This is a genomic window from Rhodococcus sp. DMF-1 (assembly GCF_021441945.1).
Classification (GTDB): domain Bacteria; phylum Actinomycetota; class Actinomycetes; order Mycobacteriales; family Mycobacteriaceae; genus Rhodococcus; species Rhodococcus ruber.
In genome coordinates this window covers 111212-167301 of sequence record NZ_CP090442.1, presented here as the reverse complement: position 1 = coordinate 167301, position 56090 = coordinate 111212, and the positions used below count along the sequence as shown (strand labels likewise).

Annotated in this window: 57 protein-coding genes and 3 pseudogenes (2 of these 60 running past the window's edge); 26 read left to right on the top strand and 34 right to left on the bottom strand. The window is 71.4% G+C overall.

All coding sequences use genetic code 11. The features are described 5' to 3' along the window. The 7 genes from LZP97_RS00870 to LZP97_RS00840 form a co-directional block, all read right to left on the bottom strand. Window positions 1–1288, bottom strand: partial view of a Na+/H+ antiporter gene (locus LZP97_RS00870; protein WP_010593099.1) — the 5' portion only. Its footprint begins 350 nt before the window's first position; only the first 1288 of its 1638 coding nucleotides appear in the window; the start codon lies at window positions 1286–1288; its stop codon lies beyond the left edge, outside the window. A gap of 94 nt (window positions 1289–1382) precedes the next feature. Further along, a complete protein-coding gene (locus tag LZP97_RS00865; RefSeq protein WP_225222247.1) occupies window positions 1383–2048 on the bottom strand; it encodes a universal stress protein in 666 nt (221 codons plus the stop codon). Between the two features lie 165 nt (window positions 2049–2213). After that, window positions 2214–2402: an antitoxin gene (locus tag LZP97_RS00860; protein ID WP_010593101.1), complete on the bottom strand. Its 189-nt coding sequence runs from the start codon at window positions 2400–2402 to the stop codon at window positions 2214–2216. 89 nt (window positions 2403–2491) lie between these two features. After that, window positions 2492–2710 (bottom strand): antitoxin, encoded by a 219-nt coding sequence (locus LZP97_RS00855; RefSeq protein WP_225222245.1) that lies wholly within the window; start codon window positions 2708–2710, stop codon window positions 2492–2494. Between the two features lie 177 nt (window positions 2711–2887). Next, on the bottom strand, window positions 2888–3172 hold the full coding sequence (locus LZP97_RS00850) for an antitoxin (protein WP_048774092.1): 285 nt from the start codon (window positions 3170–3172) through the stop codon (window positions 2888–2890). Window positions 3173–3268: 96 nt separating this feature from the next. Beyond that, window positions 3269–5746: an HAD-IC family P-type ATPase gene (locus tag LZP97_RS00845; RefSeq protein WP_010593104.1), complete on the bottom strand. Its 2478-nt coding sequence runs from the start codon at window positions 5744–5746 to the stop codon at window positions 3269–3271. 65 nt (window positions 5747–5811) lie between these two features. Continuing rightward, window positions 5812–6177 (bottom strand): YybH family protein, encoded by a 366-nt coding sequence (locus LZP97_RS00840; RefSeq protein WP_048774094.1) that lies wholly within the window; start codon window positions 6175–6177, stop codon window positions 5812–5814. A 98-nt stretch (window positions 6178–6275) separates the two neighbouring features. Here LZP97_RS00840 and LZP97_RS00835 point away from each other — a divergent pair, with 98 nt between their 5' ends. After that, entirely contained in the window at window positions 6276–7199 is a 924-nt protein-coding gene (locus tag LZP97_RS00835; RefSeq protein ID WP_010593106.1) for a LysR family transcriptional regulator, read from the top strand. 51 nt (window positions 7200–7250) lie between these two features. Continuing rightward, complete coding sequence (locus LZP97_RS00830) at window positions 7251–7595, top strand: sporulation protein (RefSeq protein ID WP_010593107.1); 345 nt, start codon at window positions 7251–7253, stop codon at window positions 7593–7595. Window positions 7596–7601: 6 nt separating this feature from the next. Here LZP97_RS00830 and LZP97_RS00825 read toward each other — a convergent pair whose 3' ends face one another. From LZP97_RS00825 to LZP97_RS00805, 5 genes are all read right to left on the bottom strand, one after another. Next, entirely contained in the window at window positions 7602–8366 is a 765-nt protein-coding gene (locus tag LZP97_RS00825; protein ID WP_082170429.1) for a ZIP family metal transporter, read from the bottom strand. 93 nt (window positions 8367–8459) lie between these two features. After that, window positions 8460–9575, bottom strand: a complete 1116-nt coding sequence (locus tag LZP97_RS00820) for an MBL fold metallo-hydrolase (RefSeq protein ID WP_048774097.1) — start codon at window positions 9573–9575, stop codon at window positions 8460–8462. Between the two features lie 127 nt (window positions 9576–9702). Beyond that, window positions 9703–10434, bottom strand: coding sequence for an enoyl-CoA hydratase (locus LZP97_RS00815; protein WP_010593111.1), 732 nt, complete (start codon window positions 10432–10434; stop codon window positions 9703–9705). 70 nt (window positions 10435–10504) lie between these two features. After that, the gene (locus LZP97_RS00810) at window positions 10505–10705 is read right to left on the bottom strand and encodes a hypothetical protein (RefSeq protein ID WP_003936370.1); all 201 of its coding nucleotides are present in this window, start codon (window positions 10703–10705) and stop codon (window positions 10505–10507) included. 15 nt (window positions 10706–10720) lie between these two features. After that, window positions 10721–11608 (bottom strand): SPFH domain-containing protein, encoded by an 888-nt coding sequence (locus tag LZP97_RS00805; RefSeq protein WP_010593112.1) that lies wholly within the window; start codon window positions 11606–11608, stop codon window positions 10721–10723. A 342-nt stretch (window positions 11609–11950) separates the two neighbouring features. Here LZP97_RS00805 and LZP97_RS00800 point away from each other — a divergent pair, with 342 nt between their 5' ends. Both LZP97_RS00800 and LZP97_RS00795 read left to right on the top strand, forming a co-directional pair. Then, a complete protein-coding gene (locus LZP97_RS00800) occupies window positions 11951–13051 on the top strand; it encodes an NAD(P)-binding domain-containing protein (RefSeq protein WP_048774103.1) in 1101 nt (366 codons plus the stop codon). Continuing rightward, a complete protein-coding gene (locus LZP97_RS00795) occupies window positions 13048–14112 on the top strand; it encodes a S1C family serine protease (RefSeq protein ID WP_017679390.1) in 1065 nt (354 codons plus the stop codon). Before LZP97_RS00800 ends, LZP97_RS00795 begins: the two co-directional genes overlap by 4 nt. A gap of 76 nt (window positions 14113–14188) precedes the next feature. On the opposite strand, the gene LZP97_RS00790 is transcribed toward LZP97_RS00795, so the two are convergent. After that, complete coding sequence (locus LZP97_RS00790; protein ID WP_010593115.1) at window positions 14189–14695, bottom strand: pyridoxamine 5'-phosphate oxidase family protein; 507 nt, start codon at window positions 14693–14695, stop codon at window positions 14189–14191. Between the two features lie 192 nt (window positions 14696–14887). On the opposite strand from LZP97_RS00790, the pseudogene LZP97_RS27460 reads away from it, so the two are divergent. Next, window positions 14888–16572, top strand: a pseudogene (locus tag LZP97_RS27460) (transposase). A 143-nt stretch (window positions 16573–16715) separates the two neighbouring features. Here the strand turns inward: LZP97_RS27460 and LZP97_RS00780 are convergent. Next, the gene (locus LZP97_RS00780; protein ID WP_017679389.1) at window positions 16716–17540 is read right to left on the bottom strand and encodes an aldo/keto reductase; all 825 of its coding nucleotides are present in this window, start codon (window positions 17538–17540) and stop codon (window positions 16716–16718) included. A gap of 86 nt (window positions 17541–17626) precedes the next feature. On the opposite strand from LZP97_RS00780, the gene LZP97_RS00775 reads away from it, so the two are divergent. The 8 genes from LZP97_RS00775 (at window position 17627) to LZP97_RS00740 (ending at window position 26275) form a co-directional block, all read left to right on the top strand. Continuing rightward, on the top strand, window positions 17627–19264 hold the full coding sequence (locus LZP97_RS00775; protein ID WP_010593117.1) for an ABC-F family ATP-binding cassette domain-containing protein: 1638 nt from the start codon (window positions 17627–17629) through the stop codon (window positions 19262–19264). After that, a complete protein-coding gene (locus LZP97_RS00770) occupies window positions 19261–19635 on the top strand; it encodes an RNA-binding S4 domain-containing protein (protein ID WP_010593118.1) in 375 nt (124 codons plus the stop codon). The genes LZP97_RS00775 and LZP97_RS00770 overlap by 4 nt, the downstream gene beginning before the upstream one ends. Before the next feature lie 113 nt (window positions 19636–19748). Then, window positions 19749–20039 carry a helix-turn-helix transcriptional regulator gene (locus LZP97_RS00765; protein ID WP_010593119.1) on the top strand — a complete coding sequence of 97 codons (291 nt, stop codon included), beginning with the start codon at window positions 19749–19751 and terminating at the stop codon, window positions 20037–20039. Beyond that, window positions 20036–20581 (top strand): hypothetical protein, encoded by a 546-nt coding sequence (locus LZP97_RS00760; RefSeq protein WP_017679388.1) that lies wholly within the window; start codon window positions 20036–20038, stop codon window positions 20579–20581. Before LZP97_RS00765 ends, LZP97_RS00760 begins: the two co-directional genes overlap by 4 nt. A 33-nt stretch (window positions 20582–20614) precedes the next feature. Further along, window positions 20615–21505 carry an ABC transporter ATP-binding protein gene (locus tag LZP97_RS00755; RefSeq protein ID WP_017679387.1) on the top strand — a complete coding sequence of 297 codons (891 nt, stop codon included), beginning with the start codon at window positions 20615–20617 and terminating at the stop codon, window positions 21503–21505. Next, the gene (locus tag LZP97_RS00750) at window positions 21502–22692 is read left to right on the top strand and encodes an ABC transporter permease (RefSeq protein ID WP_010593122.1); all 1191 of its coding nucleotides are present in this window, start codon (window positions 21502–21504) and stop codon (window positions 22690–22692) included. The genes LZP97_RS00755 and LZP97_RS00750 overlap by 4 nt, the downstream gene beginning before the upstream one ends. A gap of 60 nt (window positions 22693–22752) precedes the next feature. Next, window positions 22753–24255 carry a carboxyl transferase domain-containing protein gene (locus LZP97_RS00745; RefSeq protein ID WP_017679386.1) on the top strand — a complete coding sequence of 501 codons (1503 nt, stop codon included), beginning with the start codon at window positions 22753–22755 and terminating at the stop codon, window positions 24253–24255. 127 nt (window positions 24256–24382) lie between these two features. Next, a complete protein-coding gene (locus LZP97_RS00740) occupies window positions 24383–26275 on the top strand; it encodes a propionyl-CoA synthetase (protein WP_010593124.1) in 1893 nt (630 codons plus the stop codon). 34 nt (window positions 26276–26309) lie between these two features. Here LZP97_RS00740 and LZP97_RS00735 read toward each other — a convergent pair whose 3' ends face one another. From LZP97_RS00735 to LZP97_RS00725, 3 genes are all read right to left on the bottom strand, one after another. After that, entirely contained in the window at window positions 26310–27203 is an 894-nt protein-coding gene (locus LZP97_RS00735) for a hypothetical protein (RefSeq protein WP_040274291.1), read from the bottom strand. 157 nt (window positions 27204–27360) lie between these two features. Then, window positions 27361–27600, bottom strand: a complete 240-nt coding sequence (locus LZP97_RS00730) for a DUF3618 domain-containing protein (protein ID WP_010593126.1) — start codon at window positions 27598–27600, stop codon at window positions 27361–27363. Continuing rightward, a complete protein-coding gene (locus LZP97_RS00725) occupies window positions 27597–29141 on the bottom strand; it encodes a YhjD/YihY/BrkB family envelope integrity protein (protein WP_010593127.1) in 1545 nt (514 codons plus the stop codon). The genes LZP97_RS00730 and LZP97_RS00725 overlap by 4 nt, the downstream gene beginning before the upstream one ends. A 114-nt stretch (window positions 29142–29255) precedes the next feature. Between LZP97_RS00725 and LZP97_RS00720 the strand changes: the two genes are divergently transcribed. Further along, on the top strand, window positions 29256–30008 hold the full coding sequence (locus LZP97_RS00720; protein ID WP_010593128.1) for a pyrimidine reductase family protein: 753 nt from the start codon (window positions 29256–29258) through the stop codon (window positions 30006–30008). Here the strand turns inward: LZP97_RS00720 and LZP97_RS00715 are convergent. Continuing rightward, on the bottom strand, window positions 29983–31023 hold the full coding sequence (locus LZP97_RS00715; protein WP_048772329.1) for a carboxylate-amine ligase: 1041 nt from the start codon (window positions 31021–31023) through the stop codon (window positions 29983–29985). The two genes, LZP97_RS00720 and LZP97_RS00715, sit on opposite strands and share 26 nt — an antisense overlap. 80 nt (window positions 31024–31103) lie before the next feature. Between LZP97_RS00715 and LZP97_RS00710 the strand changes: the two genes are divergently transcribed. Beyond that, window positions 31104–31592 carry a CinA family protein gene (locus LZP97_RS00710; RefSeq protein WP_010593130.1) on the top strand — a complete coding sequence of 163 codons (489 nt, stop codon included), beginning with the start codon at window positions 31104–31106 and terminating at the stop codon, window positions 31590–31592. Here LZP97_RS00710 and LZP97_RS00705 read toward each other — a convergent pair. Continuing rightward, window positions 31561–32175: a TetR/AcrR family transcriptional regulator gene (locus LZP97_RS00705; RefSeq protein ID WP_010593131.1), complete on the bottom strand. Its 615-nt coding sequence runs from the start codon at window positions 32173–32175 to the stop codon at window positions 31561–31563. The genes LZP97_RS00710 and LZP97_RS00705 overlap by 32 nt on opposite strands. Window positions 32176–32256: 81 nt before the next feature. Here LZP97_RS00705 and LZP97_RS00700 point away from each other — a divergent pair. After that, window positions 32257–32835 (top strand): annotated as a pseudogene (locus LZP97_RS00700) (dihydrofolate reductase family protein); the annotation flags it as partial. A gap of 43 nt (window positions 32836–32878) precedes the next feature. Here LZP97_RS00700 and LZP97_RS00695 read toward each other — a convergent pair. Further along, the gene (locus LZP97_RS00695) at window positions 32879–34678 is read right to left on the bottom strand and encodes an acyl-CoA dehydrogenase (RefSeq protein WP_040274284.1); all 1800 of its coding nucleotides are present in this window, start codon (window positions 34676–34678) and stop codon (window positions 32879–32881) included. A 104-nt stretch (window positions 34679–34782) separates the two neighbouring features. On the opposite strand from LZP97_RS00695, the gene LZP97_RS00690 reads away from it, so the two are divergent. From LZP97_RS00690 to LZP97_RS00675, 4 genes are all read left to right on the top strand, one after another. Next, window positions 34783–35412, top strand: a complete 630-nt coding sequence (locus LZP97_RS00690; protein WP_048772333.1) for a TetR/AcrR family transcriptional regulator — start codon at window positions 34783–34785, stop codon at window positions 35410–35412. Beyond that, on the top strand, window positions 35409–36104 hold the full coding sequence (locus LZP97_RS00685) for a response regulator transcription factor (protein ID WP_017679378.1): 696 nt from the start codon (window positions 35409–35411) through the stop codon (window positions 36102–36104). The genes LZP97_RS00690 and LZP97_RS00685 overlap by 4 nt, the downstream gene beginning before the upstream one ends. Next, window positions 36101–37423: a sensor histidine kinase gene (locus LZP97_RS00680; protein ID WP_010593136.1), complete on the top strand. Its 1323-nt coding sequence runs from the start codon at window positions 36101–36103 to the stop codon at window positions 37421–37423. Before LZP97_RS00685 ends, LZP97_RS00680 begins: the two co-directional genes overlap by 4 nt. Before the next feature lie 88 nt (window positions 37424–37511). Then, entirely contained in the window at window positions 37512–37799 is a 288-nt protein-coding gene (locus tag LZP97_RS00675; protein ID WP_010593137.1) for a hypothetical protein, read from the top strand. Between the two features lie 73 nt (window positions 37800–37872). Here LZP97_RS00675 and LZP97_RS00670 read toward each other — a convergent pair whose 3' ends face one another. From LZP97_RS00670 to LZP97_RS00655, 4 genes and pseudogenes are all read right to left on the bottom strand, one after another. After that, entirely contained in the window at window positions 37873–38226 is a 354-nt protein-coding gene (locus LZP97_RS00670) for an FKBP-type peptidyl-prolyl cis-trans isomerase (protein WP_371851027.1), read from the bottom strand. Between the two features lie 21 nt (window positions 38227–38247). Next, window positions 38248–38598 (bottom strand): annotated as a pseudogene (locus LZP97_RS00665) (FKBP-type peptidyl-prolyl cis-trans isomerase); the annotation flags it as partial. Between the two features lie 26 nt (window positions 38599–38624). Further along, complete coding sequence (locus LZP97_RS00660; protein WP_040274279.1) at window positions 38625–39923, bottom strand: citrate synthase; 1299 nt, start codon at window positions 39921–39923, stop codon at window positions 38625–38627. 299 nt (window positions 39924–40222) lie between these two features. Continuing rightward, window positions 40223–41161 (bottom strand): aldose 1-epimerase family protein, encoded by a 939-nt coding sequence (locus LZP97_RS00655; RefSeq protein ID WP_017679374.1) that lies wholly within the window; start codon window positions 41159–41161, stop codon window positions 40223–40225. A gap of 130 nt (window positions 41162–41291) precedes the next feature. On the opposite strand from LZP97_RS00655, the gene LZP97_RS00650 reads away from it, so the two are divergent. Further along, on the top strand, window positions 41292–42209 hold the full coding sequence (locus LZP97_RS00650) for an MBL fold metallo-hydrolase (protein ID WP_026137454.1): 918 nt from the start codon (window positions 41292–41294) through the stop codon (window positions 42207–42209). A 100-nt stretch (window positions 42210–42309) separates the two neighbouring features. On the opposite strand, the gene LZP97_RS00645 is transcribed toward LZP97_RS00650, so the two are convergent. The 3 genes from LZP97_RS00645 to pdxH all read right to left on the bottom strand — a co-directional run bounded on the left by LZP97_RS00645 (window position 42310) and on the right by pdxH (window position 44642). Continuing rightward, window positions 42310–42597, bottom strand: coding sequence for a hypothetical protein (locus LZP97_RS00645; protein ID WP_017679372.1), 288 nt, complete (start codon window positions 42595–42597; stop codon window positions 42310–42312). Between the two features lie 87 nt (window positions 42598–42684). Continuing rightward, window positions 42685–43953, bottom strand: a complete 1269-nt coding sequence (locus tag LZP97_RS00640) for an MFS transporter (RefSeq protein WP_010593144.1) — start codon at window positions 43951–43953, stop codon at window positions 42685–42687. Then, window positions 43950–44642: a pyridoxamine 5'-phosphate oxidase gene (pdxH, locus tag LZP97_RS00635; protein ID WP_026137453.1), complete on the bottom strand. Its 693-nt coding sequence runs from the start codon at window positions 44640–44642 to the stop codon at window positions 43950–43952. The genes LZP97_RS00640 and pdxH overlap by 4 nt, the downstream gene beginning before the upstream one ends. 206 nt (window positions 44643–44848) lie before the next feature. Between pdxH and LZP97_RS00630 the strand changes: the two genes are divergently transcribed. The 4 genes from LZP97_RS00630 to LZP97_RS00615 all read left to right on the top strand — a co-directional run bounded on the left by LZP97_RS00630 (window position 44849) and on the right by LZP97_RS00615 (window position 49110). Continuing rightward, the gene (locus LZP97_RS00630) at window positions 44849–45976 is read left to right on the top strand and encodes a citrate synthase 2 (protein WP_017679370.1); all 1128 of its coding nucleotides are present in this window, start codon (window positions 44849–44851) and stop codon (window positions 45974–45976) included. 116 nt (window positions 45977–46092) lie between these two features. After that, window positions 46093–47214, top strand: coding sequence for a phosphoserine transaminase (serC, locus tag LZP97_RS00625; protein ID WP_017679369.1), 1122 nt, complete (start codon window positions 46093–46095; stop codon window positions 47212–47214). A gap of 243 nt (window positions 47215–47457) precedes the next feature. Then, window positions 47458–48345 carry a septation protein SepH gene (gene sepH, locus LZP97_RS00620; RefSeq protein WP_192811070.1) on the top strand — a complete coding sequence of 296 codons (888 nt, stop codon included), beginning with the start codon at window positions 47458–47460 and terminating at the stop codon, window positions 48343–48345. A gap of 15 nt (window positions 48346–48360) precedes the next feature. Then, entirely contained in the window at window positions 48361–49110 is a 750-nt protein-coding gene (locus LZP97_RS00615) for a DUF6928 family protein (protein ID WP_048772342.1), read from the top strand. 40 nt (window positions 49111–49150) lie between these two features. Here LZP97_RS00615 and LZP97_RS00610 read toward each other — a convergent pair whose 3' ends face one another. From LZP97_RS00610 to LZP97_RS00595, 4 genes are all read right to left on the bottom strand, one after another. After that, a complete protein-coding gene (locus LZP97_RS00610; protein WP_010593986.1) occupies window positions 49151–49432 on the bottom strand; it encodes a DUF2537 domain-containing protein in 282 nt (93 codons plus the stop codon). Beyond that, window positions 49429–50235: a TrmH family RNA methyltransferase gene (locus LZP97_RS00605; RefSeq protein ID WP_010593985.1), complete on the bottom strand. Its 807-nt coding sequence runs from the start codon at window positions 50233–50235 to the stop codon at window positions 49429–49431. The genes LZP97_RS00610 and LZP97_RS00605 overlap by 4 nt, the downstream gene beginning before the upstream one ends. An 81-nt stretch (window positions 50236–50316) precedes the next feature. Next, entirely contained in the window at window positions 50317–50748 is a 432-nt protein-coding gene (locus LZP97_RS00600) for a MarR family winged helix-turn-helix transcriptional regulator (protein WP_010593984.1), read from the bottom strand. A gap of 43 nt (window positions 50749–50791) precedes the next feature. Next, window positions 50792–52276 carry an NCS2 family permease gene (locus tag LZP97_RS00595; RefSeq protein WP_010593983.1) on the bottom strand — a complete coding sequence of 495 codons (1485 nt, stop codon included), beginning with the start codon at window positions 52274–52276 and terminating at the stop codon, window positions 50792–50794. Window positions 52277–52351: 75 nt separating this feature from the next. Here LZP97_RS00595 and LZP97_RS00590 point away from each other — a divergent pair, with 75 nt between their 5' ends. Then, a complete protein-coding gene (locus LZP97_RS00590; RefSeq protein WP_010593982.1) occupies window positions 52352–52600 on the top strand; it encodes a DUF2530 domain-containing protein in 249 nt (82 codons plus the stop codon). A gap of 24 nt (window positions 52601–52624) precedes the next feature. Here the strand turns inward: LZP97_RS00590 and LZP97_RS00585 are convergent, their stop codons facing one another. The 3 genes in view from LZP97_RS00585 to LZP97_RS00575 are tightly spaced (at most 2 nt apart) and all read right to left on the bottom strand, a layout consistent with a single transcriptional unit that may run on beyond the window. Then, on the bottom strand, window positions 52625–53260 hold the full coding sequence (locus LZP97_RS00585) for a phosphatase PAP2 family protein (RefSeq protein ID WP_010593981.1): 636 nt from the start codon (window positions 53258–53260) through the stop codon (window positions 52625–52627). Then, complete coding sequence (locus LZP97_RS00580) at window positions 53173–55932, bottom strand: sacsin N-terminal ATP-binding-like domain-containing protein (RefSeq protein WP_048772345.1); 2760 nt, start codon at window positions 55930–55932, stop codon at window positions 53173–53175. Before LZP97_RS00580 ends, LZP97_RS00585 begins: the two co-directional genes overlap by 88 nt. Window positions 55933–55934: 2 nt before the next feature. Beyond that, a protein-coding gene (locus LZP97_RS00575) for a DUF3027 domain-containing protein (protein ID WP_048772348.1) crosses the window boundary here: on the bottom strand, window positions 55935–56090 show its 3' end. The gene runs 966 nt beyond the window's last position; the window shows 156 of its 1122 coding nt (coding positions 967–1122); the start codon falls outside the window, past its right edge — the gene reads right to left on this strand; the stop codon is at window positions 55935–55937.

The following is a 56090-nucleotide window of genomic DNA, read 5'->3' as shown; positions in this document are numbered from 1 at the left end:
TGCGCGCGAGTTCAGTCTGTTGCTCGGTGTAGAGCCGCTCGTACGGGTCGGCGACGTTCAGCGCGCGGATGAGCGCCGGCATCGTGGCGCCCTGGACGAGCAGGGTGCCCACGGCGACGACGAAGGCGATCACCTGGACGATCTCGCGTCCGGGAAACGGCTCACCGGAGGCGAGGACGAACGGGATGCCGCCGGCAGCGGCGAGGGTCACGACCCCGCGCATCCCGGCCCAGGAGATGACCAGGTACTCGCGTCCGCTGAACTGATCCCGGCCCAGCCGGTCCAGCCCGATGCTCCGCGTGAGACGTCGTCGCGCCCAGTGCAGCAGCACCCACAGGGGGCGCACGGCGATCACCACGCCGAGGATCGCGAAGCCGTAGAGGAAGGCGACGTGGACGTCGAGGCCGTTGTCGCGGACCTCGTCGATGACGAACTTCAGCTGCAGACCCATGTAGGCGAAGACGAACATCTCGAGCAGAATGTCGAGGCTCTCCCACACGGCCCGCTCCTGGATCCGCGTGGCCACCGACGCGTCGGTGGCGCGGTGCCCCATGTACAGCCCGGCCGCGACGACGGCGAGCACACCGGAGGCCCCGATCTCCTCGGCGGCGAGGTAGGCGGTGAACGGAAGGACCAGTCCGAGCACGGTTTCCAGCGGAGAATCGTACATTCGGCCCCGAATCAGGTGCACAACCGTGGCAAGCAGCAGGCCGATCGCCACGCCGCCGATCACCTCGTACCCGAAGAACGCCAGCGGGGAATCCGTCGCGAACACCCGGGTGCCGGCGACCGCCGACACCGCGACGGCGAACAGTGTCAGTGCGGTCGCGTCGTTGACCAGGCCCTCACCGGTGAGCACCGCGATCACCCGCTTGGGCAGGCCGAGCTTCCGCCCTACGGCGACGGCACTGACCGCGTCGGTCGGCGCCACCACCGCACCGAGCACCAGCGCCGCCCCGAGGGTCAACTCCGGGACCAGCCAGGACGCGGAGAGCGCGACGGCGAACGCGGTCGCGAGAACCGTGAAGATGCCGAGCCGCAGGATCGGGGTGAGGTGCCTGCGGAACGTCGCGACGGAGAAGCGCAGTGCCGCGGAGTAGAGCAGCGGGGGCAGTACCACCCCGAGGATGACGTGCGGATGGAGCTCGAGCCGCGGCATTCCGGGAATGAAGGACGCGAGCGAGCCGATGGTCACGAGGACGAGTGGGGCCTGCAGGTTGCTCCGGTTGGCGAGACCGGTGACGGCGATGGCGGCGATGACGACGAGCAGAATCCAGGTCCCGTTCACCCGTCGATTGTGACGTGGGTGGGGGTTCGACGGCGTCGGACGAGCCGGTGGCCGGGCGTAGGCGTCGTCCACGTGTGTGCGTCAGGAGTGCGCGTCAGGGGTGCGACGGGGCCTCTCGGCCGGACGGTCGCGCGGACGGCGACTCGAGTGCGTCCGGTTCGACGACGAGCACCGGCACCCGGGCGTGCTCGACGAGGTGCGCGGAGACGCTGCCCAGCAGTCGCCGCGACATGCCGCGGCCGCGTCGGCCGACGACGATCACGTCCGCCTTGCCGTCGGCGGCGTACCAGCACAGCGTCTCCCCCGGCGGCCCGGCCAGCACTTCGTGGCGGACCTCGACGCCGGTGACGTCCGCGGTTGCCGCCGCGAGCCGGCCGGACACCTCGTCCGTCGCCTCGGCGCAGTCCTCGTCCGCCGTGTCGAACGAGACCACCTGCGCCAGGCTCAGCGTGCCGAGCCGGGAACCGAAGATCGCCCGGGCCTCCCGCAGCGCCTGCTCCGCGTGGGGCGATCCGTCGAACCCGATCAGCACCCGCAGGCCGTCCGGCTCCGAGAGGACCGGCGCTGTCGGAGACTCGGGACGGGCGGAGCGTGGCTGCCGCTCGACGCGTTCGTAGGCGATCGGCACGAACAGCGGCCCCAGAGCAACCGCGATCAGGGTCCATCTCGGGTCGTGCCCGCGCCTGGCCATCCACAGACCGGTCGCCAGGCCGATCAGCACCCACACGATCAGGAAGACGACGAGAATTACCGGCCGCATCGTCCCATGGTCACACATTCCAGCCGGGAGTCCGACCTTGCGGACGAATCGGGCGATATACACACGTGCCTGCCGCGATCGCGATCCGGCAGCCATGAGGACCGGATTCGCCGTCGTGCCGACCATCCGCTGCGATCCACCTGGTCAGCACTCGGTCAGCGCGGTCTATTCGGGGCGCAGCGCCTTCCGGGCCGCGTCCTGCACCTTGTCGACCTGGCCGGCGTACTTGCCGTCGGTCTTGCGGTCCGCGAGGTCCCCGGCCTTCTCGATCGCGTCGTCGATCTTGTCGGGGTTCTGTGCCGCGAACTCCTTGCCCTTGTCGACGATCCCCTTGACCGAATCCATGAAGCCCACGTCGCATCCCTTTCGTCCGAATGAGCGAGCGGGCCCAGCCTGCCACACAGCAAGGCCGCGACCGGACGTGGGCCGTGTCCGCCGAGCCGCTATCGGACGCCGGGTCCGGGATCCGGGCCGGGACCGTGATGTTCGGTGCCGAGGGTCTTCTTCACCGCGTCCTGCGCCTTGCCGACATGCCGGGAGTACTTTCGCGGTCCCTTGGTCCGGGCGACATCGCCGGCCTTGTCGATGGCGCGATTCACCGTGCCCGGGTTCTTCCGGGCATAGTCCTTGCCCTTGTCGACCAGCCCCTTGACCGAATCCATGAATCGCATCGCAGGCTCACCCCTTCTCCGTGTGCATTCGTGGGTCGTCACCAGCGTGCCACCGACCGAGGCGGTCGTGCCACCAGCCGAGGCAGTCGTGCCACCGGTCGACGCGGCCGTGCCACCGGCCGAGCGGGAGACCCCCTGGCCGGGATCTCCCGCCGAGCACGTGCGCACCTACGGCGTGCGCGGGCCCGGTTGCGCCTGCGGACCGGGATCCGACTCCGGACCGGGTTGTCCCCCGGGGGCCGGCGTCGTTCCGGGGACGGGATTGTCCGCGGTACCGAGGTGCTTCTTCGCGGCGTCCTGAACCTTGTCCACGTGCTGGGCGTACTTGCCGCCCGTCCGGGCATCGGCGGCGTCGCCCGCCTTGTCGACGAACCGGTCGGCCTTGTCCGGGTTCTTCTCCGCGTAGGCCCTGCCCTTGTCGACGAGGCCCTTGATGGAATCCTTCAAGCCCATCTGCCTGCTCCTTCCGCTCGGGGGATCGATGCCTCAGCGTGCCACCGCAGGCCCGGTCCCAAACCTGCCGCGGCCGGGCAGTGATCTCGTCCCCGGTCAGTGCTCGCCGGGCAGCAGGTCTTCACTGGCGGCGAACAACCGACGGTGCTCACCGTGGATCCGCCCGGTCACCCACCATGAGACCTCCACGAGGACCACGCCGATCGCCCCGCACGTGAACGCCGTGACCATGGCGCCGACGTTGGAGATGTCGAGCGCGAAGAACTCGCGGACGGCCGGGAACGCGAACAGGACGACGTAGCCGAGCACCGAGCCGCCCAGCAGCACCAGTTTCCACCACACGTACGGCCGCGCCACCACGGCGAGCACCCACAACGCGATCATGATCAGGGTGATCAGCGCCGCGGTGCCGGCCTGCATCTTCTGCGCCTCGGTCTGCTCGGGCCCCGCGTACACCAGCAGGTAGCAGACGAAGGTGCTGATCCCGATGATCACACCCGACGGGATCGCCAGGCGCATCACGCGCGAGACGAATCCGGAACGGGCCCGTTCGTTGTTGGGAGCGAGCGACAGGATGAACGCGGGGACTCCGATGGTGAACCAGGCCGCGATCGTCACGTGCCGCGGCAGGAACGGATACGGCAGCGGCTCGTAGTCGAACACCTGGGACAACGCACCCGACAGTCCGACGAGGAAGGCCAGCAGCACGGAGTACACGGTCTTGGTGAGGAACAGGTTCGAGACCCGCTCGATGTTGCCGATCACCCGGCGGCCCTCGGCGACGACGTAGGGCAGGGTCGCGAACTTGTTGTCCAGCAACACGATCTGCGCGACCGCGCGGGTGGCCGGGCTCCCGGAGCCCATCGCGACCCCGATGTCGGCGTCCTTGAGCGCCAGCACGTCGTTGACCCCGTCGCCGGTCATGGCGACGGTGTGCCCGCGCGATTGCAGCGCACCGACCATCGCGCGTTTCTGGTCCGGCCGCACGCGACCGAACGTGGTGGCCGAGTCGAGGGTGTCGGCGAGCCGGTCGCGGTCCTCCGGCAGGGCGCGGGCATCGACGGGATGCTCGGCGTGCGGCAGGCCGAGCGACGTCGCGACAGCGCCGACCGAGACGGCGTTGTCGCCGGAGATGACCTTGACGTCGACGTGCTGGCTCGCGAAGTACTCGAGGGTGGGCTTGGCGTCGGGCCGCACCCGCTGTTCGAGCACGACGAGGGCCTGCGCGGTGACGGCGCCGGGGGCCTGCGGGTCGTCGACGGCCCGGTCGCATCGGCCCAGCAGCAGCACCCGCAGTCCCTGTGCGCCGAGTTCCTCCGCGCGCCGGGCCGTCGCCGAGGCCGGATCGAGAAGCACGTCGGGGGCGCCGAGCACCCAGTTGCCGTGAGTGCCGTAGGACTGGCCGCTCCACTTCTTCGCCGACGAGAACGGGGCGACGGCGGTGGCCTCTCCCCAGCCGGGGTCGTCGGGCAGGGCCTCGCGTACGGCGAGGACGCTGGCGTTGGGACGCGGATCGTCGGCCGCCATCGCCGCGAGGGCGGCACGGACGGCGGCCTCGTCGCTGCCGTCGACGCACACGAGGTCGGCCAGGCGCATGCCGTTCTCGGTGAGCGTGCCGGTCTTGTCGGCGCACACCACGTCGACGCGGGCGAGTCCCTCGATGGCCGGCAGTTCCTGCACGAGGCACTGCCGGTGACCGAGACGGATCACGCCCACGGCGAACGCGATCGACGTCATCAGTACCAGCCCCTCGGGGACCATCGGCACGAGCGCGGCGACCATGCCGCTGAGCGCGGGACCGAGGGGCTGGCCGCTCGAGAACAGCTGGTTGTAGATGATGAGCAGGCCCGCCGGAATCATCAGGTAGGTGATGAATTTCAGGATCTTGTCGATCCCGGCGCGCAGTTCCGAGTGCACGAGCGTGAACTTGCTGGCCTCCTCGGCGAGCCGGGCCGCGTACGCATCGCGGCCGACCTTCGTGGCGCGATAGGAGCCGCTGCCCGCCGCGACGAAACTGCCGGAGAGGACCCGCGCGCCGAGTTCCTTGTGCACGGGGTCGGCCTCGCCGGTGAGCAGCGATTCGTCGAGTTCAAGTCCCTCGGTCTCGACGACGACGCCGTCGACCACCGCCTGGTCGCCGGGTCCGAGTTCGATGATGTCGTCGAGCACCACGTCGTGCGGCGGCAGCTCGGCCACCACCCCGTCGCGGCGGACGAGCGGCTTGGCCTGGCTGACGATCGCGAGCCGGTCGAGGGTCCACTTGGCGCGGATCTCCTGCACGATGCCGATGGCGCTGTTGAGGATGATCAGCAGGCCGAACATGCCGTCGATGATCGATCCGGTGGCCAGGACGATGGCCAGCAGGACGCCGAGGATCGCGTTGATGCGGGTGAAGACGTTGGCGCGGACGATCTCTCCGACCGACCGCGACGCCCGGTCCGGCACGTCGTTGGTGGCGCCCCGGGCCACCCGTTCGGCGACCTGCTCGGTGGTCAGGCCCAGCGCGACGTGCCGCGCGTCGGTCGGGGGCACAGCTGCCTGGTCGGCGACCGCGGTGGGCTCCTCTGCTGCCATGGGAAACAGGCTAAGCCACCCGTTGCGGATCCACCCCCACACCGTGACGCGGCTCGCGACCCGGCTCAGCGGTCCGGGCGGACGAACTCGGGCTGGTCGAGCACCCGCAGCCAGCTGCCGTCGGGCTGGCGGCGGGCCACCTGGGCCCGGGCGCCGGCGCCGTCCTTCGGCGGTGTGGCGGTCAGCGCGAGGTCACCACTGATGAGGGTCGGCAGCGACGGCTCGGGCTCGAATCGGGGCGCGTGCTCGAGCACCTGCTCCCACAGGCGGCGGATGGCCTCGCGTCCCACCGTGCGACTACCCGGCGGGTAGGCCATCACGGCGTCCTCCTCGTACAGGGCGGCGACGCCCGCCGCGTCGCCGGCGTTGGAGCGCTCGACGAACAGGCGGGTGAGATCCTCGGGCTGCCAGGCCTTCTCTGCATCGGACACGGCGATCCTCTCTACGGACGGGTGGGACTCCTCCAGCCTCCGACTCCTGCAATGAGAAGTCCAACAGATTGTTCTGATCGAAACTAGAATCCGAGCTTATGGAACTGCGGCAGCTCGCGTACTTCGTCGCGGTGGCCGAGGAGGCGAACTTCACCCGGGCCGCCCACCGCGTCCACATCAGCCAGTCCGGGATCAGCGCCCAGATCCGCCAGCTCGAGCACGACCTCGGCGCCGCCCTGTTCGACCGCTCCACCCGCGCCGCCACCCTGACCGCGGCCGGGCAGGCGGCGCTGCCGCACGCCCGGGCGGCGTTGGCCTCCGCCGCGGCCGCCCGGCAGGCTGTCGAGGAGGTGACGACCCTGATCCGGGGACGGCTGGTGGTCGGCATGGTCACCGCCTGCACCGTCACCGGGCTGTTCGACGCGCTCGCCGCGTTCCACCGCGCGCACCCGGGGGTCGAGATCACCCTCGTCGAGGATGCCTCCGACCGGCTCGTCGAGCGGGTACGTGCCGCCACCGTGGACCTCGCCCTCGTCGGCACCGCCGCCGCCCCGCCCCCGGGCCTCGAGGCGCTCACCCTCGTCAGCGAACCGATCGTCGCCGCCGTGCCGCCCGGTCACCCCCTGACCGGACGCGCACCTCTCACCCTCGCGGACGTGTGCGCCCATCCCGTCGTGTCCATGCCCCCGGGCACCGGGATCCGGACCGTGTTCGACCGGGCGTGCGCCGCCGCCGGCCTGCGCCCCGACATCGCCCTGCAGGCCAGTTCCCCGGACACCGTCGCCGACCTGGCCGCCCGTGGACTGGGCGTGGCGATCCTCAGCCGCTCGATGGCCGCGCACGTCGAGGGCCGGTTGTGCGGGCTCGCCGTGGACGACGCCACCGCGCCCGCGGTGCTGTCGCTGATCTGGTCCGATACCGGCGCGCCGGCACTGCGCGAACTCGTCCGGCACAGTCGCCGCGCCTTCGCGCTCGCAGGGACCTTGGGCACTTCCCCGGCGCCCGGTCACGGCCGAGAATGAGGGGCGCGGCCGGTCGGCCGGAGTCGAATCCACGACGGACAGGGGGCGGAAGTGAATCTCGAGGACCTGATGGCCAAGGCGCGCGACACGGTGACCGTCAAGCGCGTGTACTCGGAACCGATCGAGAAGGACGGCCTGACCGTCATCACCGCGGCCGTGGTCTCCGGCGGTGCCGGCGGCGGCGGAGGCTACTCACCCGACGGGGAGAACGGCGAAGGCGGCGGCTTCGGGGTGGGTGCTCGCCCGGTGGGCGCGTACGTCATCAGCGGCGGCAAGCTGTCGTGGCAGCCGGCCGTGGACGTCAACCGGCTGGTGCGCACCGTCGCGAGTGTGGCGATCGCCTTCTTCGTCACGCGGGCACTCGTCGAACGCAGGCGGGCCGCCGCGGCGAGCTGACGCCGCTCACAGCGTCGCGAGGACGAACGAGAGCACGAATCCCGCGGCGGTGCTCAGCGCCACCGTGGGACCGCCCTTCTCGTAGGCCTCCGGCATCAGGGTGTCGGCCAGCGAGGCCAGCACCGCGCCCGCCGCGAACGCCAACGGCAGGGAGATCGTCTCGGGCGGGGTCACCGCGAGCGGCCCGGCCCCGACGACGACGGCGACGGTCAGCAGTGCGGCGCACGCCACCCACATCCCGACGATGTACCTCCGGGACCGGCCCTGGGCGCGCATGGAGGCGCTGCCGACGAGCGACTCCGGGAAGTTGGACACGAAGATCGCGACCAGCAGAGCGAGACCGCCGGTGCCCTCCCCCAGCGACACACCCAGCGCCACGTTCTCGGGCACCCCGTCGAGGGTGACCGCCGCCAGCAGCGCCAGACCGGCCGCCCCGCTGACCGACGACGACGACGGCGTGGTTCCCTCGGCGGCGGCATCGACGTCGAGTTTCTCACTGCCGTGGTCCTTTTCGCGCCGACCCTCGGCCACCCGGTCCAACCACGCGCTGAGCACGGTGAACACGATCGCGCCGACCGCGAGGCCGATCGCCGCGCGCCAGATGCCGCCCTTCTCGTACGAATCCTCGAACAACTCGAACGACAGGGCGGTGATGAGCGCGCCGGCGGCGAACGCCAGCATCGCCGCGAGAACGCGTTTGGGGATCTCCACCCAGCCGCCCACCAACGCCCCGAGCACCAGCGCGCTCGACGCGACGATCCCGAAGATCAACGATTCGACGATGACCGGCCTCCCTCCGACTCGCCCCGACGGACGGCCGGATACCCCGTGTGGCAGGCCGGAAACCCTACCGGCGCACCGAAGTCAGCCGAGCGGAACCCACCACGGAACCTGCGAGCCCGGCCGCAGCACGTCGATCCGCTGCCCCGGCATCGGTACGGCCGTGGGTACCCCCTCCGTGCGCGCGGCCGGCAGGAGCCGCGCGATCGGCTCGGACCATGCGTGGAACGCCAGATTGAAGGTGCCCCAGTGCACGGGGACGAGCAGGCTGGGATGGTCACCGCCGCCGAGGTCGGTGTGGGTGCGCACCGCCTCCTCCGGGTTCATGTGCACGTCGGGCCAGCGCGGGTCGTACGCGCCTACCGGCAGCAGCGTCAGGTCGAAGGGCCCGTAGCGGTCCCCCAGGTCGGCGAACCGGGGTGTGTAGCCGCTGTCGCCGCCGAAGAACACCCGTCGCGTCGGCCCGGCGATCACCCACGAGGACCACAACGTGATGTTGCGGATCAGGCCACGGCCGGAGAAGTGCCGCGCCTCGGTGCAGGTGACGGTGAGCGCACCCACCTCGGTGTGCTGGTCCCAGTCCAGCTCGACGATCCGGTCGGCGGGGATCCGCCACCGGCGCAGGTGCGCGCCCACACCGAGCGGGACCAGGAACCGGGCCTCGGGCTGCGTGGCCGCCAGCGCCTCGACGGTCTCGCGGTCGAGGTGGTCGTAGTGGTCGTGGGAGATCACGACGGCGTCGATCGGCGGCAGTTCCGTGAGTTCGACCGGCGACGGGTGCAGCCGGGCCGGCCCCACGGCGGCCGACGGCGAGACCCGCTCGCTCCACACCGGGTCGGCGAGGATCCGGTGGCCGTCGATCTCGAGGAGGGCGCTCGAGTGTCCGTACCAGGTCACCGCGAGCTCCGCGGCCTGCACCGGCGCGAGCGGCGGCGCGAGCGGCACCGCGTCGCGCGGCACACCCGAGGACCGGCGGGTGAGCATGTCCTTGACGAGGCTGCCGCCGGCCTCGGGCAGCACGGTGCTGCTCGGCTCCGAGTTGTGGAAGCGCCCGTTCCGATACCGGGGTGAGCCGGCGGCGTACGGACGGATGTCCGCCGGGGTCGCGCCGATCGAGCCCGGGACGCCGCGGGCGGCCCGCGCCACCCACAGCAAGCCGGCACCGGCAAGGGCGGACGAGGCGGTCTGCTTGACGCTCACTCCACCACTGTAGGGGCGCGGGCGCGCACGGCTGGCTGTACAAGCGCGGGCGCGCACGGCTGCACGAGCGCGGGCGCGCACGGCTGCACGAGCGCGGGCGCGCACGGCTGCACGAACGCGGGCGCGCTCAGCGACCGCGGAAGACCGGCGCCCGGCGTTCCGAGCGGGCCTGGCGCGCCTCCTGGGCGTCCTCGCTGAGCCACGCCGCGGCGAGCGCGGCCGTCTGCTCGGGCGACGGCTCGTCGCGCGTGCCGTCGTCGTTGAGGAACAGCTTCATCGCGTGCAGCGACAAGGGGGCGAGTTCGGCGATCTCGCGTGCCCAGGACTGCGCGGCGACGAGGTCGCCGATCCGGTTGGCCAGACCGCGGTCGACCGCCTCGTGGGCGTCGACCGGTTCGGCGGCGAGCAACACGGCCCGCGCGGGGCCGCCGCCGAGCAGGGAGACCAGCCGCCGGACCGTCCACCGGTCCACCGAGATACCGAGACGCGCCGCCGGAATCGCGAATCGGGCGCCCGGGGCGACGACCCGCAGGTCCGCCGCGAGAGCGAGCTGGGTGCCCGCACCGATCGCGGGGCCGTTGATCGCGGCGATCACCGGGACGGGCGCCTCCTGGATCGCACGGAGCATCTCCCCTAGGCTGTCGAGGAATCCTTCCGCGTAGACGTCGCCCGACAGGTCGGCGCCGGCACAGAAGCTCGAGCCGCGCCCGGTGATCACGACCGCACGCGCACCCCCGTCGAGGGCCTCCTCGAGCCCCTCCCGGACCTGGACGCACAGCTCGGTGTTGAGCGCGTTGCGGCGCTCCTCGCGCCGCAGTTCGAGCGTGACCACGTCGCCGTCACGGCTGATCCCCATCATGTGTGCTTCACCTTTCGTCGACGGCACGCATCATCGCACCCGCCGGGGGCGGGCGCGAGGGCGCTCCGCGTCAGTCCTCGTCCGCGCGCGGCCGGCCGGGCTTGCGGATGCGCCCGGCCTCGCGTGGCATGCGTCCGGCCTCGCTCAGCGCACGACGGAGCAGGAACTCGATCTGGGCGTTGGTGCTGCGCAACTCGTCGGCGGCCCAGCGTGCGAGGGCGTCGTGGACCGCAGGGTCGAGCCGGAGCAGCAGCTTCTTGCGTTCGGCCATCGTGTCGACGACGCGTCAGGCGTAGAGCGATCCGGTGTTGAGCACCGGTTGCGCGCTCTGGTCGCCGCACAGGACCACGAGCAGGTTGCTCACCATCGCGGCCCTGCGCTCCTCGTCGAGTTCGATGGTGTGTTCCTTCTCGAGCTGTTCGAGGGCGGTTGCGACCATGCCGACCGCGCCCTTGACGATCTGCTCACGCGCGGCGATGACCGCACCCGCCTGCTGCCGGCGCAACATGGCCTGCGCGATCTCGGGCGCGTACGCGAGCCGGTTGATCCGGGATTCGACGACCCGCACGCCGGCGGATCCGACCCGCTCGTCGACTTCGGCGGACAGCCTCGTGGTGATCTCGTCGGCGTTCTGCCGCAGCGACAACGTCTCCGGGCCCGCGTCGTACGGGTAGCTGCCGGCGATGTGACGGACGGCCGCCTCGGTCTGCACGGCGACGAACTCCTCGAAGTCGTCGACATCGAACACGGCCCGGGCGGTGTCCTCGACCTGCCACACGATGACCGCCGAGATCTCGATGGGGTTGCCGTCGGCGTCGTTGACCTTCGCGATCCCGGTCTCGTGGTTGCGGATCCGGGTCGAAACCTTGCGGCGGGTGTTGAGCGGGTTCATCCACCGCAACCCGTCCTTCCGGAGGGTGCCCGAGTACGAGCTGCCGAGCAACTGCAGCACCCGCGCCTCGTTGGGCTCGACGAGGACCAGGCCGGCGAGCGCGACGGTGGCCGGGACGACCAGCACCGCGCCGACCACGACGAGCGCGACGTTGTGGTTCAGCGCGCCGAACACGGCGAGCGCCACGGCCGCGATGTCCACGGTGAGCGCGATCGCGAGGACGGACCAGCCGTTGACGGACCTTCCGGGCCGCTCCGTGACGACGGAGGAGGTGGCGGACATGGCGGGACTCCCTTTCCGGAGACTCCAATGAGATATTAAAGTGATATCACATTATCGGCCGGCCGGACAGCGGCGACGGACACGTCGGTGCATCATGCGACGGACACGTCGGTGCATCATGCGACGGACACGTCGGTGCATCATGCGACGGACACGTCGGTGCATCATGCGACGGACACGTCGGTGCATCATGCGACGGACACGTCGGTGCATCATGCGACGGACACGTCGGTGCATCATGCGACGGACACGTCGGTGCATCATGCGACGGACACGTCGGTGCATCATGCGACGGACACGTCGGTGCATCATGAAGACGGACCCACGGAAGGGAGAGCGGTGATGACGACGGACACACCGGCCACCACCGTCGACGTCGTCGTGATCGGCGCGGGTCAGGCCGGGCTGTCCACCGCCTACTTCCTGCGACGATTCGGCATCGAACCGCAGTCCGGGTTCGTCGTCCTGGACCGGTCGTTCGGCCCCGGCGGCGCATGGCAGCAGCGGTGGCCCTCCCTGACACTGAGCACCGTCAACGGAGTGCACGACCTGCCGGGGTGGCCGTTCTCCGAGGCGGTCGACACCACCGCAGGACAGGTCCCGGCCTCCTCCGCGGTGCCCGAGTACTACCGCGCCTACGAGGCGCGCTTTCACCTGCCGGTGCACCGCCCCGTCCAGGTCGGCGTGGTGTGCGACCGCGGCGAGCGCCTGCGGGTGGAGACCGACCACGGGGTGTATTCCGCCCGCGGGCTGGTCAACGCCACCGGCACGTGGGAACACCCCTTCGTGCCCTGGTACCCGGGGGCGATGCGCTTCCGCGGACGACAGCTGCACACCCGGGACTACCGCAGCGCCGACGAGTTCGCCGGCCGGCACGTCCTCGTCGTCGGGGGCGGCATCTCGGCGGTGCAGCTGCTCGACGAGATCTCCCGCGTCACCGACACCACCTGGGTCACCCGCCGCGAACCTGCTTGGCGTGACGAGGATTTCACGCCGGAGCTCGGGCGGTCCGCCGTCGCACTCGTCGAGGACCGGGTCCGGCGGGGCCTGCCGCCGGGATCGGTGGTATCGGTGACCGGCCTGCCGGTCACGCCCGCGATCCGCGCGGCGCGTGAACGCGGCGCACTCGACCGCCTCGCGATGTTCGACGAGATCACCGAGACCGGCGTCCGATGGTCCGACGGCACCACGCTCGACGTGGACGTCATCCTGTGGTGCACCGGCTTTCGCAGTTCCCTCGACCACCTCGCCCCCCTCGGCCTGCGCAATCCCGGCGGCGGCATCACCATGACGGGCAAGCTGGCGACGCAGGTCGCCGCGGACCCGCGGATCCATCTCGTCGGATACGGGCCCTCGGCGTCGACCATCGGCGCGAACCGCGCCGGTCGCGCCGCCGCCCGCGAACTCGTCGACCACCTCGCGGCCACCGCGCCGGGGCCGTGATCCGCCGCCTCGGCGCCGTTCTGGCGATGGTGGCCGCCGGCCTGGTGCTCACCGCACCGGCGACGGTCGAGATCGCTGTGCCGCCACCACCGCCCGCGGCGCCCGCTCTGCCGATCGTGCCGCCGACGGCGGAGGAGGTTTCGGCACGGATCGCTCCGGCCGTCGTCACCCTCACCGCGAACCGCGGCTGGCGCGGCATCTCGGGCACCGGCATCGTCCTCACGGCCGACGGCACGGTGCTCACCAACCACCATGTCGTCACCGGAGCCACCGACATCAGCGCGGTGAGCCCCCACACCGGCGCGAGCTACGACGTCGCGGTGCTCGGCTACGACTCCACCCTCGACATCGCCGTACTGCAACTCGGCTCCGCCGCCGGTCTGCCCGTCGCGGCCGTGACCGAGACGCCCCTTCCCCAACCGGGCTCGCCCGTGACGGCCTTCGGCAACGCGGACGGCGGCGGCGTCGTCGTGCCGGCACCCGGCACGATCGTCGCCGTCGACAAGACGGTGTCGGTGCGCGACTCGATGGACGGATCGCTACGTCGGTTGCGCGGAATGCTGCAGGTCAGCGCGGCGATCCGGCCCGGAGACTCCGGTGGTCCGCTCGTCGACGCGTTCGGCACCGTCGTGGGGGTCAACACCGCCGGGGCGGTCGAACCGGACCCGGCCGCCGTCCCCGATCCACCCGAGGCGTACGCAGTGCCCATCGGAACCGCCCTCGACGTGGTGGACCAGGTCCGTACCGGGACGAGCGCGGGGACGGTGCACGTCGGCCCGACCCCGCTGCTCGGCGTGAGCGTCACCACCGACCGGACCGGCAACGAGGAAACGGGCGCCGAAGTGCTGTGGGTCGGCTACGGCACCCCCGCCGCCGGCACCGGCCTCGAGATCGGCGACGTCATCGTCGCGTTCGACGGGCGCCCCGTCTCGACCACGGTGGACCTCGAGGACATGCTGATGGCGCGCCGTCCGGGCGACAGCGTGGAGATCGGCTGGCTCGACGTCACCGGCCGGCACCGCACCGCCCGCGTCGTCCTGGACGTCGGCCCGCCGCGCTGACCCCCGAACCCCTTTGGCCGAATGTCACATTCAGTCGATCACATCGACCGGATGTGACATTCGGCCCACGGGCAGCTCAGGCGAACCGGTGCGTGGTCTGGCCGAACGGGCCCTTGGCGAAGACGAGCACCTTGCTCGGCACGACGCGGAAGACCCAGCCCGGATCGTCCACCGGACCGACGGCGTCACCGTGGACCTCGAAACGCCACTGCTGGCCGTACTTGACGTAGTACGCCTCGGCGACGGCGTGTAGCGCGTCGCCGTCGGTGACCCGGTGGGCGCGGCCCTCGACGACGACGTCCGTGCCGGCCGCCCAGGTCGCGACACCCGTGGTGACCGCGACGGCATCGTTGTGCCGCAGGTTGTGGGTCTTCTGCTCACCCGGACCCGTGCAGAAGACGAATCCGCCCGCATGCCACAGTCCGATCAGCGGCGTCACATGCGGGACGCCGTCGCGCCGGACCGTGCTGAGCCAGTACAGCTGTGCGGACTCGAGCAGCTCCTCGGTGTCGGACCACGGCAGGGGCGGCTCCCCGTCGTCCCCGAAACGCGCATCGACGGTGGTGGTGACCGGTGTACTCACGACGACTCCTCTCCCGGCTCCGGCCGGAGCCCGTATCGATACGGACCGGCCGGACCGGGAGAACTCATCGTGCAGGCCGAACGCGGTGACCGAATGTCACATTGCGTCGATCAGAGGGGTTGTTGCAGAATCGTGGGTCGGCCCCGTCATGTCACGGCGGGGCTGACCTGCGGTTTCGTGTAGAATCCGTTGGTGGCCAAAGGATATCGACCCGTCGATCGTGACCAGCAGTTCCTGATCCCCCCGGACATGCGCGACTGGCTCGGCACCGACCATCCCGTGTGGACGGTCATCGACATCATCGACCGGATCGACACCACCGCATTCCATCGGACCGCCAAGACCGGTGGCGCCGGCCGTGCCGGCTACCACCCGGACATGCTGCTCACCTTGCTGGTGTGGGCCTGGTCCCGCGGGGAACGCTCCTCCCGCCGCATCGAACGGCTGTGCACCGAGGACGTGGCCTACCGGGTGATCTGCGCCCAGGACATCCCCGATCACGTGACGATCGCCCGGTTCCGCAAAACCCACGCCACCGCCTGCGAAGACCTGTTCACCCAGGTCCTGCTGCTGGCTGCAGCCCTGGGACTGGGCCGGCTGGAGACCATCGCGTTGGACTCGGTCAAGATCGCCTCCAACGCCTCGGCGGCGCCAACCGCACCGAATCGTCGGTGCGGGCCGAAGCCGCCGCCCACGCCCGAGCAGTGGCGGCGGCAGCGGTGGCCGCGCATGCGGCCACCGATGCCGCCGAAGACGAACCCCACGATCACGGCGACCGCGGTCCCGGTTCGGTCCCACCGGCGTTGACCGACCCCCGGTCACGGGCAGCGCGGATCAGCGAGGCGATCGCCGCACTCGACGCTGCCCGCGCCGCCGACGAGCAGGCCCGGGCCGACAAGGACACCTCGGCCCGTCTGTATCTCGAGCAGGCCCGCGGCGGGCAGATGCCGATGGGTGCCCCGCCCGCCTCGGCGGCGGTCGCGGCAGCGGAACTGGCGTTGGAGAAGACCCTGGCTGCCCATGCCGCGAAAGTTCGGCGGTACGAGCAGCGGCGGGCCGAAGCGGCAGCGAAAGGCCACCGATACGGTGGCTGGGTGATCCGGCCGGCCGGGCAGGACCCGAAGGTGATCAAGGCCCGGGCACGTCTGGCTCGTGCCACCGCCGCAGCGGCGGCGGCGACTGCGGTCGCGGCGGCACGAGCCGATGCCGACACCGAGGGCCGGCCCGAGCGGGTGGTCAACACCACCGACCCGGAGTCCGGGTTGCAACCGTTGCGTGGTGGCGGCTGGGTGCAGGGGTTCAACTGTCAGGCCGTGACCAGCGGTGACGGGCTGATCATGGCGGTGTCGGTGGCGGCCAATCCCACCGATGCGCCGACGTTCGTGCCGATGATGCAGGCGGCGGTGGCCGCTGCCGGGTCGATCATCGCTGCCCGCCCCACCGGCACCGCCGATACGGACGGCACCGACGGCACCGACGGCGAGGGGATCGGGATGCTGCTCGCCGATGCCGGGTACTTCTCCGAAGCCAACATCACCGCGCCGGGACCGGACCGGTTGATCGCCCGCGGCAAGGCCCGCCACCTCGAACACGCGGCCCGGCACACACCGGTGTCTGGGCCGGCGCCGGTCGAGGCTTCACCGGTCGAGGTGATGGCCCACCGGTTGCGCACCGAGGAGGGAATCGCCACCTACCGCAAGCGTTCTCACATTGCCGAGACTCCGTTCGGGCATGCCAAACACAATCTGAATTTTCGGCGGTTCACCGGCCGGGGACTGGTCCGTGCCCGTGGTGAGTGGAGTTTTCATGCCGCGGTGCACAACATCGGCAAGATCCTCGCTGCGGTGGGTGGGGGCGGGTTGCCGGCCGCTGTGTGAGGCGGTGGTCCCGGGGCGGGAGACCCCGCCCCGGGACCGGCGCTTTGGTTCGCGGTCGCGGACCCTCGGCGATTTCGCAACAGCCCGCAGATCGAACGCGTGTCACATTCGGTCACCACCACCACCGCCGCCGCCGCCGCCGATCAGGAGAACGTGCTGGGGTCGCCGCCGATGCGGCCGCTGTCGTCGTGCAGCCCGCGGATCCGGTCGAGGTCGTCCGCGGTCAGCTCGAAGCCGAAGACGTCGAAGTTGCTCGCGATGCGCTCGGGGGTGACGGACTTGGGGATGACGATGTTGCCGAGCTGGATGTGCCAGCGCAGGATCACCTGCGCGACGCTGCGGCCGTGAGCCTGCGCGATCGAGGTCAGCGTGGGGTCGTCGAGCACGGTGCCCTGGCCGAGGGGACTCCACGCCTCCGTGGCGATGCCCTTGCCGGTGTGGTAGGCCCGCAGCTCGGCCTGGTTGAACCGCGGATGCAGCTCGATCTGGTTGACGGCCGGGACCTCGCCGACGGTGTCGATCAGCCGGTCGAGGTCCTCGATCCGGAAGTTGGAGACACCGATCGAACGGGCCCGGCCTTCGGCCTTGATCTTCTGGAAGGCGCGGAAGGTGTCGATGTAGCGGTCCTGGCCCGGTGCCGGCCAGTGGATCAGGTACAGGTCGACGTAGTCGAGGCCGAGCCGAGCGAGGCTCGTGTCGAAGGCGCGCAGCGTCGAGTCGTAGCCCTGGTCGCTGTTCCACAGCTTGGTGGTGACGAACAGCTCGTCGCGGGGGACGCCCGAGTCGCGCAGCGCGCGGCCCGTGCCCGCCTCGTTGCCGTAGATCGCCGCGGTGTCGATGCTGCGGTAGCCCACCCGCAGCGCCTCGGTCACCGCGTCGTAGCTCTGCTCGTCCTCGACCTGCCACAGGCCGAAGCCGAGCTGCGGAATCGTGTTGCCGTCGTTGAGGGTGATCGTGGGAACGGTCATGATCGACGCAACCGGATCCGGCCGCCCGGTGTTCCCCGCATCCCACCATCCGGAAACCCCGCGGCGGGCGTGGGGATAATCGAGAGGTGACTGCAACACTGCGCATCAGCGGCCTGTCCGCCTCCCGGGGCGAACGCACCCTGTTCACCGACCTGAACCTGACCGTCGCGCCCGGCGACGTGATCGGTCTGGTCGGCGCGAACGGCGCAGGCAAGTCCACCCTGCTCGCGACGCTCGCCGGGGTCGGCACCGCCGACGTCACCGGCACGGTCGCGTTCGGTCCGCCCGACGCCACGGTCGGGTATCTCGCCCAGGAACCCGAGCGCGTCCCGGGCGAGACGATCCTCGGCTTCCTCGGCCGTCGAACGGGTGTCACCGCGGCCGAGCACGCGATGAACGCGGCGGCCGAGGCGCTGGGGAGCACCGACGTCGACGACTACACCCCCGCCCTGGAGCGGTGGCTCGCGCTCGGCGGCGCGGATCTCGCCGAACGCGCCGAGAAGGTCGTCGCCGACCTGGGCCTCGACGTCGGGCTGGACGCGCCCATGACGGGGCTGTCGGGAGGGCAGGCGGCGCGGGCCGGGCTGGCGGCCCTGCTGCTCTCGCGGTACGACGTGCTGCTGCTCGACGAGCCCACCAACGACCTCGATCTGGCCGGGCTCGATCAGCTCGAGCGGTTCGTCGCCGAGACCCGCACCGCGCTGATGGTGATCAGCCACGATCGCGAGTTCCTGGCCCGCACGGTCACCGGGATCGTCGAACTGGATCCGGTCCAGCAACAGATCGCGGTGTACGACGGCGGCTACGAGGCGTACCTGGTCGAGCGGGAGGTGGCACGGCGGCACGCCCGCGAGACGTACGAGGAGTACGCGGACACCAAGCAGGAGCTCGAGGATCGCGCCCGGATGCAACGCAACTGGCTCGAGCACGGGGTTCGCAACGCCCGGCGCAAGTCCAAGGACAACGACAAGGTCGGCAGGAAGTTCCGCGCCGAGGCCACCGAGAAGCAGGCGGCGAAGGCGCGGCAGACGCAGCGCCGCATCGAGCGCCTCGACGTGGTCGAGGAACCGCGCAAGGAGTGGGAGCTGCGCATGTCGATCGCCGCGGCACCGCGCAGCGGCACGGTGGTGGCCACCCTCGACGGCGCCTGCGTCGACCGCGGCGACTTCGTGCTCGGGCCCGTCACCACGCAGGTGCAGTGGGGCGACCGGATCGTTCTCACCGGCCCGAACGGCGCCGGGAAGACGACCCTGCTACGCACGCTGCTGGGCCGCATCCGCCCCGACGCCGGCACCGCGACCCTCGGGTCGGGCGTGAAGATCGGCGAGGTCGACCAGGCACGCGCGCTGTTCGAGGGCGACGAGCCGCTCGTCGACGCGTTCGCCGCGCAGGTGCCGGACTGGCCGGACGCGGACGTGCGGACGCTGCTCGCCAAGTTCGGGCTCAGGGGTCACCACGTGCTGCGGTCCGCGTCGTCCCTGTCGCCGGGGGAACGCACCCGGGCCGGACTCGCCCTGCTCCAGGCCCGCGGGGTGAACCTGCTGGTGCTCGACGAACCGACGAACCATCTGGACCTGCCCGCGATCGAGCAGCTCGAGCAGGCCGTCGACAGCTTCGAGGGCACGCTGATGCTGGTCACCCACGACCGCCGGATGCTTGCGACCACCCGTTCGACCCGCCGATGGCACCTCGACGGCGGGCGGCTGACGGAGGAACCGGCATGACGCCGGGCAGTGTGCGGGTGGACAGCTGGACCTGGGCGGTACGCCTGTTCAAGACGCGCTCCGCGGCTGCGGCCGCGTGCCGGGGCGGGCACGTACGGGTCAACGACACCCCCGCGAAGCCGTCGCAGGCGGTGAAGGTCGGCGACGAGGTGCGGGTCCGGGTCGCCGGGGCGGAACGGATCGTGCGGGTGACGCAGCTGCTCACCAAGCGGGTGGGTGCACCGATCGCAGCACAGGCCTACGAGGACCACAGTCCCCCACCCCCGCCCAAGGAGATCCTCGCCTCCCTCCCCCGCCGCGACCGCGGCACGGGCCGGCCCACCAAGCGGGACCGGCGCGAGATCGACCGGCTCCGCGGGCTGCTCGAGTAGCCTCACCCGTTTCGGACATCGGCGAACCTACCGAGAGTTGTCGATGTCCGTTTCGCGCGCTCCCCCGCGACCCCCACTTGACGAAACATTGGGTTTTTACAACAATTCGTTGTATGAGCCCGGTACGTCGGGGGGAAACCCTGCCGATCCACAACCGCATCCGCGTCCTGCGCGCGGAACGCGGAATGAGCCGCGCGCAACTCGCGGAACTCGTCGAGGTCAATCCCCAGACCGTCGGCGCCCTCGAACGCGGCGACCACTACCCGAGCCTCGACCTCGCCTTCCGCATCTGCGACGTCTTCGGCCTCCCGGTCGAAGCCGTGTTCTCCCGCACCGAGTTCGGGCCGCTGTCCACCGAGGTGTACCGAATCCGCACCGCAACCGAAGGACGTGACGCACAGTGACCGAGATGCCCGTCCACGATGCCACTCTCCTCGAACGGTACGAGGCCTACCGCACCCGGCGCTTCCTGAGGAACGAGGAGAAGTTCCGGAACATGTTGCCGCGCTGGCGCACTCGACGACGCCGTCGCATCCTCGTCGTGGCCCTCGCCGCCACGTTCGTCCTCATGTTCACCGTGGGCGTGCTGTGCCACTTCTTCGAACGGGGACCACTGCTGTGGCTGCCGGCGTGCCTGGCGTTCTTCCCCCTGTGGATCTCACTGCAGATCGTCTCCGGCAGGCAGGGCGACGCCCCGCGCGCGGCACTCGACGAACGAGAGATCCAGGAACGCAACAGTGCTCGCTCGATCGCCCTGACCGTGACCCAGTCGCTGGTGATGATTCCGGTGCTCTATCTCGTCGTCGGCAGCGTACAGACCGACGGCATGCATCCCAGGATGGCCTATGCGGGCGGGCTCATGACGCTGACCGCGACGCTGATCGGCGGGTGCCTGCCCGCGATGATCCTCGCCTGGAACAGTCCCGATCCCGACGAAACCGACTGACGCAGAGAACGACCCGAGGAAGACGGAGGAAACGTGACGCTCACGATCAACGGTGTCTCGAAACGATACGGCGACGTCGTCGCACTCGACGACGTCACCTTCGATGTGCGACCCGGGGAGTTGTTCGGCTTCGTCGGCAGCAACGGCGCCGGGAAGACCACCACCATGCGGATCGTCCTCGGTGTCCTCGCCGCCGACTCCGGCGAGGTGCGGCTCGGCGGCCGGCCCGTCGACCTCGACGTGCGCCGCACCATCGGGTACATGCCGGAGGAACGCGGGCTGTACCCGAAGATGAAGGTCGGAGCGCAACTGTCGTACCTTGCTCGCCTGCACGGACTGTCACGATCCGAGGCCGACGCCGCCGTCGCACGATGGACGAGCCGGCTGGGCATCGCCGAGCGCGTGGACGACGCCGTCGACGCGCTCTCCCTCGGCAACCAGCAGCGGGTCCAGCTCGCGGCCGCCCTGGTGCACGATCCGAAGGTGCTGGTCCTCGACGAGCCGTTCTCGGGCCTGGACCCCGTCGCCGTCGACGTCATGAGCGACGTGCTGATCGAGAAGGCCGAAACCGGAGTGCCGGTGATCTTCTCGAGCCACCAACTCGACCTCGTGCAGCGGCTCTGCCACCGGGTCGGGATCATCTCCAAGGGAACGATGCGCGCCGTCGGCACCGTCGACGAGCTGCGCGGCCACGGCGCGGCCCGGCTCGAGGTGCACGCCCCGCACGCCCCCGAGGGCTGGGCCGCCGACCTGCCCGGCGTCACCACCGTCGCCCACGGCGGTGGCCGCACCGTTCTGCTGCTCGGGAAGGGCGCCGACGACCAGCAGATCCTCCGGGCCGCCCTCGCCACCGGTCCCGTGCACGAATTCTCCGTCCATCGCCCGACGCTGACCGACCTGTTCCGAGAGGTGGTGGCCGCGTGAGCGCCCCGCTGAGTCCCGTCCACGCCGTGGCCCTGGTGGCCCGCCGCGAGTTCCTCACCCAGGTCCGCAAGAAGAGCTTCCTGATCAGCAACGCGATCGTCCTGCTCGCCATCGTCGGCGGCATCGTCGCCGTGTCGCTGTTCGCCGGCGACGACGAAGCCGCCACCGTCGGCGTCGTCGGCGACCCGGCGCTCGGCGCAACGATCAGCGCGATCGGGGACGCCACCGGCAGCTCCGTCGACGTCTCCGAGGTCCCCGACGCCGGGGACGGTCGCGACCGGGTGCGCGACGGCGAACTCGACGTCGCGCTGATCCCGGGCCCGGGAGGTTCGGTCACGGCCGTCGCCGAATCGGAGATCGATCCGGCCCTGCGCGCGACGATCGACACGGCCGTCGCGCAGCAGGCCCAGGTCGACGCCCTCACCGCGCGCGGCGTCGACCCGTCGGCGCTGGCGGCGGACACCGCCCGCGCCACCGTGACCGTCGAAGCGCTCGATCCCCCGGACCCGGAGCAGGGGCAGCGCACCACCCTGGCGATCGCCGCGGTCGTGCTGCTGTACATGCAGATCATGATGTTCGGCATGTACGTGGCGATGGGCGTGGTCGAGGAGAAGTCGTCGCGCGTGGTGGAACTGCTGCTGTCGACGCTGCGCCCGCTGCAGCTGCTGTGGGGCAAGATCGTCGGCATCGGCGCCGTGGGGCTGCTGCAACTCACCGCATACGGAGTGGCCGGGGTCGGTGCCGGTCTCGCGACCGGGACGCTCACCGTGACCGGCACGGCCCTGGGCACGCTCGCCGGCACCCTGGGCTGGTTCGTCCTCGGGTTCGCGTTCTTCGCGGTCCTCTACGCCGCTGCCGGGTCGATGGTGTCCCGGCAGGAGGACGTGAACGCCACGGCGTCGCCGCTGATGGTGCTCATCGTCGCGATGTTCTTCGCGGCCTTCTCCTCGGTCGACGACCCCGAGTCGACGTGGAGCACCGTGCTGAGCTGGATCCCGCCGTTCTCGGCGATCCTGATGCCGCTGCGCATCGCTGCCGGCGTGGCGACACCGCTGCAGATCGTCGGCACCATCGTGCTGATGCTGCTCGTGACCGCCGCCCTGAGCGTGCTCGGGGCGCGGATCTACCGCCGGTCCATCCTGCGCATCGGCCGCGTCGTCACGTGGAAGGAAGCCGTGGGCGCGTAGCGGCGGTGTGTCCTTCGGGAGGCTGGAGGCGCCCGAAGGACACACCGCTAGGGTCGTGCCATGGCCCCCAGGATCTCGGCGCAGGAGTTCATCGACAGCGTGCTCGACGCAGGCAGCTTCCACTCCTGGGACACCGCCCCCGTCGACGTGCACCCCGACGAGCAGTACCGTGCGGAGCTCGAGGCCGCGGCGGCGAAGTCCGGGGTGGACGAGTCCGTGATCACCGGCGTCGGAACCGTGCACGGCCGGCGCATCGCGGTGATCGCCTGCGAGTTCGCCTTTCTCGCCGGATCGATCGGGGTGGCGGCGGCCGAGCGCATCGTCCTCGCCGTGGAACGCGCCACGCGGGAGAAGCTGCCGCTGCTCGCCTCCCCCACGTCCGGCGGCACCCGGATGCAGGAGGGCACCCTCGCGTTCGTGCAGATGGTCAAGATCGCAGCGGCCGTCACCGCCCACAAGGCCGCGCACCTCGGCTATCTCGTGTACCTGCGCAACCCCACCACCGGCGGGGTGTTCGCCTCGTGGGGTTCGCTCGGGCACGTCACCGCCGCCGAACCCGGTGCCCTCGTCGGTTTCCTGGGACCCCGCGTCTATCAGGCGCTCTACCACGAGGACTTCCCGGAGGGCGTGCAGACCGCCGAGAACCTGTCCCAGAAGGGCGTGATCGACGGGGTGGTGCCCCTCGCCGCGGTCCGCCAGCTCGTGCACCGGATGCTCCGCGTGCTCACCGAGCCGACGACCGTCGACGCGTCGGCGGGTCCCGCGGTCACCTCCGCCGCCGCCGTGCCCGACGTTCCGGCGTGGCAGTCGGTGATGCTCTCCCGCCGGCGGGATCGTCCCGGCATCCGGCAGTTGCTGCGGCATGCGGCATCCGCGCAGGTTCCGCTGTCGGGCACCGGGCAGGGCGAGTCCGACCGCACCGTGCTGGTCTCGCTCGCCCGGTTCCGCGGCGCGTCGTGCGTGCTGTTCGGTCAGGACCGCAGCGGCCAGTCCGCGGCCCGGACGATGGGTCCGGGCGCGCTGCGTGAGGCGCGGCGCGCGATGCGGCTGGCCGACGAGCTCCGCCTTCCGCTGGTGCTGGTGATCGACACGCTCGGAGCCTCGTTGTCGAAGGAGGCAGAGGAGCGCGGACTCGCGCCGGAGATCGCCCGCTGCCTGGCCGACCTGGTGACTCTGCCGACCCCTACGGTGTCGGTGCTCCTCGGACAGGGCACCGGCGGCGGCGCCTTGGCGCTGCTGCCCGCCGACCGGGTGCTGTGCGCCCAGAACGGCTGGCTCGCCCCGCTGCCGCCCGAAGGCGCCAGCGCGATCGTGCACCGCGACACCGCGCACGCCCCGCAGATGGCAGCGGCCCAGGGCATCCGCTCCCGGGATCTGCTGCGCGACGGTGTCGTCGACGGTGTGATCCCCGAGTTCCCCGACGCCGCGGAGGAGCCCACCGAGTTCGCCAAACGCGTCGGGGCCGCCGTCGCCCGCGAACTCGGCGTGCTGGTCGGTCAGGACGCGACGCTGCGGTACCGGCGGCGGCTCGAGCGCTACCGGAAGCTGGGCCTGCCCCGGTAGCTGCCACCCCGCTCACCGACGCCGAGGCGCCGCCCGGCGCACCGGCCGAACGGGCAGTGCCTTCCGGCAGGGAATCTCGAATAGGGTGGTCGGCGTCACAAGCTGTGGTCAGAGAGGATGCGAATCGATGAGCTCGTACGCGGAGGCCTTCCGGCAGAGCGTGGAGGATCCCGAGGGATTCTGGCTCGAGGCGGCCCGCGCCGTGGACTGGGTGGCCGCGCCGACGCGGGCCCTCGACGGCTCGCAGGCACCGTCGTTCCGCTGGTTCCCCGACGCCACGCTCAACACCAGCTTCAACGCCCTCGACCGGCACGTGCAGGCCGGGCACGGCGACCGGCCCGCTCTGATCTGGGATTCGGCGATGGTCCCCGCCAAGCACACCTACACCTACGCCGAGCTGCTGGACGAGGTCGCGGCATTCGCCGGGGTGCTGCGCGATCAGGGCGTCGTCGCCGGGGATCGCGTCGTGATCTACATGCCGATGATCCCGGAGGCGGCGATCGCGATGCTCGCGTGCGCCCGCATCGGCGCCGTGCACTCGGTGGTGTTCGGCGGGTTCGCCGCCAAGGAGCTCGCCACCCGCATCGACGACGCCCGGCCCGTTCTGCTCGTCACCGCCTCCGGCGGACTCGAACCGGGTCGCACCGTCGAATACCTGCCGATGGTCGACCAGGCGCTGTCGCTGTCGCAGACCCCGCCGCACACCGTGATCGTCAAGAACCGGGAGATGATCCCGGGCACGGCGGCCGACTACAAGACCTCCCTGGCCACGTGGTTCGACTGGGACGAGCTCGTCGCCGACGCGGCCCCCGCCGAACCGGTGACCGTCGCCGCCACCGACCCGCTGTACATCCTCTACACCTCCGGCACCACGGGGAAGCCGAAGGGCGTGGTGCGCGACAACGGCGGGCACGCGGTGGCCCTGACCTGGTCGATGCGCAACATCTACGACATCTCCCCCGGCGACGTGTGGTGGACGGCCTCCGACGTGGGCTGGGTCGTCGGCCACTCGTACATCGTCTACGGCCCGCTGCTGATCGGCGCGACCACCGTGATGTACGAGGGCAAACCGGTGGGCACGCCGGATGCCGGTGCGTTCTGGCGGATCATCAACGAGAACGACGTCGTCGCGTTGTTCACCGCCCCCACCGCGATCCGCGCGGTCCGCAAGGCGGACCCCGAGGCGAAGGAGCTGGAGAACTACGACATCTCCTCCCTGCGGACGCTGTTCGCGGCGGGCGAGCGGCTCGACCCGGACACCTACGAGTGGGCGACGAAGGTGCTCGACCGGCCCGTCGTCGATCACTGGTGGCAGACCGAGACCGGATGGGCGATCGCGGCGAACCTGCGCGGACTCGAGCCCCTGCCGATCAAGGCCGGCTCGCCGACGGTGCCGGTGCCCGGCTACCGCCTCGACATCGTCGACGCGGAGGGTAAGCCGGTCGGACCGAACACCGAGGGCAACATCGTGATCGCGCTGCCGCTGCCGCCGGGCACCCTGACCGGACTGTGGCAGGACGAGGACCGCTACCGGCGCTCGTACCTGGAGACGTTCCCGGGCTACTACCTCACCGGCGATTCCGGCTACGTCGACGAGGACGGCTACGTGTTCGTCCTGGGCAGGTCGGACGACGTCATCAACGTCGCCGGTCACCGCCTGTCGACCGGAAGCATGGAGGCCGTCGTCGCGTCGCATCCGGCCGTCGCCGAGTGCGCGGTCGTCGGCATCCGCGACGAGCTCAAGGGTCAGCGGCCGTCCGGTTACGTGGTGCTCAAGTCCGGTGTCGAGATCGATCCGGAGACGCTGCGGCAGGAACTCGTGGCGATGGTGCGCGAGCAGATCGGCGCGGTGGCGACGTTCCGGGACGTCACCGTGGTGCAGGCCCTGCCGAAGACCCGCTCCGGCAAGATCCTCCGCAAGACGATGCGGCAGATCGCCGACCACGAGCAGTACACGGTGCCGTCGACGATCGAGGACCCGTCCGTGCTCGAGGCGCTCGAGCAGCAACTGCGCGGATAACCGCTCGCCCGCCGGTCATCCGCTTTTCCGATCGTCACAGCGGATGACTGGGGGCCGAGCGGCTGCGATGGACGGCTCGCCGGAGTCGCTCCACGACCACGTCGAACCGGAACAGTTCCGGCCACGTCCACCGCACCACCTGCAGCCCCAGGTCACGCAGCGCGTCCTCGCGGTGCTTCTCGGCGCGCACGTCGTCGACGGTGCCGTACTTGACCATCCCGTCGAATTCGCCGACGAGGCCCCACTGCTCCCAGAAGAAGTCGACGCGCGCGACGAACACACCGCCCGGGGTGTGGATCGTCCGCTGCAGGACCGGGGCCGGGAGACCCGCGTCGCGCAGGCGCAGCCGGCTCAGGGACTCGCCGGGGCTTTCGCTCCGGGCGTCGAGGAACCCGACGACGCGTCGCGCCGCGGCGATCCCCGCGCGCGGCGCGTCGAAGTGAGCTCGGAAGTCGAGGTCGGGATATCGGCGCAGCGCGCTGTCCCCGACGACGACGGCCTCCTCCACGGGCAGCGTTCGCGCCAGGTCGACGACGGTGCGCGCCGGTGAGGTGACCCGCACGCCGTCGAGCTGCACGACGTCGCCGCCGAGCACCGCCGCGTGCACGTAGCGCGTTGGGCCCCGGCGCCCACCGGCGGAGCGCCCGTTGGTGGTGTGGATCAGAGCGAGATCGGTCTGCCACACGTCGAATTCGTGCAGGACCGCCGCGGAGATGTGGCTGATCGCGGCGGCCGGACGGAGTCCGGTGCCGACGGTCCGCGCCAGCAGTCGGTGCCGCCCGACGTCGTCGAGGAGCTGCACGCCGTCGGCGTCGAGATACACGCCCGGGGTCAGGCGCTGGAGTTCCCCGCGTCGCACCGCGCGCCGCAGCTCGGCGTCGGTGTGTCCCGCGGCCAGTGCGGAACGTCGCAGCAATGGTTCGGTCACCGCTTCAGCGTGCCGCGACGGTGACGGGAACGGGCCGCTCGTGCCACCGAACGGCCGAATCTGTGGATGGAACGCCCGCCTGTGGACAACACCCGCTTCGCACACAGTCATCCGCTGCGACCGTCGTCGCAGCGGATGACTGTGTAGTGAGCGGATGTCAGCGTCGGCGACGGCGCCGCACCACCGCCCGCACCGCGAGCGCGGCCACCACGCTGCCGACGACAGCGGCGACGATCTGCGGTTTCTCGGCAGCGGTCTGCTTGGCGGCTTCGACCTTCTCGTGGGCGGCGGCCTTGGTGCGTGCCGGCACGTCCACGCGCTGCGCGAGTTCGTCGACGGTTGCGGCGAGCTCGGCGCGCTGCTGCTCGACGGACGGTACGGGTTCGGGACCGGTCATCGCACATGCTCCTTCACGGTGTTCACGTCCTTGCGGACACTCTCCGCCGTCTCGCTGGGCACCGGTGGGGCCGAGTTCTTGGCCCGCGACGCGCCGACGGCGGCCAGGGTGCCGCCGACCGCCAGGACGATCAACGAGACGATCAACGCGGCCAGCCACGGGGAGAGCACGGTGGCGAGCCCCAGGATCGCGGTCGCGATGAGGGCGCCGACGCCGAGGTAGATCAACATCAGCCCGGCGCCGGCGACGCCGACGCCCACGCCGACGCGGGTACCCTTGGCTTTCACCTCGTCGAGGGCGTGGGTGACCTCGGTGCGCACGAGGGTCGGCACCTGAATGCTGAGCCGCTCGATCAGTTGCGCGGTGGACAGTTCGCTCGGGTCCGTGGCACTGTGCGTGCCGCCGGGGGACGCGGTCATCGTCGAGTCCTTTCCGTGTCGTGCGACGTCTGGGGCCGGTCTGTCGCCCTCCGCATCGTCGGCGCCTTCGCGGCCCGACGCGGCGTGCGCGAGCCGGAGTTCGCGGCCGCGCTCGATGTCTTCCTGCCGCTTCTCCTCGTTCTTCTCGATGTTGCGGGTGTCCCGGGGCGGCAGCTGCAGCGTCTCCTCCGCCTCGATACCGGCCTGCAACTGACGTCCGCGCTCGAGCTCGGCGTCGAACTCCGCGCCGAACAGCAGCGCGAGGTTGGTGATCCACAACCACAGGAGGAAGACGATCGCGCCGGCGAGCGAGCCGTACGTCTTGTTGTAGCTACCGAAGTTGGAAACGTAGAAGGCGAACGCGAGGGACGCCACGATCCACGTGACGATCGCGATGGTCGCGCCCATACTGATCCAGCGGAACTTGGGCTGCGACACGTTCGGCGTCGCGTAATACAGAACCGCGATGATCATGATCACGAGCAGCAGGATGACCGGCCACTTCGCGATGTTCCAGATCATCACCGAAGTCTCGCCGAGCCCGATCACGTCTCCCACGGCCCGGGCGATGGGACCGCTGACGACGAGCATGAGCGCCGTCGCGCCCATTGCGATCAGGGCGAGCGCGGTGATGAGGAGCATCCAGGGCCGCAACTTCCAGATCGGTCGCCCCTCCTCGATCTCGTAGATGCGGTTCATGGCCCGGCCGAACGCACCGACGTAGCCGGAGGCCGACCACAGGGCGCCGGCGATACCGAGGATCAGAGCCAGGCCCGCGGTCGGTGCCTGCACCAACTGTTCGACGGGGCCGCGCAGCGTGTTCACCGCGTCGGTGGGCCCGAGGTCCTCGACCAGTTGCAGCACCGTGTCCACCGTCGTCCCCCCCTGGCCGAACACGCCGAGGAGCGACACGACCACGAGGAGAGCGGGGAACAGCGACAGGACGGCGTAGTAGGTGAGGCCGGCGGCGAGGTCGGTGCACTGATCGTGACTGAACTCGCGAGCGGTCTTGCGCAGCACGTACTTCCACGACGGTGTGGTCAGGTCGGTCGGCGAGTCGGGCTTGCGCGAATCGTCGGCCGGGGCCTCCGACCCGTCGCGGACCCGGTGATCTGCGGTCATGGTTCCCGATGTACCCGTGGCACGGACGGACCAAACGCCACGGCCGGCACGCGACCGCCGCCGGTGCGGTGTGCCGGGCCCCCGGACCGCGGCGGAGCGTGGTGTGATCGAGCGATGCGGCGCCTCGACGATCCGACCTGCCCGGCCCGTCCACTCGACGACGACGAGCTGCGGGCCCTCTACGCCTACCCGCCGGACCTGTCCTCCCCGTGGCTGCGGGTGAACTTCGTGTCGTCCCTCGACGGTGCCGTCGCCGTGGAGGGACGCTCGGGTGGGCTCGGCACGCCGTCGGACAAGAAGGTGTTCGGTCTGTTGCGGGCGCTGGCCGAGGTGATCGTCGTCGGCGCGGGCACGGTCCGCAGCGAGAACTACGGCGGCGCCCGCACGAGCGGGGGACTGCGCGCGCGCCGCGCCGAGGCGGGGCTGCCGGAGATTCCGCCGGTCGCGGTCGTCACCGCGACGTGCGACCTCGACCCCGACTGCCGCTTGTTCACCGACACCACCGTCGCGCCGGTCGTCCTCACGTGCGAGACGGCACCGGAGGAACGCCGCCGGGCCCTCGCCGCCGCCGGTGCGGACGTGCGACTGGTCGCCGAGCACTCGATCGACGGGCACGCGGTGCGGGACGCCCTCTCGGCGGCGGGCTGGAGTCGTGCGCTGTGCGAGGGCGGGCCACGGCTGTTCGGTCAGCTGATCGCCGACGGCGTGGTCGACGACCTGTGCCTGACGTTGGCGCCGCTGCTCGCCGCCGGCCCGGCGGGCCGGATCGCCACCGCCCCGCGGACGGCGCCGACGTCGATGCGGCCCGCCCACATCCTCGCCGACGACGACGGCACCGTGCTCACGCGGTGGGTACGCGGGACGTGACAGGCAGGAGTGTGCGCACCACGTCGAGGTCACCGTGGGTCCGCAGCACCGGTGCGACGCGGTCCAGCAGACGGGTGAGCAGGTCCCGAGCCGGGATCCGGGCGCCGGTGTGCACATCCACCGCCGGACCCTCGAGACCGTACCGGGCGGCACTCCACACCGCCGCCGCACCGACCTCCGGTTCGACGGCCTGCGCCTCGACACCACGGCGCAGATCGTCGAGCGCCGCGCCGACCAGACCCCGGACCAGGGCGGCCTGCACGACCGTGCCGTCCACCGTGGCCGCGGTGTCGGCCGCGCGGATCTCCACCGTCGGCACGTGCACCGACGGCCGGGCAAGCCAGAAGGTCATCCGCGAGTCGAGCAGCACCCCGGCGCCGACCAGGCGTGCGACGAGGTCCGCGGCGTGCTGGGCCGAACGCAGGTACGGGGGCAGGCCGAAACCGGGAAACCGGCTCTGTTGCACGATGCGCCAGCTCGCGTATCCCGTGTCACGCCCGTCGTGCCGCCGGGAGTTGGCCCCGAGCGCGACGAGGGTGGGCAGCCACGGGGTCAGATGGTTCACCACGGCGGCCGCGGTGTCCCGGTCGGCGACGCCGACGTGCACGTGGCAGCCGCAGGCATGGTAGTCGTCGACCAGCGCGCGGTACCGGTCGGCGATGGCGGCCCGGCGCCCCGTCCCGACGACGGTGCCGGGGCCGGCGTCGCGTTCGGGCACCCCGGTGGCGGCAATGCGCATCCCGCAGCGGAGGGCGGCACCGTGGAGGGCGGACCGGGACGCGGTCAGCTGGGTCCGCAGGTCGTCGAGGGTTCGGCACACCCCGCCCACCGCCTCGATCTGGGTCGGGTGCAACTCGCCGACGAAGTTCACCCCGGGCACCTGCGGAAGCTGTTCGTACAGGGCGTCGAACCCCGGTGTGGGACGGCCTGACGCCGGGTCCACGAGCAGGAACTCCTCCTCCACGCCCATGGTGACGCCGGCGCCCGGATCCGGGCGGGAGGTTTCGGAGTTCATGGTTGCGGGCTACCCGTTGCCGCCGGCGACGACACGCCGGCCGGTACAGTCCGGACAGCATCCGGCGGAAGGAGTTCCCCATGCCCGACGACGTTCCCGAAGGTTCGGCGCGGTCCAGCGCCACCGCGGAGCGGATCGGCGGACTCGCCGCCGACCGCGGCCTGACCGTCGCGTGCGCCGAGTCGCTCACCTCCGGCGCCCTGGCCGCGCGGCTCGGCGCGGCGCCGGGCAGCGCCGAGTGGTTCCGGGGCGGGGTCGTCGCCTACTCGCGGGACGTGAAGCACTCGCTGCTGCGGGTGCCGGAGGGTCCGGTGGTGTGCGAGTCCGCGGCGCGCGCCATGGCCGAGTCGACGGTCGACCTGCTCGGTGCCGACGTCGCGGTGGCGGTGACGGGCGCGGGCGGCCCGGACAGCCAGGACGGGCAGGAGCCGGGGACGGTGTGGTTCGGGGTGGCCGGGCGCGGGCCTACGCACGCCGAGGAGAAGTTCTTCCCGGGCGAGCCCGAGGAGGTGCTGGCCGAGACGGTCTTCCATGCGCTCACTCTGCTCGCGGAGCGGGTGGGGCGCTGAGGGGGCCGGTGCCCGGCCGGGCGAGCAGCCGGGTGACGAGCGCGGTGACGAGTTGGTCCGGGGTGGCGTCGGCGCCGATCGAGGTGGTCAGCAGATCCAGCAGGAGCCCGTCGATCGCGAAGTGCAGCAGGGCGACGTCGAGCGCGGTGGCGGGTAGTCCTGCCGCGTCGTTGAACTCGACGTCGAGCCGGTAGTTGCGGGAGAGCGTCGCGCCGAGCACCTCGGCGAGTCCGGGACTTCGGCGGGATTCGAGGCGCAGTTCCATCAGGGCGACGGTCAGGTCCGGCTGGGCGGTCGTGCGCTCGACGAGGTAGCGCATGTAGTCGACGTAGAGGTCGACATCCGGGGTCCGGCCGGCGAGCGACTCGAGCCGGTCCGGCTCGGGGGCGAGCCGCTCGAAGATCCGCGCGCCGAGGGCGCCGAGGAGTTCGTCCCGTGTCGGAAAGTAGTTCGCGCAGGTGCCCAGGGGCACCCCGGCTTCCCGGTCGACGGCGCGGTGGGTCAGCTTGCGGGCACCGTCCGCGCCGAGTACGCGCAGACCGGCGTCCGCGAGCTGGGCTCGGCGCTCCGGATTCGCTGCCACGGAAAAACCCTAGCACCGAACACAACACCTGTTGTAGTTTGACCACCACAGGTGTTGTAGTCGACGACGCGAGGAGCTTCCGTGCGAAAACTGACCTACTACGTGGCGACCACGCTCGACGGCTTCATCGCCGACCCGGCCGGGGGCTACGACTTCTTCCCCCTCGAAGGTGACCACGCGCGCTACCAGGTGCAGGAGTTCCCCGAGACGATCCCGACGCCCGCCCGCGGGCCGCTCGGCATCGAGGGGCCGCCAAAACACTTCGACGCCGTCGTGATGGGCCGGCGCACGTGGGAGCCGGCCCGGGACGCCGGCTGGACGAGCGGCTACCGGCACCTGCAGCAGTACGTGTTCACCACGACGATGACGCAGGCGCCGGACGAGACGGTGACCCTCGTCGCGACCGACCCGCTCGAGTACGTGCGCGACCTCAAACAGCAAGACGGGCTGGGCATCTGGCTCTGCGGCGGCGGTTCGCTCGCCGGCGCGCTGCTGCCCGCGATCGACGAGCTGGTGCTCAAGGTCCACCCGATCGTCGCCGGGGACGGAATCCCGTTGTTCCGGCACGGTTTCGAGCCGCACCGCTTCGACCGTCTCGAGACGAGAACCTTCGACAGCGGAGTGACGGTGTGCCGCTTCGCGGCCGGTGTGCCTTTGGGCGGTCCTGACCGCCCAAAAGGCACACCGGCGGCGCAGCCGCCTCCTAGAACCAGGTGGGCCGTACGTCGAGCGTGGTTCGGTCGAGGCTGTCGAGCAGATCGAACTGCGGACCGGTCTTCGGCAGTTCGAACGCGAAGAAGTACCGGGCGGCGGCGCGCTTACCGTCGTAGAAGTCGCCCTCCCGGGACCCGGCCGCGAGGAGCTGCTCGAGCCACATCCACGCGACGACCACGTGCCCGACGGCCTCGAGGTACACCGACGAATTGGCCAGCGCCAGTTCGGGATCGCCGGTCCCCCACAGCCGGGCGGTGGCGGCGCCCACCCGCGTCACCGCCGCCTGCAACTGCTCGGCGTAGCGAGCGGCGTCGCCGCCGGCCTGCGTGCCACGCGCGACGGTGCGTCCGATCGTCTCGCCGAGCAGCGCCAGCCCCGCCCCGCCCTGCATGACCACCTTGCGCCCGAGCAGGTCCAGCCCCTGGATGCCGTGCGTGCCTTCGTGAATGGGGTTGAGGCGGTTGTCCCGGTAGTACTGCTCGACGTCGAACTCGCGGGTGTAGCCGTAACCCCCGTGCACCTGGATCGCCAGGCTGTTCGCCTCGAGGCACCACTGCGACGGCCAGGACTTCGCGACGGGTGTGAGCATGTCCAGCAACAGCCCGGCTCGGGCGCGCGCGTCCTCGTCCTCGGCGGTCTGCTGCTCGTCGACGAGCTGCGAGCAGTACAGCCCCAGCGCCAGTGCGCCCTCGACGTAGGCCTTCTGGGCGAGCAGCATCCGGCGTACGTCGGCGTGCTCGATCAGCGGTACGGGCTGGGACGACGGGTCCTTGTCGCCGAGGGGGCGGCCCTGGGCGCGGGTGCGGGCGTACTCGAGGGACTGCAGATAGCCGGCGTAGCCGAGCGAGGTGGCGAGGAATCCCACGCCGATGCGGGCCTCGTTCATCATGTGGAACATGTACGACAGGCCCTTGTGCGGCTCGCCGAGCAGGTAGCCGACGGCGCCGGCGCGGCCCGCGGGGGTGAAGGTGCCGTCGCCGAAGTTCAGCAGCGTGTTGGTGGTGCCGCGGTTGCCCATCTTGTGGTTGAGGCCGACGAGGGCGACGTCGTTGCGCTCACCGAGCTGCCCGTCCGCGCCGACGAGGATCTTCGGGACGATGAACAGCGAGATGCCCTTGACCCCCGCCGGGCCGCCGGGGATCTTCGCGAGCACGAGGTGGACGATGTTCTCGGACAGTTCGTGGTCGCCGCCGGAGATCCACATCTTGGTGCCGGTGAGCCGGTAGCTGCCGTCGTCCTGCGGCACGGCCCTGGTGGTGATGTCCGCCAGCGACGAGCCGGCCTGCGGCTCGGACAGGCACATGGTGCCGAAGAACCGGCCCTCGAGCAGCGACGGCACGTACGTGGCGATCTGCTCCTCGCTGCCGTGGGTGGCGATGAGGTTGGCGTTGCCGACGGTGAGGAACGGATACGACGAGGTGCCTGCGTTGGCGGCCTGGAACCAGGCCATCGCCGCCCGCAGCACGGTGACCGGCAACTGCATGCCGCCGAGTTCCTCGTCGAAGGAGGAGCCGATGAGCCCGGCCTTGGCGAACAGCTCCAGGGCCGCTTTGACCTCGGGGATGATCTCGACCCTGCCGTCGGCGCCGATCCGAGGCTCCTGGGCGTCCGCCTTCTTGTTGTGCGGCGCGAAGTGCTTGGTAGCCAAGTCCGCACTGAGGTCGAGGACGGCGTCGAACGTCTCCCGCGAGTGCTCGGCGAACCGGCCGCGTGCGGTGAGCGACTCGACGTCCAGCCATTCGTAGAGCAGGAAGTCGAGGTCACGCCGGGACAGGACGGGAGCGGGCATGGAGGTTCCTTTCACAGGGCCGCAGATTCACTAAGCGCTCACTTAGTAGAGCAACGACGGTGCATGATGTCAACGGACCAGCACGGCGACGGAGAGAACCCAGCATGATCGACACGCCCATCACCGACGACCTCGCCGGCATCTTCACCGAGGTCGAATCCGACGTCGCGCGTCGTCTCATCGGCTCGGCCGTGGAGTCCTTCGCCCGCCGCGGCTACCACGCCACCACCACCCGTGACATCTCCGTCGGCGCCGGCCTGAGCCCGGCTGCGCTGTACGTGCACTTCAAGTCCAAGGAGGAGGTGCTGTTCGAGGTCAGCCGCATCGGGCACCAGCACGTCCTCGACGCCGTCGTCGCCGCCGCCACCTCCGCCACCGATCCGGCCGGCCGGATGCGGGCGATCGTGGACGGCTTCGTCCGCACCCACGCGGTGCACCACACCGTCTGCCGGGTGTCGCAGTACGAACTGCACGCCCTCACCCCGGAGCACTACCGGACGATCGCCGCGATCCGCCGCGACACCGATGCGGTGATCCGCGCCGAGATCGAGCACGGCATCGCGGCCGGGGCCTTCGCCGTCCGGGACGTGCCGACCACCGCCCTGGCGATCCTGTCGCTCGGCATCGACGTCGCCCGCTGGTACCAGCCCGGCCGCATCGACGTCGACGCCCTGGCCGGCAACTACGTCGAGCTCGTCCTCGGCATGCTCGGCGCGGGCACAATGCAGGAGTGATCGAACCAGCCACCGTCCTCGTCGTCGACGACGACGAGGACGTCCTGTCCTCCCTGCAGCGGGGGCTGCGCCTGTCCGGCTTCGACGTGCTCACCGCCGCGACCGGGACACAGGCGCTCGAGGTCGTCGCGCGCCGGCGGCCGGACGCGATGGTGCTCGACATGAACATGCCGGTCCTCGACGGCACCGGGGTGGTCACCGCTCTGCGCTCGAACGGCAACGACATCCCGATCTGTGTGCTCAGCGCCCGCAGCACCGTCGGCGACCGCATCGCGGGACTCGAGTCCGGCGCCGACGACTACCTGACGAAGCCGTTCGTGCTCGCCGAGCTCGTGGCACGGATCCGGGCGATGCTGCGGCGCAGCGCGCCCGGCACCCCCGGCGCCGGCTCCGTCGTCCGGGCCGGCGGGCTCGAGCTCGACACCGCGGGCCGCCGGGCGCGCATCGACGGCACCGAGGTGGAGCTGACCAAGCGCGAGTTCGAACTGCTCGAGGTGCTCGCCCGCAACGCGGGCATCGTCCTGAGCCGCGACCGGCTGCTGGCCCTCGTGTGGGGCTACGACTTCGACGCGGACACCAACGTCGTCGACGTGTTCGTCGGGTACCTGCGCCGCAAACTCGAGGCCGGGGGGCGGCCGCGGCTGCTGCACACCGTGCGCGGGGTGGGCTTCGTGCTGCGGGATGCGGCGTGACGCACCGCTTCTCGCTGCGGGCGCGGGTCGCCGCGGCCACCGCGCTCGGCACCACGCTCGTCGTCGCGGTGCTGGGTGTGCTCGTCGCCCTGGCCATCACCCGGAACAACCTCGCGCAGCTCGACCGCCGCCTCGAGACGGCCACGCAGGTACTGGTCGCCAATGCCGGGACCGCCGGCCTGTTCCTGCCCGCGCTGGGTGACGCCGGAGCCTTCGCCGTCACCATCCGCACCGAATCCGGAGGGCTGCTCAGCAGCACCCCGACCGAACTACCCGCCCTCTCCCCCGGCGCCCACACCGTCGATCTCGGCGGCACCGCCTACCGGACGTACACCGCGCCGACCGACCGGCTGCCCTCGCTCCTGTCCGTCGCGGTGCCCTATGCCGAGGCGCAGGACATCACGACCGAGCAGCACCGGCAGCTCGCCGTCGCCGGTGCGATCGCCGTCGCGGTCGCGACGGCCCTCGGCTGGATCTTCGGGGGCCGCGCCGTGCGACCCCTGGTCGACCTCACCCGCCGGATCGTGGCCCGCGCACCCACCCTCGAGCCGCGGCGCTCCGGCATCCGCGAGGCCGACGAACTCGCTGCCGCAGCCGGCGACATGCTCAGCGACGTCGCCCGCGCCCAGGCCGCCACCGACGCCGCTCTCGCCACGGCGCGGGACTTCGCGGCCGCCGCCGCTCACGAGCTGCGGACCCCGCTGACCGCGATGCGCACCGACCTCGAGGTCCTCTCCACCCTGGACCCGGCCGGTGACGTCCTGAGCGCCGAGGAACGCACCGAGATCCTCGGCGACCTCACCCGGATGCAGAGCCGTGTCGAATCCACGCTCGACGACCTCGAGCGGCTCGCCCGCGGTGATCTGTCCACCTCGCGGGACTTCGTGCCCACCGACCCGGTGGAGATCTGCGACGCCGCGGCCGCCGACGCGACGAGCCGGCATCCCGGCGTGCAGATCGAGGTGGTCGGCGAGACGGGGCGCGAGATCCGGGCGCTGCCGAGCGGGCTGCGGCTCGTCGTCGACAATGCCGTGGCCAACTCGGTACGGCACGGCCGCGCCCGCCGGATCCGGCTGGCGGTCACCGCCGACGGCACCGACACCGTGCTCACCGTCGACGACGACGGCCGCGGGGTGCCGGCCGGTGAGCGCGGCGCGGTGTTCGAACGGTTCCGCCGGGGCAGCGGCGCCGCCCGGGGCGGTTCGGGGCTGGGCCTGGCGCTCGTGGCGCAGCAGGCGGCGTTGCACGGCGGTACGGCGCGGCTAGAGGAGAGCCCGCTCGGCGGGGCGCGGCTGACGGTGCGGTTCGCCGCGGGGTGACCGTATTCCACCCCTCGGGTCCCTACGACACGGGACGGGGCGGGCGCAGGATCGTATGCATCCCCTCCACCGATCCCAGGAGATCCGAATGTCGAAGAGCCGCAAGCTGATCGTCACCGCCGCGCTGATCGCCCTGCCCGTCTTCGGCGGCGCCGGGACGGCGGCCGCGTCCTCGGACCACCACGACGACCACGATCGCCACGACCGTCGCGACCGTGGTTGCGCGATCACGCATTTCGACCGGAACGGCAAATTCCTGCGCACCGAGTTCCGCAGCCCCGGGTCCCGGTTCGACGGGCGGATCTGCCGCAGCGACGATCAGTGGCACTTCCTCGACAGCGGCGACATCGCCCCCACTCCCTTCGTCCGGCACTGACCCACCGGGACCCCCGGATGCGACGGAGCCCCGCAGCGCGAAAAGCGGTGCGGGGCTCCGGCCGTGCGCAGACCTACTCGGTGCCGAGGAGGTCGATGACGAAGACGAGGGTCTTGCCGCCGAGCGGGTGCCCGGACCCGGCCGGACCGTAGGCGAGCTGCGGGGGCACCGTCAGCTTGCGGCGACCGCCGACCTTCATGCCGGGGATGCCCTCCTGCCAGCCGGGAATGAGGCGGCCGAGCGGGAACTTGACGGACTCGCCGCGGGCGAACGACGAGTCGAACACGTCGTTCGTGTCGTACTCGACGCCGTGGTAGTGCACGTCGACGACCGCACCGGGCTGCGCCTCGGTGCCGTCACCGACGGTGATGTCCTCGATCACGAGTTCGGCGGGAGCCGGCCCGGTGGCCGGTTCGATCTCCGGCACCTCGGGCTTGGCCTCCACGTCGAGCAGGTCGATGACGAACACCAGGGTCTTGCCGGCGAGGCGGTGCCCCGAACCGGCCGGGCCGTACGCCATCTCCGGCGGGATCGTCAGCTGACGGCGGCCACCGACCCGCATGCCGGGGATGCCCTCCTGCCAGCCGGCGATCAGGCCGCTGAGCGGGAAGGTGATGGACTCGCCCCGGCTCCACGACGAGTCGAACTCCTCGCCGGAGTCGAACTCGACGCCGACGTAGTGGACCTCGACCTTGGCCCCGGGCGTCGCCTCGGCGCCGTCGCCGACGGTGAGGTCCTTGACGACCAGACCGGTCGGGGCGGGGCCTTCCTGGAATTCGATCTCGGGCTTGCTACTCATGTGTCGGTCTTCCGGTAGGGGACGGGTCAGCGCGCGTCGATGCTGCTGTAGTCGCGCTCGGTGTAACCGGTGTAGATCTGCCGCGGGCGGCCGATCTTGAGGCTCGGGTCGGAGTGCATCTCGCGCCAGTGCGCGATCCAGCCCGGCAGGCGGCCGAGCGCGAACAGCACCGTGAACATCCGGGTGGGGAAGCCCATCGCCCGGTAGATCAGGCCGGTGTAGAAGTCGACGTTCGGGTACAGCTTGCGCTCGATGAAGTAGTCGTCGGTGAGCGCGGCCTCCTCGAGGGCCTGCGCGATCTGCAGCAGATCGTCGTCGCCACCCAGCTTGGCGAGCAGGCTGTCGGCGGTCTTCTTCACGATCGCCGCGCGCGGGTCGTAGTTCCGGTAGACGCGGTGTCCGAAGCCCATGAGCTTGACGCCGTCTTCCTTGTTCTTGACCTTGCGGACGAACTCCTTGACGTCGCCGCCGCCGGTCTTGATCGCGTCGAGCATCTCGAGCACGGCCTGGTTGGCGCCGCCGTGCAGCGGGCCCCACAGCGCGTTGATGCCGCCGGAGATCGAGGTGAACAGGTTGGCGTCGGACGAACCGACGAGGCGCACCGTGGAGGTCGAGCAGTTCTGCTCGTGGTCGGCGTGCAGGATCAGCAGCATGTCGAGGGCCTGGGCGATCTCGGGATCGACCTGGTACGGCTCGGCCGGGAAACCGAAGGTCATGCGCAGGAAGTTCTCGACCAGGTTCAGCGAGTTGTCCGGGTACAGGAACGGCTGGCCGACCGACTTCTTGTAGGCGTAGGCCGCGATGGTCGGCAGCTTGGCCATCAGCCGGATGGTGGACAGCTCCACCTGCTCCGGGTCGTCGGGATCGAGCGCATCCTGGTAGTACGCCGAGAGCGCGTTGACGGCGCTGGAGACGACGGGCATCGGGTGCGCGTTGCGCGGGAAGCCGTCGAAGAAGCGCTTGAGATCCTCGTGCAGCAGCGTGTGCCGGCGGATCTTGTCGGTGAAGACCTCGAGCTGCTCCGCGGTGGGCAGCTCGCCGTAGATCAGCAGGTAGCTGACCTCGATGAAGGTGGACTTCTCCGCCAGCTGCTCGATGGGGTATCCGCGGTAGCGCAGGATGCCTTTCTCCCCGTCGATGAAGGTGATGGCCGACGTGGTGGAGGCGGTGTTGACGAAACCGGGGTCAAGGGTGGTGTACCCGGTCTCTGCAAGGAGCTTGCCCAGCTCGATGCCGTCGTTGCCTTCCGTCGCCTTGGCGATAGACATTGTGTGCTCGCCACCGGGGTAGCTGAGGGTGGGTCGGGTGTCATTCTCAGCGGGCACGAAGGATCCCTCTCAAGCTCAGATCAACGCGATTCTTCCGAACATTCACGTAGAACCTAGCCCTTGCGCAGGCCATGTGCCCAGGGAGGGTCCGTCGAAGGTCCCCGATCGGGCCGGCGCGGCGCCGCGCCGCGCGCACGCCGGAGCGTCCGAATGCCCCCTCCGGCACGGCGCTCACCTGCGTCGATATTGCATATCACGTTCCCGCCGCCGGCGCGGTGAGCACCCGTCCGCGTGTCCGGGCAGCGGCGCACCGGCGGTGCAGGATCCCGTCCTGCGGACGGCGGTGCAGGATCCCGTCATGCGGACGGCAGGGCGGTCAGGCCCCACCGACCCGTCCACGTCTGCCCGGGTTGCAGCACGACGAGATCGATGCCGAGGTTGAAGGCGTCCGGCGGGCACGTCATCGGTTCGAGCGCCAGCGCCCGCCCCCGTCCCGGATACTCGAGTTCGGGGACGGCGCCGGCGGTGAACACCTGCAGCCAGCCGAACTCGCGCCCGGCCCACAACCGCACCCCCCGCCCGTCCGGGCCCCGCAGGTCGTGCCGGGACCGGCCGTCCACGTCCACGTCCAGCGCGCTGTACGGAAGGTCGAGCTCGACTCCGCGCAGCGGCCGCGGCGAGGTGAAGTCGAACTCGGTGCCCTCGACCGGCTGCGAGTACGCGTTCGGCAGTCCGCGCCCGGGATCGAGCGGCAGCCGGGTGCCGGCGGCCAGGCGGAGCGTGCACTCGTCGAGCGGCGCGGCGCCTGCCCGGACGTACGGATGCACGCCGAGCCCGAACGGCGAGTGGTAGCCGCCGATGTTGGTGGCGGTGTGCGTGACGGTGAGGCCGTCGTCGCCCACCTCGTGGGTCACGGTGAGCCGCAGCTGGTACGGCCACCCCTTGTGCAGTCCCACGTCCAGCTTCTGCTCGACGCGGAAGTCGTTGTGGGAAACCAGGACCCAGTCTCGATGCCAGGCGAATCCGTGCACCGCGTTGCCGCGTTCGGGTTCGGTGAGCGCGAGCTGATGCTCGATGCCGTCGAAGTAGAAGTGCCCGTCCCGGATGCGGTTCGGCCACGGGGCGAGCACCGTGCCGGAGCGCAGCGGGGGCCGCTCGTTCGCCGGCCAGCTCTCCGTCAGCGGGTACGGCCCGTCCGGCGATTCGTGCTCGAGTGCCCGCAGCGCCGCCCCCGAGCTGGATACCTCCGCGCGGTACCCGCCCCTTCGGATCCGGTAGTTCGTCGGATCGGACATGGGCCCAGTCTCCCGCGGACGGGCGCGGCAGGTCGGGGATTCGCCGATCACGGCGGCGACCTCGCCGATCGCGGTGGTGTCACCGAGCCGGATCGGGCCGCCGGTGCGCCTCCGCGCCTACGATGACCGGATGCGACTGCGCCTCGGCCGCCCGGATCTCGCCGCCTACGCCGACCGGTTCGACGTCCCCGCCGCGACGGCGGCGTCCCGCCCGGCCGTGACGTTCCTCGGGGTGTCCACCCTGCTCGTCGACGACGGCACCGACGCGCTGCTGACCGACGGCTTCTTCACCCGCCCGGGTCTCGGCGCCGTCGCGCTGGGTCGGCTCGCACCCGACCCGGCCCGGATCGACGCGTGCCTGACCCGGGCCGGCGCGACGCGGCTCGCGGCCGTCCTGCCCGTCCACAGCCACTTCGACCACGTGCTCGACTCCGCGGCCGTCGCCGAGCGGACGGGCGCGGTGCTCGTCGGCGGCGAATCGACGGCGAACGTCGGGCGCGGGCACGGCCTCCCGCCGGAGCGGATAGTCGTCGCCACGCCCGGCGAGCCGCTGCGGTTCGGCGGGTTCACCGTCACGCTCGTCGCGTCCGAGCACTGTCCGCCGGACCGGTACCCGGGCACGATCGACGCGCCCGTCGTCCCGCCCGCGCGGGCCGGGAGCTATCGGTGCGGCGAGGCGTGGTCGACGTTCGTCGCGCACGCCGACGGCCGGTCCCTGCTGATCCAGGGCAGCGCCGGTTTCCGGCCCGGGGCGCTGGCCGGCCGGCGCGCGGAGGTCGTCTATCTCGGCGTCGGCCAACTCGGGGTGCAGAGCGAGGAGTACATCCGCAGCTACTGGGCGGAGACCGTCGGCACGGTCGGAGCGCGACGGGTGGTGCTCGTGCACTGGGACGACTTCTTCCGCCCGCTCGACCGGCCGCTGCGCGCGCTGCCCTACGCCGGGGACGATCTCGACGTCACCATGCGGGTCCTCGGCCGGCTCGCCGAGCGCGACGGGGTGGAGCTGCATCTGCCGCAGGTGTGGCGGCGCGAGGATCCGTGGCGGTGACGGATTTCCGTACCCGAGACCATCCGGGCACCCCGAGGGAGCAGGCGGTCCGGCCCCGATCGGTGAGAGGTGGGGACGGGTTCCGCGAATGTGCCGGTGGTCATCCGCCCGCAGTGTGAGTGGCCGCGAAGACGATGAACACCACGAACAGCGCCGCGATACCCAGGACCGCGCCCGCCAGGGCCTCCCCGTGGTTCGTCGCCGACCCCTTGTCCACCCGGTCCAGGCCGACCCAGCCGCACACCACCGCAGCCAGTCCCGCGGGGATCGTGACCAGATCACCGAGGAAGGGGACGAAGGCGCACCCTGCGGCGACGATGCCCGCGACGAGGGCTGCGGTCCCCGCTCCGTTGCGGTCCGGCGATCGGACGAAACGATTCGATGGCATACCGGCTCCCGCGTCAGGGTGTGCGATCACGTCCGTCCATCGTGCCCTGCCCGCGTGGATACCGCATGTGCCCCGTCGGTGGACGGGTCAGTGGATCGTGCGGTCCACCCGGTACCGCACGAAGGCGGGGAAGGCGAGCACACACACCAGCACACCGGCCACGACGAGGACCCCGCCGCCCGCCGCGGCGACCGCGGTGCCCACCAGCGCCGCCGCCCCGCCGTGCAGGACGTCGCCGATGCGGGGTCCGCCGGCGACGACGACGATGAACACGCCCTGCAGCCGGCCCCGCATCTCGTCGGTGGCGACGGACTGCAGCATCGTCGAGCGGAACGCCGCGGAGACCATGTCGACCGCGCCGCCGAACGCGAGGAACGCCAGGGCGATCCACAGCCACACCGCGGTGCCGCCCGGTTCGGCGAGGCCCACCGCGACGCCGAAGCCGACCATCGCCAGACCCCAGGCGACGATGCACACGATCACCGCGAGCCCCTGCCGGCGCACCCGTGGCAACCAGCCGGAGAACACCCCGCCGAGCACCGCACCGGCCGACATCGCGGCGAACAGCAGCCCGAGCGCGAACCCGCCCTCGGCGGGGTCACCGAACGAGTCGTGCGCGATCTGCGGGAACAGGGCCCGCGGCATGCCGAACACCATCGCGACGATGTCGACGACGAACGAGGCGAGCAGGATCTTCTGGGTGGAGAGGTAACGGAACCCGTCGAGCACCTCGCGCAGGCCGGCACGCCGGGCCTGCCCGGTCGGCGGGATCGGCGGCAGCGCGAGCACCGCCCACAGGGTCGCGAGCAGTGCGACGGTGTCGATCAGGTACAGGGTGGGCAGACCGAGCACGGGGATCAGGGCGCCCGCGAGCAGCGGCCCGGCGATCGCCCCGAATTGCATCACCGTCATGTTCAGCGAATTGGCGGCGGCCAGTTGGCCGTTCGGGATGAGCCGCGGGATCACCGCGCCGCGGGTGGGCTGATTGACCGCGAAGCAGGCCTGCTGCAGCGACAACAGCACCAGCACCAGCCACACGTTCGCCAGGCCCGCGGCGGCCTGCGCCCACAGCAGCAGCGACGTCACGCCCATGCCGAGCGTGGTGAATGTGAGCAGCCGGCGCCGGTCCATCACGTCGGCCAACGCACCGCCCCACAGCCCGAACACCACGAGCGGGACGAGGGCGAACACACCGGTCAGACCCACGTACGCCGAGCTGCGGGTGATCTCGTAGATCTGTTGCGGCACCGCGACGACGCTGAGCTGGGCGCCGACGACCGTGACGATGCCGGCGGTCCACAACCGACGGTAGTCGCGGTTCTCGAGCGGCGTGGTGTCGGCGAGCAGCCGCCTCACGGCTGCAGACGCTCGGTGAGCCACCGCCCGTCGACCAGCCGGGTCCGCACCCGGTTGTGCAGACGGTTGGGCCGGCCCTGCCAGAACTCGACCGACTCGGGGCGGATCCGCAGTCCACCCCAGTGCGGCGGCACCGGGATCTCGGCGTCCATGCCGTAGCGCTCGGCGACCTCGACGAGCGCATGCTCGAGCGCCGCCCGGGACTCGATCGGCCGGGACTGCTGCGAGGCCCACGCGCCGAGGCGGGAGCCGCGAGGCCGGGAGTGCCAGTACTCGGCGGTCTCCTGCGCGCCGACCCGCTCGACGGGCCCGCGGACGGTGACCTGGCGGAAGATCGGGACCCAGGTGAACGTGGCCGACGCATAGGGCGTCGCGGCGAGTTGCCGGCCCTTGTCGGAGTCGTAGTTGGTGAAGAAGGCGACCCCGTCCGCGTCGACTCCCTTGCACAGCACGGTGCGGGTCACGGGCCGACCGTGCTCGTCGACGGTGCCGAGGACCATCGCATTCGGTTCGGGCAGTCCTGCCGCGGCGGCGTCGAGGAGCCAGCGGCGCAGCACCGGCAGCCAGCCGTCGGTGAGCCACTCGGGTTCGAGATCCTCGTCGACGGCGGACGCGCCCTGAGGGCCGGCAGGGGTGTAGTCGACACGCATCGACGCCAGATCGGCGTGCTCGTCCGCACTCGGAGGCAGCCCCTCGGCGTTCTCGGCGCCGGGCCGTGGATCGGTGGACACGATGCTGGACACTACTCCCGGGTATCCGGGCGCCGATCCTCCCGCCCGGGGGACTACAGTCGCACCGACGAACGGAGTGGGGCGCCGATCACATCCGCCGAGTCCCGCTTCACCGGCAGTGCTGCCCGGACCGGGTTGCACCGAACGAGGAGAGCCCAACCGTCATGGCATCGCGCGCGTCTGTACCCGAGGATTTCGTCGCCGGCCTCGAAGGCGTGGTCGCCTTCACCAGTGATATCGCCGAACCCGACAAGGACGGCGGTTCGCTGCGCTACCGCGGCGTCGACATCGAGGATCTCGTCACGCGCGGGGTCACGTTCGGGGACGTGTGGGCCCTGCTGGTCGACGGCAGGTTCGGCCAGGGCCTGCCCCCGGCCGAGCCGTTCCCGCTGCCGATCCACACCGGCGACGTCCGTGTCGACGTCCAGGCCGGCCTGGCGATGCTCGCCCCCATCTGGGGCTTCGAGCCGCTGCTCGACATCGACGACGCCACCGCGCGGGAGAACCTCGCCCGCGCCGCCGTGATGGCCCTGTCGTACGTCGCGCAGTCCGCGCGCGGCATCTATCAGCCCGCCGTGCCGCAGAAGCGCATCGACGAGGCCGCGACCGTCACCGAGCGGTTCATGGTGCGGTGGAAGGGCGAACCCGACCCGGCCCACGTCGCCGCGATCGACGCGTACTGGGTCTCGGCCGCCGAGCACGGCATGAACGCCTCCACCTTCACCGCCCGCGTCATCGCCTCCACCGGCGCCGACGTCGCCGCCGCGCTGTCCGGTGCGGTCGGCGCGATGTCCGGCCCGCTGCACGGTGGGGCCCCGGCGCGCGTGCTGCCGATGATCGAGGAGACCGAACGCAGCGGCGACGCCCGCGCGCTGGTCAAGGGCATCCTCGACCGCAAGGAGAAGCTGATGGGCTTCGGGCACCGCGTCTACCGCGCCGAGGACCCCCGCGCCCGGGTGCTGCGCGACACCGCGAAGCGACTGAACGCGCCGCGCTACGAGGTCGCCGCCGCCCTCGAGCAGGCCGCCCTCGCCGAGCTGCGCGAGCGTCGCCCCGACCGGGCCATCGAGACCAACGTCGAGTTCTGGGCCGCGGTGATCCTCGACTTCGCCGAGGTCCCGGCCGCGATGATGCCGGCGATGTTCACCTGCGGCCGCACCGCCGGCTGGTGCGCGCACATCCTCGAGCAGAAGCGCCTGGGCAAGCTGGTGCGCCCCGCCGCGATCTACACCGGCCCGGACGCCCGCAGCCCGGAGAGCGTCGAGGGCTGGGATTCGATCACCCACAACTGATCCACCGAGCCGGACGGACGGGTCCCCGCACCGGGTGCCCGTCCGTCCGGCCGACCGGCGGGGGCCGTCTAGACTACCGGTGCACTCGTTCCTCGACGTTTAGGACACGCATACCGATGGCTGACGCTACACCGATCATTCCCGCCGATCTCAAGCCCGCCGACGGCCGCTTCGGCTGCGGTCCCTCCAAGGTTCGCCCCGAGCAGCTGCAGTCCCTGGTCGAGGTCGGTGCCTCGGTGTTCGGTACCAGCCACCGGCAGAAGCCCGTCAAGGACGTCGTCGCCCGCATCCGCTCGGGACTGCGCGAGCTGTTCGCCCTGCCCGACGGCTACGAGGTGGTGCTCGGCAACGGCGGCACCACCGCGTTCTGGGACGCCGCGGCGTTCGGCCTGATCCGGGAGAAGTCGCAGCACTTCACCTACGGCGAGTTCTCGTCGAAGTTCGCCACGGTCGCCAAGAAGAACCCGCTGATCGGTGACCCGATCGTGGTGGACAGCGCGCCGGGAACCGCACCGGAGATAGTCGCCGACGGATCGGCCGACCTCATCGGCTGGGCCCACAACGAGACCTCGACCGGTGTCGCGGTGCCGGTCACCCGCCCGGCCGGCTCCGAGAACGCCTTGATCGCCATCGACGCGACGTCCGGCGCCGGCGGCCTGCCCGTCGCCGCGGAGGACTTCGACGTCTACTACTTCGCGCCGCAGAAGTGCTTCGCCGCCGACGGTGGCCTGTGGATCGCCCTGATGAGCCCGGCCGCGCTGGCGCGGGTGGACGAGATCAAGGCCTCGGGCCGCTTCACTCCCGAGTTCCTGTCGCTGCCGATCGCCGTCGACAACAGCACGAAGGATCAGACGTACAACACCCCCGCGGTGGGCACGCTGCTGCTGCTGGCCGACCAGATCGAGTGGATGAACGGCAACGGCGGCCTGGCCTGGACGACGGCCCGGACCGCGGACTCGTCGTCGCGGCTGTACGCGTGGGCCGAGGCCTCCGAGTACGCCACCCCGTTCGTCGCCGATCCGGCGCTGCGCTCCCAGGTGGTCGGCACCGTCGACTTCGCCGACTCGGTCGATGCCGCACAGGTTGCGAAGATCCTGCGCGCCAACGGGATCGTCGACACCGAGCCCTACCGCAAGCTGGGCCGCAACCAGCTGCGCGTCGGCATGTTCCCGGCAATCGACCCCGACGACATCACCGCGCTGACCAAGTGCATCGACTGGGTGGTCGACCGGATGTAGATCGGTCGCTCGACCGTGAGGGCGGGGTCGGATCCGGGTCGGGTCCGGCCCCGTTCGCCGTCCCGGAGCCGTCTCGAACTCTCGACAACGAGTCGAGACTTTCGGGGAAACCTTGGACAATAGCGCCACGTCGGCGGATTCACGCCACCGGGCCCCCGGCGTGTCGGCGTGTCCTGCTCCGCAGGCATCACGAGTCCGTTACAGTCGGGCGGGTCAATCGCGATTCCCCGCGAGGAGGTCATGGTGCGAGAGCTTCGAGTGGTCGGCCTCGAGCCCGACGGAACGCACGTCGTGCTCGCCGATCCCGAAAACGGCGACAGATTCCGCATCCCGATCGACGACACGCTCCGCGCCGCCTCCCGTGGTGATCTCGCCCGCCTCGGGCAGATCCAGATCGAGACCGCCAGTCAGCTGCGACCCCGCGAGATCCAGGCCCGCATCCGCTCCGGCGCATCCGTCGAGCAGGTCGCCGAGGAGGCCGGGATCCCGCTCGCGAAGGTGGAGCGGTTCGCCTACCCGGTGCTGCTCGAGCGCTCCCGCGCGGCGGAGATGGCTCAGCAGGGTCATCCGGTGCGTCCGGACGGCCCGGCCGTGCACACCCTCGCCGAGATCGTCGCCCAGGCGTTCCGGGCACGCGGGCACAGCATCGACGCCGCCACCTGGGACGCGTGGCGCGACGACGAGGGTCACTGGGTGGCCCAATTGCAGTGGGACGCCGGCCGGTCCACCAACGCCGCGCACTGGCGCTACCAGCCCGACGCCCACGGCGGGACGATCCTCCCGCTCGACGACACCGCCACCGAGCTGATCGATCCGGACTGCGGGCGGCCGCTGCGCTGCCTCACACCGGTGTACACGGCGCGCGATGTCGACGACACCGGCGACAACGACGGGTCCGAGCGGGAGGACGTCGTCGCCGAGACGATCACCCTCGATCCGCCGCCCGCGGTCATCGACGCCGAGGTCGAGGAGGTCCGTCCCGCGGCGGCGCGTCTGCCCGAGCCCGACGTGGAGGAGGACCGGCCGAAGCTGGCGCCGCAGCAGAATCCGGGTAAGGACAAGCGCGGCAAGCCCGCCCTCCCCTCGTGGGACGACGTGCTGCTCGGCGTGCGCAGCAACGGGCGCGGCTGAGGACCGGACCCACCGATGGCGGCCGCGACGGTGTCGACCATCTGGTACGTCGACGCCCCCGACCCCGGCGAGGTGCTGCGCGATGCGCGGGCCGACTGCACGACCGCCCACGCTCTCGTCGGACGGCTGCATCCGGGACTGTCGTCCGAGCCGCTGGGCCGGGTGCCGCTCGCGCAGGCCGCAGCCGGGGCGGCCGGCCGGGTCTACGTGGGCAGCTTCCCCGGGGTGACGGTGGTGTGCAGCCCGGACCTTGCGGCGACGCGTCCGTCGCAGCTGCCCGAACGCTGGAGGCACACCGTCGCGTCCGAGAACACCTATCTCGTCGTGTCGGATCCCACCGGGGCGCGCGGCGCCGTCGGTGCCTGGCGGCGCGGCACGCCGCGACGAGCGTTCGACGCCACGCCCGTCGCGATCACCGAGGACGACGGGCTGCCGTTCGTGTGGGAGCGGCCGTTCTGGGGCGGGGAGTTCCCGATCCGCTGGCCGCTGGACGTACTGCCCCACCCCGAGGCGTTGCCGTTCCACCCCCGCCGGTTCGCCGAGGCCGCCAACGCCGCGTGGCTCGGGTTCCGTTACACGGCCCGCGCCGCCGGCGAGCTCGACCCCCACGAGATCGAGGTGTGGGACTTCGCGTTGTACCGCGACGGCGAGCGGCCACCCGCCGACCGGGACGCACCGGGCGCCCGGCCCGCGCGTCGGCGGTGGTGGCCGCGGCGGATCTCCGCGCCCGGCCGCGCACTGCCCGGTCGTACGCGCGCGGAATAACCGGTGCGCCTGGCAGATTCGTTCGCGGCCGTGGATCCGCTCAGAACGCCGCCGCGGCGAGCAGGACGATCCAGCCGACCGGGACACCGGCGGCGACGCCGGCGGCGATCCACCGCCACAGCGGCACCCGACGCCACCACCACAGGGTGGGGGCGATCCCGGCCGCGGCGACGAGGTTGACGATCACCACGAGCAGGGGGTGCACGCGCCCGAGTTCGAGCCCGAACGCCACGATCGTCACCACCGTGACGGCGAGGGCGAAACCCGTCAGCGTCAGTCCCGTCGACCACGGTGTCGACGGGGCGCGCGGGGGCGCGATCACCGCGGGATCCGTACCCGCTCGTAGAACGCCATCGCCGCGGCCGTGGCGACGTTGAGCGAGTCGGTGCCCGGGGCCATCGGAATGCGGGCCCGCACGTCCGTCGCGCGCATCGCGTGCTCGGTCAGCCCCGGACCCTCGGCACCGAGGAGCAGCGCGACCTTCTCCCCCGTCATCGCCTCGGCCAGCGGCACGGCCTCGGGATTCGGAGTGAGCGAGATGAGCTGGAAGCCGCGCGCCCGCAGCAGGTCCAGATCGTCCGGCCACGTTTCGACGTGCGCGAACGGCACTCGCAGGACATGACCCATCGAGACCCGCACCGACCGCCGGTACAGCGGGTCGGCGCAGCCCTTGCCGAACACGACGGCGTCGACACCGAGGCCGGCGGCGTTGCGGAACATCGAGCCGAGGTTCTCGTGGTCGTTGACACCCTCGAGCACCGCCACCGTGGTGGCCTTCTCGAGGACGTCGTCGAGGGCGAGCGCCGGCGGCCGGTGCGCCACGGCGAGCACCCCGCGGTTGAGGTGGAAGCCGACGACCTCGGCCATGACCTCGGCCGAGGTGCGGTAGAACGGCACGTCGACGTCGCGCAGGTCGTCGGCGAGTTCACCGAGACGACGATCCACCCCGAGCAGGCTGCCGGGTGTGAATCGCGAATCGAGCATCCGCTGGACGACGAGCACGCCCTCCGCGATCACCAACCCCTTGCCGGCCGGCAGGTCGGGCCGGCGATCCGCCGAGTTGAGGTCTCGGAAGTCGTTCAGCCGGGGGTCGGCGGGATCCTCGATGTCGACGATGTGCACCACGCCGTCGATTCTCCCAGGCCACGTCCCGGGCTCGTCGGCGGGTTCGCCGGGCACATCCCGGCCACGAGGACCGGGATCGGCTCACTCCGCTTCGCTGACCAGCTTGTTGATGATCTCCACCGCGTCCCCGAGCGTGGCGAGGCTGGCCTCGTCCAAGGTGGCGAGGCGTTCGGTCAGCCACGCCTCCCGGGCCTGCTGCTCGTCGATCAGCAGTGCCCGGCCCGCGTCCGAGAGCGAGACGATGACCTGCCGGCCGTCCGTGGGATGCGGGGTCCGTTCGACGAGCCCGATCTCGTCGAGCGAGGCGATCACCCGCGTCATGGACGGCGGCTGGACCTTCTCGCGTGCGGCCAGCGCACCGGGGGTCATCGCTCCCTCCTGCCTCAGCGTGGTCATGGCCGACAGCTGAGTCAGGGACACCCGGGAATCGGAGCGCCGCCCCCGCAAATGGCGCGTCAGGCGCACGACTGCCAACGAGAGGTCGCCGGCGAGCGTGCGATGTTCCGATGTCATGGCGTGCACAATACGGGACCGACCGGACACATCGCGCCGCATGTCAGGTGAGCAGTTCGGTGATCGGGTCCACCGCGAAGTAGGCGACGAACAAGCCTGCCACCACCCACAGCAGCGGATGCACCGTCCGCGCCTTTCCGGCCGCGGCGTGCAGGACGACCCACGTGATGAAGCCGACGCCGATGCCGTTGGCGATCGAGTAGGTGAACGGCATGACGACGATCGTGAGGAACGCGGGCAGTGCGATGGCGAACTGGGTGAAGTCGATGTCGCGGACCTGCCCGATCATGAGGGCGCCGACCACCACGAGAGCCGGGGCGGCGGCCTCGACCGGCACCATCTCGTAGAGCGGGGTGAGGAACATCGCGGCGAGGAACAGCACGCCGGTCACCACGTTCGCGAGACCGGTGCGCGCACCCTCGGCGATGCCGGAGGCGGACTCGACGAACACCGTGTTCGACGACGCGGATCCCACACCACCGGCGACGGCACCGGTGCCCTCGACGACGAGGGCACGGCCGATGCCGGGCAGGTTGCCGTTCTTGTCGGTGAGCCCGGCTTCCTTGCCGAGGCCGGTCATCGTGCCCATCGCGTCGAAGAAGTTGGCCAGGACGAGTGTGAACACGAGCAGTGTCGCGGCGATCACGCCGATCCGGGTGAACGCGCCGAAGAGGTCGACGTTGCCCACCAGGCTCAGATCCGGCACGCCGGCCACCTTGTCGGGCACCTCCGGGGTGCTCAGGTTCCAGCCCTTCGGGTCGGTGCCCTGCGACGGCCCGACGCCGGCGACCGCCTCGACGATCGCGGCCACCACCGTGGTCGCGACGATGCCGATGAGCAGACCGCCGGGCACCCGGCGCACGACGAGCACCCCCATCAGCAGCACGCCGAACACGAACACCGCGGTCGGCCACGACGCGATCGAACCGTCGATGCCCAGCCCGACGGGGACGGTGGTGCCGGCCGCGTCCGGCAGGCGGCGCACGAATCCGGCGTCGACCATGCCGATCAGGGCGATGAACGCACCGATACCGGCCGCAATGGCCGCCTTCAGCTCGGGCGGGATCGCGTTGAACACGGCGGTGCGGAAACCGGTGACGGCGAGGATCACGATGATGATGCCGTCGATCACCACGAGGCCCATCGCCTCGGGCCAGGTGACCTGGGGCGCGATGGTGACCGCCAGCAGGGTGTTGATGCCCAGGCCGGCCGCGATGGCGAACGGATAGTTGGCGACGATGCCGAAGACGATGCTCATCAGTCCGGCCACCAGCGCGGTGACGGCCGCGACCTGGTTGACCGGCAGGATGTTGCCGAGCACGTCGACCTTGGCCGTGGCGTCGTCCGGGGAGAAGCTGCCCAGGATCAGCGGATTGAGCACCACGATGTAGGCCATCGCGACGAACGTGACGACACCACCGCGCACCTCCCGCGAGACCGTCGATCCCCGTTCGGTGATCTTGAAGTAGGTGTCGAGGAAGGAGGTGCCGACCGCCGTGCCGGACTTCCGCTCTGAGGATTGGGCCATATCGACTTCCGCTCTGGGGTGGGGGCTGCGTCGCAACGGGAGATTATTGCAACCGGGCTGGACTAGCCTGAAATCGTGAACGACGCACGCACGATCGCCGAGCGGACCCGGCGCCTCGCCGATCCCCGCGCCGCACTGGCGATCGGCACGGCGCTGTGGACGGTGGCGACGATCGTCGTGCTCGTCGCGGACGAGCGGTGGTCGGCCGCACTGCCCGTGTGTGTAGCCGGAATCATCGTGGGACTCTTGGGATTCACCCTGTTCCTCGTGCAGCGCCGGGCCGCACGGCTGGGCCGGCGCGGCGCTCAGGTCGGACTGGACTGACGAGAGGGCGCGTGCCGCCCGGCGTCACGGCCGTGGTGACAGCCGGGACTGCACCCGCGTGATCAACCCCACCCACAGCAACGCCCACAACGACCCCAGCACCCACCCGGCGACGACGTCGGTCAGCCAGTGCGCCGCGAGGTAGACCCGCGAGAGCCCGACCGCGAGCGTGTAGGCGCCGAGAGCGCAGTACGCCACGAGGGCCCCGTGGCTGCCGGGCGGCGACCGCCGGGCGATCACGACGGCGAGCACCGTCGCCAGCATCGCGGTCATCATGGCGTGACCGGACGGGAACGAGTGGGTGGTCAGTTCGACGAGGCGTTCGGGCTGCGGGGGGCGTTCCCGGCCGAACTGCAGCTTGAGCAGGCTCATCAGCGGCCAGCCCGTGAGGATCGTCGCGGACAGCAGCAGCGCATCGTCGCGGCGGCCCGCGCGCAGCATCAGCACCGTCAGCACCGCCGTGACGACGGCGATCGCGGTCATGCCTCCCGAGTGGGTGACGACGGTGACCAGGGCGGTCAACGCGGGTTCGCGCAGGTCCACCACCCCCTCGAGGGTCGTCGTGTCGATACTCATCGCGGCTCCGCCGGCGCGAGCGCCGCGACGGCGGCGGCCAGTCCCGATGCGGTGCAGTGCGTCGTGCCGCTGCCGTCCACCCACCACGCGACCTCGTGCTCGCCGGTGACCGCGCCCGAGCAGCGCACGGTCAGCCGCTCGTGCACGACGAGCGGTCCGCGCGGCACCGTCCGCCCCGCGACGGCCGCGGCGAGCACCGCGGCCGGCTCGTTCCGCCATTCGGTCGCGCGCCCCGGGCCGGTGACATGGCCGGACACCTCGGCCGAGGCGAGGGGCACGTCGAGGAGGTCGGCGAGGACCGGCGCGGCCGGCAGGGTGCCGAGCACGAGCCGGTCGGCGGGGATCACGGCGGCGAGCCAGGGCCGGTCCAGGACCAGTGCGTGCGCGGCATCGACGGTCGTCCCGGCGAGGCTGCGGACGGCGTCGGGCAGGTGCAGGTCGTCGAGGTCGAGTACGCCGGCGGCGCTCGCCGCGGCCAGGGCGGCGTGGGTGTGGACGGTGACGACCGGGACGGGGATGCGGTCGGGATCGGCCAGGAGGTCGAGGAGCAGCGCGGCCGCCTCCGTGCTCTCGACGTCCGTCGCGGCCAGACACGCCCGCAGACGGTCCGCGTCCGGGTGCGGGCAGGGGTCGAGCAGCCCGGCGAACGCGTCGTCGTCGGGGGCGCGCAGGTGCCCGAGCGTCCGGCCGTCCAGCGTCGCGAAGGTGCGCAGCCACCAGGCGGTGTAGCCACGGCGATCGTCGAGGACCGCGGCGGTGCCGGGATCGGCGACGAGGAGCGACAGGGCCCGGTCCCAGCACGCGTCGTCGACCAGGTCGAGATCGCGCACGGCCACGAGCAGGTCGGGGTCCCCGTCGAGGGTTTCCCACCACTGTTCCTCGTCGGGCAGGTCGTGATCGGGACCGGTGGGCAGTTCGGCGCGCAGCACGGTGAAACCCCATCCGACACCGACCGCCCGCAGCGCGTCGGCGTCGTACCGTTCGACCACCTGCGGGTCGAGGGTGGCGAACGGCGCGTCCGGCACCAGCACCTCGGCGAGGGGTGCCCCCGGCAGCAGCAGTTCGTCGGCGGGCACGAGTTCACCGTCGACGTCGGGCAGCAGCAGCGCTCCGAGCTCCCGGGGCACCGCCGCGGCCGGTACCTGTGCGGCCAGCCGGAGTACGACGTCCGCCAGTTCGGTCGTCGCCTCGCAGTCCGCGGCGTCGACGTCCTCGACCGCCGCGAGCAGGGCCGGATCCGCGAGCAGATCCGCCGCCGTGACCGTGCCGGCGCCGAGCCGGGTGAGCAGCGGATGTGCGGCGTCGGGATGCACGAGACGCACCCACGGCAGCCGCAGATGCCCGACGTCCGTGCCCAGCACGGTGGTCCGCGGCCCGGTCACGGTGCGCCCGTCCGACAGCGGGACCGGGATCGCGGCGAGTTCCTCGGCGACCACGGCGTCGACGACCAACGGGGTGAGCGCCTCGTACAGCCGGTACCACCATGCGGGTTCACGCTCGACGCCGGCGAGCAGTTCGGCGATCCGCGCCGGCCCGAGCCGGTGCACGTCGACGGCGCCGAGCGCCGCCGCGTGCCGCGGCCCGCACAGATCGGGCCGGATCAGGCCGGGCACGACGTCGGCGAGGACACCGGCGAGCTCGTCGGTCAGACCGGTCAGTGCGGTGGCGCGGTCCGGGAGCAGATCGTCGCCGCCGTCGGCGGGGGGCAGCCACGGATGCGCGCGCAGCTCCTGCAGCACGGCCTCCCGCAGCAGCGCGTCGACCTCGCTGCGCGCGAAACCGGGAACCGGAACCATCGACGGCCGGTGCCGCGGGGGCAGGGCCGCGACGAAGTCGGCGTAACCGCGGACGAGCCCGGCCACCGGGGCGCCGGGGAGCAGGCGGCGCCGGTCGGGTTGCATCGGCACGTCGGCGATCACCAGCGCGGGCAGCGAGAGTTCCTCGTCCGAGCGGGTGGGGGCACGCAGCACGTCCTGGGACACCGGCACCGGCACCCCGTCGACGACCGGAACGAGCCAGCGGGCGTGCGGGCCCGTGTACTCCCACCAGGTCCGCTCGCCGACGGCGACGACACGCAGCCCGGACTCGGTGTCGGTGCAGGTGCGGGTGAACGTGCGAGCGCCGACCGTGACGGTGGTCAGGGCGGGCAGTTCGAGGAGCAGGTCGACGGCCTCCGCGGCGAACCCGTCGAGCAGCGCGTCGGCGTCGATGCCGGCACGCAGCCGCAGCACCACCTCGGTGTCCCAGCCCGGCGCGGGTGGTGCGGGAACCGGCCAGGCGAGACGCAGCACCGGGATGCCGGATTCCGGGACGGGCAGGTCGCGGTCGGCGAGGGCGTCCCGGGTGCGTGCGGCGGAGAAGCGGATCGAGCCGGAACGCGAACGGATCTCGATGTCCGCGCTGACCGCCGCGACGGCGGTGAACCCGACCCCGAACCGGCCGACCCCGCCCGTCTTGCTCGACGCGCGCAGGGCCGTCAGCGCCTGCACGCCGGCCTCGTCGAGCACCGCGCCGGTGTTCGCGACGTGCAGGTCGTCGCCGTCGCGCCACAGGCACAGCACCCCCGGCACGCCCGCGCGCGCGGCCGCGTCGGCCGCGTTCTGCGCGAGTTCGGTCAGCACCCGGTCCCGGTAGCCGGCCCGGACGAGGTCGGCCTCGGTGGCGGCGTCCTCCCGCAGCCGGGTCGGGGACGATGCCCAGGCCAGCAGGGTGCCCTCGCGCAGCCCCGCTGTCCCGAAGGGGTCGGGGCGCGGCATCGTCAGTCGGTCTGTTCCGGCGGCTCGGCCCCGGCCGGCTCGGCGGCCACGGTCTCGGTGCTCTCCGCGGTCTCGGTGTTCGCTGCAGTCTCGGTGCTCTCCGCCGTCTCGGTGTTCGCTGCAGTCTCGGCGCTCTCCGCCGTCTCGGTGCTCTCCGC

What these genes read in the sequence shown, in the direction of transcription:
- LZP97_RS00865 (WP_225222247.1), bottom strand. Translation starts at nt 2,048, where the DNA reads ATGCGGCCGGTAATTCTCGTCGTCTTCCTGATCGTGTGGGTGCTGATC.
- LZP97_RS00855 (WP_225222245.1), bottom strand. Translation starts at nt 2,710, where the DNA reads ATGGATTCGGTCAAGGGGCTGGTCGACAAGGGCAAGGACTATGCCCGG.
- LZP97_RS00850 (WP_048774092.1), bottom strand. Translation starts at nt 3,172, where the DNA reads ATGGGCTTGAAGGATTCCATCAAGGGCCTCGTCGACAAGGGCAGGGCC.
- LZP97_RS00845 (WP_010593104.1), bottom strand. Translation starts at nt 5,746, where the DNA reads ATGGCAGCAGAGGAGCCCACCGCGGTCGCCGACCAGGCAGCTGTGCCC.
- LZP97_RS00835 (WP_010593106.1), top strand. Translation starts at nt 6,276, where the DNA reads ATGGAACTGCGGCAGCTCGCGTACTTCGTCGCGGTGGCCGAGGAGGCG.
- LZP97_RS00815 (WP_010593111.1), bottom strand. Translation starts at nt 10,434, where the DNA reads ATGATGGGGATCAGCCGTGACGGCGACGTGGTCACGCTCGAACTGCGG.
- LZP97_RS00810 (WP_003936370.1), bottom strand. Translation starts at nt 10,705, where the DNA reads ATGGCCGAACGCAAGAAGCTGCTGCTCCGGCTCGACCCTGCGGTCCAC.
- LZP97_RS00805 (WP_010593112.1), bottom strand. Translation starts at nt 11,608, where the DNA reads ATGTCCGCCACCTCCTCCGTCGTCACGGAGCGGCCCGGAAGGTCCGTC.
- LZP97_RS00800 (WP_048774103.1), top strand. Translation starts at nt 11,951, where the DNA reads ATGACGACGGACACACCGGCCACCACCGTCGACGTCGTCGTGATCGGC.
- LZP97_RS00780 (WP_017679389.1), bottom strand. Translation starts at nt 17,540, where the DNA reads ATGACCGTTCCCACGATCACCCTCAACGACGGCAACACGATTCCGCAG.
- LZP97_RS00770 (WP_010593118.1), top strand. Translation starts at nt 19,261, where the DNA reads ATGACGCCGGGCAGTGTGCGGGTGGACAGCTGGACCTGGGCGGTACGC.
- LZP97_RS00765 (WP_010593119.1), top strand. Translation starts at nt 19,749, where the DNA reads ATGAGCCCGGTACGTCGGGGGGAAACCCTGCCGATCCACAACCGCATC.
- LZP97_RS00745 (WP_017679386.1), top strand. Translation starts at nt 22,753, where the DNA reads ATGGCCCCCAGGATCTCGGCGCAGGAGTTCATCGACAGCGTGCTCGAC.
- LZP97_RS00740 (WP_010593124.1), top strand. Translation starts at nt 24,383, where the DNA reads ATGAGCTCGTACGCGGAGGCCTTCCGGCAGAGCGTGGAGGATCCCGAG.
- LZP97_RS00730 (WP_010593126.1), bottom strand. Translation starts at nt 27,600, where the DNA reads ATGACCGGTCCCGAACCCGTACCGTCCGTCGAGCAGCAGCGCGCCGAG.
- LZP97_RS00725 (WP_010593127.1), bottom strand. Translation starts at nt 29,141, where the DNA reads ATGACCGCAGATCACCGGGTCCGCGACGGGTCGGAGGCCCCGGCCGAC.
- LZP97_RS00720 (WP_010593128.1), top strand. Translation starts at nt 29,256, where the DNA reads ATGCGGCGCCTCGACGATCCGACCTGCCCGGCCCGTCCACTCGACGAC.
- LZP97_RS00715 (WP_048772329.1), bottom strand. Translation starts at nt 31,023, where the DNA reads ATGAACTCCGAAACCTCCCGCCCGGATCCGGGCGCCGGCGTCACCATG.
- LZP97_RS00710 (WP_010593130.1), top strand. Translation starts at nt 31,104, where the DNA reads ATGCCCGACGACGTTCCCGAAGGTTCGGCGCGGTCCAGCGCCACCGCG.
- LZP97_RS00695 (WP_040274284.1), bottom strand. Translation starts at nt 34,678, where the DNA reads ATGCCCGCTCCCGTCCTGTCCCGGCGTGACCTCGACTTCCTGCTCTAC.
- LZP97_RS00690 (WP_048772333.1), top strand. Translation starts at nt 34,783, where the DNA reads ATGATCGACACGCCCATCACCGACGACCTCGCCGGCATCTTCACCGAG.
- LZP97_RS00675 (WP_010593137.1), top strand. Translation starts at nt 37,512, where the DNA reads ATGTCGAAGAGCCGCAAGCTGATCGTCACCGCCGCGCTGATCGCCCTG.
- LZP97_RS00655 (WP_017679374.1), bottom strand. Translation starts at nt 41,161, where the DNA reads ATGTCCGATCCGACGAACTACCGGATCCGAAGGGGCGGGTACCGCGCG.
- LZP97_RS00650 (WP_026137454.1), top strand. Translation starts at nt 41,292, where the DNA reads ATGCGACTGCGCCTCGGCCGCCCGGATCTCGCCGCCTACGCCGACCGG.
- LZP97_RS00645 (WP_017679372.1), bottom strand. Translation starts at nt 42,597, where the DNA reads ATGCCATCGAATCGTTTCGTCCGATCGCCGGACCGCAACGGAGCGGGG.
- LZP97_RS00630 (WP_017679370.1), top strand. Translation starts at nt 44,849, where the DNA reads ATGGCATCGCGCGCGTCTGTACCCGAGGATTTCGTCGCCGGCCTCGAA.
- serC (WP_017679369.1), top strand. Translation starts at nt 46,093, where the DNA reads ATGGCTGACGCTACACCGATCATTCCCGCCGATCTCAAGCCCGCCGAC.
- LZP97_RS00615 (WP_048772342.1), top strand. Translation starts at nt 48,361, where the DNA reads ATGGCGGCCGCGACGGTGTCGACCATCTGGTACGTCGACGCCCCCGAC.
- LZP97_RS00600 (WP_010593984.1), bottom strand. Translation starts at nt 50,748, where the DNA reads ATGACATCGGAACATCGCACGCTCGCCGGCGACCTCTCGTTGGCAGTC.
- LZP97_RS00595 (WP_010593983.1), bottom strand. Translation starts at nt 52,276, where the DNA reads ATGGCCCAATCCTCAGAGCGGAAGTCCGGCACGGCGGTCGGCACCTCC.
- LZP97_RS00580 (WP_048772345.1), bottom strand. Translation starts at nt 55,932, where the DNA reads ATGCCGCGCCCCGACCCCTTCGGGACAGCGGGGCTGCGCGAGGGCACC.